Annotated in this window: 39 protein-coding genes and 1 pseudogene (1 of these 40 running past the window's edge); 27 read left to right on the forward strand and 13 right to left on the reverse strand. The window is 73.0% G+C overall.

Features of this window, described 5'->3' with window-relative positions:
• From ACFZAU_RS35745 to ACFZAU_RS35785, 9 genes are all read left to right on the forward strand, one after another.
• A partial coding sequence (locus ACFZAU_RS35745) for a HAMP domain-containing protein (protein ID WP_500555621.1) occupies positions 1–4,207 on the forward strand: 4,207 nt, incomplete at its 5' end.
• A 269-nt stretch (positions 4,208–4,476) separates the two neighbouring features.
• Positions 4,477–5,157 (forward strand): response regulator, encoded by a 681-nt coding sequence (locus ACFZAU_RS35750; RefSeq protein WP_500555622.1) that lies wholly within the window; start codon positions 4,477–4,479, stop codon positions 5,155–5,157.
• 114 nt (positions 5,158–5,271) lie between these two features.
• Entirely contained in the window at positions 5,272–7,911 is a 2,640-nt protein-coding gene (locus tag ACFZAU_RS35755) for a DNA translocase FtsK (protein WP_500555623.1), read from the forward strand.
• Between the two features lie 220 nt (positions 7,912–8,131).
• A complete protein-coding gene (locus tag ACFZAU_RS35760; RefSeq protein WP_500555624.1) occupies positions 8,132–8,932 on the forward strand; it encodes a helix-turn-helix domain-containing protein in 801 nt (266 codons plus the stop codon).
• A 113-nt stretch (positions 8,933–9,045) separates the two neighbouring features.
• On the forward strand, positions 9,046–10,530 hold the full coding sequence (rimO, locus tag ACFZAU_RS35765) for a 30S ribosomal protein S12 methylthiotransferase RimO (protein ID WP_500555625.1): 1,485 nt from the start codon (positions 9,046–9,048) through the stop codon (positions 10,528–10,530).
• A complete protein-coding gene (gene pgsA / locus ACFZAU_RS35770; protein ID WP_500555626.1) occupies positions 10,527–11,264 on the forward strand; it encodes a CDP-diacylglycerol--glycerol-3-phosphate 3-phosphatidyltransferase in 738 nt (245 codons plus the stop codon). The genes rimO and pgsA overlap by 4 nt, the downstream gene beginning before the upstream one ends.
• A complete protein-coding gene (locus ACFZAU_RS35775) occupies positions 11,261–11,803 on the forward strand; it encodes a CinA family protein (protein WP_500555627.1) in 543 nt (180 codons plus the stop codon). Before pgsA ends, ACFZAU_RS35775 begins: the two co-directional genes overlap by 4 nt.
• 94 nt (positions 11,804–11,897) lie before the next feature.
• Positions 11,898–12,281, forward strand: coding sequence for a helix-turn-helix domain-containing protein (locus tag ACFZAU_RS35780; RefSeq protein WP_089228334.1), 384 nt, complete (start codon positions 11,898–11,900; stop codon positions 12,279–12,281).
• Between the two features lie 230 nt (positions 12,282–12,511).
• Entirely contained in the window at positions 12,512–12,982 is a 471-nt protein-coding gene (locus tag ACFZAU_RS35785; protein ID WP_500555628.1) for a Dps family protein, read from the forward strand.
• 541 nt (positions 12,983–13,523) lie between these two features.
• Here the strand turns inward: ACFZAU_RS35785 and ACFZAU_RS35790 are convergent.
• Genes ACFZAU_RS35790 through ACFZAU_RS35800 form a run of 3 tightly spaced genes read right to left on the reverse strand, consistent with a single transcriptional unit; the run spans position 13,524 to position 19,926 of the window.
• A complete protein-coding gene (locus tag ACFZAU_RS35790; RefSeq protein WP_500555629.1) occupies positions 13,524–14,321 on the reverse strand; it encodes an SDR family NAD(P)-dependent oxidoreductase in 798 nt (265 codons plus the stop codon).
• Positions 14,322–14,357: 36 nt separating this feature from the next.
• A complete protein-coding gene (locus ACFZAU_RS35795) occupies positions 14,358–15,185 on the reverse strand; it encodes a DNA-formamidopyrimidine glycosylase family protein (RefSeq protein ID WP_500555630.1) in 828 nt (275 codons plus the stop codon).
• Between the two features lie 31 nt (positions 15,186–15,216).
• A complete protein-coding gene (locus ACFZAU_RS35800; protein ID WP_500555631.1) occupies positions 15,217–19,926 on the reverse strand; it encodes an ATP-dependent helicase in 4,710 nt (1,569 codons plus the stop codon).
• A gap of 110 nt (positions 19,927–20,036) precedes the next feature.
• Here ACFZAU_RS35800 and ACFZAU_RS35805 point away from each other — a divergent pair, with 110 nt between their 5' ends.
• From ACFZAU_RS35805 to ACFZAU_RS35820, 4 genes are read left to right on the forward strand one after another with little or no spacing between them, the layout of a single operon-like run.
• On the forward strand, positions 20,037–20,885 hold the full coding sequence (locus ACFZAU_RS35805) for an AraC family transcriptional regulator (RefSeq protein WP_500555632.1): 849 nt from the start codon (positions 20,037–20,039) through the stop codon (positions 20,883–20,885).
• 25 nt (positions 20,886–20,910) lie between these two features.
• A complete protein-coding gene (locus ACFZAU_RS35810) occupies positions 20,911–21,627 on the forward strand; it encodes an AzlC family ABC transporter permease (protein ID WP_500555671.1) in 717 nt (238 codons plus the stop codon).
• A complete protein-coding gene (locus tag ACFZAU_RS35815) occupies positions 21,624–21,932 on the forward strand; it encodes an AzlD domain-containing protein (RefSeq protein WP_500555633.1) in 309 nt (102 codons plus the stop codon). Before ACFZAU_RS35810 ends, ACFZAU_RS35815 begins: the two co-directional genes overlap by 4 nt.
• Positions 21,933–21,982: 50 nt before the next feature.
• Positions 21,983–23,203 carry a PucR family transcriptional regulator gene (locus ACFZAU_RS35820; RefSeq protein WP_500555634.1) on the forward strand — a complete coding sequence of 407 codons (1,221 nt, stop codon included), beginning with the start codon at positions 21,983–21,985 and terminating at the stop codon, positions 23,201–23,203.
• Positions 23,204–23,209: 6 nt separating this feature from the next.
• Here the strand turns inward: ACFZAU_RS35820 and ACFZAU_RS35825 are convergent, their stop codons facing one another.
• Positions 23,210–24,112, reverse strand: a complete 903-nt coding sequence (locus ACFZAU_RS35825; RefSeq protein ID WP_500555635.1) for a hypothetical protein — start codon at positions 24,110–24,112, stop codon at positions 23,210–23,212.
• Positions 24,113–24,365: 253 nt separating this feature from the next.
• Between ACFZAU_RS35825 and ACFZAU_RS35830 the strand changes: the two genes are divergently transcribed.
• From ACFZAU_RS35830 to ACFZAU_RS35845, 4 genes are all read left to right on the forward strand, one after another.
• Positions 24,366–26,807 (forward strand): ATP-binding SpoIIE family protein phosphatase, encoded by a 2,442-nt coding sequence (locus ACFZAU_RS35830; RefSeq protein WP_500555636.1) that lies wholly within the window; start codon positions 24,366–24,368, stop codon positions 26,805–26,807.
• Positions 26,808–26,934: 127 nt separating this feature from the next.
• Positions 26,935–29,025, forward strand: a complete 2,091-nt coding sequence (locus ACFZAU_RS35835) for a SpoIIE family protein phosphatase (RefSeq protein ID WP_500555637.1) — start codon at positions 26,935–26,937, stop codon at positions 29,023–29,025.
• Between the two features lie 112 nt (positions 29,026–29,137).
• Complete coding sequence (locus tag ACFZAU_RS35840; protein WP_500555638.1) at positions 29,138–30,097, forward strand: polyphosphate kinase 2 family protein; 960 nt, start codon at positions 29,138–29,140, stop codon at positions 30,095–30,097.
• Between the two features lie 57 nt (positions 30,098–30,154).
• Positions 30,155–32,935 carry a cation-translocating P-type ATPase gene (locus tag ACFZAU_RS35845; protein ID WP_500555672.1) on the forward strand — a complete coding sequence of 927 codons (2,781 nt, stop codon included), beginning with the start codon at positions 30,155–30,157 and terminating at the stop codon, positions 32,933–32,935.
• Here ACFZAU_RS35845 and ACFZAU_RS35850 read toward each other — a convergent pair.
• Both ACFZAU_RS35850 and ACFZAU_RS35855 read right to left on the reverse strand, forming a co-directional pair.
• Positions 32,896–33,996, reverse strand: a complete 1,101-nt coding sequence (locus tag ACFZAU_RS35850) for a sensor histidine kinase (RefSeq protein ID WP_500555639.1) — start codon at positions 33,994–33,996, stop codon at positions 32,896–32,898. The two genes, ACFZAU_RS35845 and ACFZAU_RS35850, sit on opposite strands and share 40 nt — an antisense overlap.
• A complete protein-coding gene (locus ACFZAU_RS35855) occupies positions 33,993–34,658 on the reverse strand; it encodes a response regulator (RefSeq protein ID WP_500464338.1) in 666 nt (221 codons plus the stop codon). The genes ACFZAU_RS35850 and ACFZAU_RS35855 overlap by 4 nt, the downstream gene beginning before the upstream one ends.
• Positions 34,659–34,832: 174 nt before the next feature.
• Between ACFZAU_RS35855 and ACFZAU_RS35860 the strand changes: the two genes are divergently transcribed.
• Complete coding sequence (locus ACFZAU_RS35860; RefSeq protein WP_500555640.1) at positions 34,833–36,059, forward strand: DUF418 domain-containing protein; 1,227 nt, start codon at positions 34,833–34,835, stop codon at positions 36,057–36,059.
• 40 nt (positions 36,060–36,099) lie between these two features.
• On the opposite strand, the gene ACFZAU_RS35865 is transcribed toward ACFZAU_RS35860, so the two are convergent.
• Complete coding sequence (locus ACFZAU_RS35865) at positions 36,100–37,950, reverse strand: Na+/H+ antiporter NhaA (protein ID WP_500555641.1); 1,851 nt, start codon at positions 37,948–37,950, stop codon at positions 36,100–36,102.
• 308 nt (positions 37,951–38,258) lie between these two features.
• Between ACFZAU_RS35865 and ACFZAU_RS35870 the strand changes: the two genes are divergently transcribed.
• The 4 genes from ACFZAU_RS35870 to ACFZAU_RS35885 all read left to right on the forward strand — a co-directional run bounded on the left by ACFZAU_RS35870 (position 38,259) and on the right by ACFZAU_RS35885 (position 44,678).
• Positions 38,259–40,850 carry a Pls/PosA family non-ribosomal peptide synthetase gene (locus ACFZAU_RS35870; RefSeq protein WP_500555642.1) on the forward strand — a complete coding sequence of 864 codons (2,592 nt, stop codon included), beginning with the start codon at positions 38,259–38,261 and terminating at the stop codon, positions 40,848–40,850.
• Positions 40,851–41,021: 171 nt separating this feature from the next.
• A complete protein-coding gene (locus ACFZAU_RS35875) occupies positions 41,022–43,499 on the forward strand; it encodes an ATP-dependent Clp protease ATP-binding subunit (protein ID WP_500555643.1) in 2,478 nt (825 codons plus the stop codon).
• A gap of 93 nt (positions 43,500–43,592) precedes the next feature.
• Positions 43,593–44,012, forward strand: a complete 420-nt coding sequence (locus tag ACFZAU_RS35880; RefSeq protein WP_500555644.1) for an SHOCT domain-containing protein — start codon at positions 43,593–43,595, stop codon at positions 44,010–44,012.
• Between the two features lie 54 nt (positions 44,013–44,066).
• Entirely contained in the window at positions 44,067–44,678 is a 612-nt protein-coding gene (locus ACFZAU_RS35885) for an HdeD family acid-resistance protein (RefSeq protein ID WP_500555645.1), read from the forward strand.
• 16 nt (positions 44,679–44,694) lie between these two features.
• Here ACFZAU_RS35885 and ACFZAU_RS35890 read toward each other — a convergent pair whose 3' ends face one another.
• The 3 genes from ACFZAU_RS35890 to ACFZAU_RS35900 all read right to left on the reverse strand — a co-directional run bounded on the left by ACFZAU_RS35890 (position 44,695) and on the right by ACFZAU_RS35900 (position 49,198).
• Positions 44,695–46,998 carry a SpoIIE family protein phosphatase gene (locus ACFZAU_RS35890; RefSeq protein ID WP_500555646.1) on the reverse strand — a complete coding sequence of 768 codons (2,304 nt, stop codon included), beginning with the start codon at positions 46,996–46,998 and terminating at the stop codon, positions 44,695–44,697.
• A 91-nt stretch (positions 46,999–47,089) separates the two neighbouring features.
• Positions 47,090–48,310 carry a PP2C family protein-serine/threonine phosphatase gene (locus tag ACFZAU_RS35895; RefSeq protein WP_499601948.1) on the reverse strand — a complete coding sequence of 407 codons (1,221 nt, stop codon included), beginning with the start codon at positions 48,308–48,310 and terminating at the stop codon, positions 47,090–47,092.
• Positions 48,311–48,616: 306 nt separating this feature from the next.
• Positions 48,617–49,198, reverse strand: a complete 582-nt coding sequence (locus ACFZAU_RS35900; RefSeq protein ID WP_500555647.1) for a TMEM165/GDT1 family protein — start codon at positions 49,196–49,198, stop codon at positions 48,617–48,619.
• Between the two features lie 332 nt (positions 49,199–49,530).
• On the opposite strand from ACFZAU_RS35900, the gene ACFZAU_RS35905 reads away from it, so the two are divergent.
• From ACFZAU_RS35905 to rny, 5 genes and pseudogenes are all read left to right on the forward strand, one after another.
• Entirely contained in the window at positions 49,531–49,725 is a 195-nt protein-coding gene (locus ACFZAU_RS35905) for a DUF3046 domain-containing protein (RefSeq protein WP_499601946.1), read from the forward strand.
• Positions 49,726–49,859: 134 nt separating this feature from the next.
• Positions 49,860–51,014, forward strand: a complete 1,155-nt coding sequence (locus ACFZAU_RS35910; RefSeq protein WP_500555648.1) for an AI-2E family transporter — start codon at positions 49,860–49,862, stop codon at positions 51,012–51,014.
• A gap of 190 nt (positions 51,015–51,204) precedes the next feature.
• A complete protein-coding gene (gene recA, locus ACFZAU_RS35915; RefSeq protein ID WP_500555649.1) occupies positions 51,205–52,338 on the forward strand; it encodes a recombinase RecA in 1,134 nt (377 codons plus the stop codon).
• A pseudogene (gene recX / locus ACFZAU_RS35920) lies at positions 52,248–52,907 on the forward strand (recombination regulator RecX); the annotation flags it as partial. The gene recA and the pseudogene recX, both read left to right, overlap by 91 nt.
• Before the next feature lie 93 nt (positions 52,908–53,000).
• The gene (gene rny, locus ACFZAU_RS35925; RefSeq protein ID WP_500555650.1) at positions 53,001–54,488 is read left to right on the forward strand and encodes a ribonuclease Y; all 1,488 of its coding nucleotides are present in this window, start codon (positions 53,001–53,003) and stop codon (positions 54,486–54,488) included.
• An 81-nt stretch (positions 54,489–54,569) separates the two neighbouring features.
• Here the strand turns inward: rny and ACFZAU_RS35930 are convergent, their stop codons facing one another.
• The 3 genes from ACFZAU_RS35930 to ACFZAU_RS35940 form a co-directional block, all read right to left on the reverse strand.
• Complete coding sequence (locus tag ACFZAU_RS35930; RefSeq protein WP_500555651.1) at positions 54,570–56,225, reverse strand: FAD-dependent monooxygenase; 1,656 nt, start codon at positions 56,223–56,225, stop codon at positions 54,570–54,572.
• 105 nt (positions 56,226–56,330) lie between these two features.
• On the reverse strand, positions 56,331–57,179 hold the full coding sequence (locus ACFZAU_RS35935) for an amino acid ABC transporter permease (protein ID WP_499601939.1): 849 nt from the start codon (positions 57,177–57,179) through the stop codon (positions 56,331–56,333).
• Positions 57,176–57,671: the 3' portion of an amino acid ABC transporter permease gene (locus ACFZAU_RS35940; protein ID WP_499601938.1), read on the reverse strand. It continues 152 nt past the right edge of the window; only the last 496 of its 648 coding nucleotides appear in the window; its start codon lies beyond the right edge, outside the window; its stop codon occupies positions 57,176–57,178. The genes ACFZAU_RS35935 and ACFZAU_RS35940 overlap by 4 nt, the downstream gene beginning before the upstream one ends.

Genomic DNA, 57,671 nt, shown 5'->3' on the forward strand with positions numbered 1-57,671 from the left:
GGACATCGCGCAGGTGACGACGGCGGTCGCCAACGGCGACCTGTCGCAGAAGGTCACGGTGGACGTCTCCGGCGAGATGCTGGAGCTGAAGAACACCGTCAACACGATGGTGGACCAGCTGTCGGCCTTCGGTGCCGAGGTGACCCGGGTGGCGCGTGAGGTGGGCGTCGAGGGCGAGCTGGGCGGCCAGGCGCAGGTGCCGGGTGCGGCGGGTCTGTGGAAGGACCTCACCGATTCGGTGAACACCGCGTTCCGCAACCTGACCGGCCAGGTCCGCAACATCGCGCAGGTGACGACGGCGGTCGCCAACGGCGACCTGTCGCAGAAGGTCACGGTGGACGTCTCCGGCGAGATGCTGGAGCTGAAGAACACCGTGAACCGCATGGTGGACCAGCTGTCCTCGTTCGCCGGACAGGTCACGCGCATGGCCCGGGACGTGGGCACGGAGGGCCGCCTCGGCGGTCAGGCCCGGGTCGACGGCGTCAGCGGCGTGTGGAAGGAGCTGACGGACTCCGTCAACTTCATGGCGGGCAACCTCACCTCGCAGGTCCGCCAGATCGCCCAGGTGACGACGGCGGTGGCCCGCGGTGACCTCTCCCAGAAGGTCGACGTCGACGCGCGCGGCGAGATCCTGGAGCTGAAGAACACCATCAACACGATGGTGGACCAGCTGTCCTCGTTCGCCGAGCAGGTGACCCGGGTGGCACGCGAGGTGGGCACCGAGGGCCGGCTCGGCGGCCAGGCGCAGGTGCCGGGCGTCGCCGGCGTGTGGCGGGACCTCACCGACTCCGTGAACGGCATGGCGGGCAACCTGACCGCCCAGGTCCGCAACATCGCCCAGGTGGCGACCGCGGTGGCCCGCGGTGACCTCTCCCAGAAGATCGACGTCGACGCGCGCGGCGAGATCCTGGAGCTCAAGAACGTCCTCAACACGATGGTCGACCAGCTGTCGTCCTTCGCCGAGCAAGTGACCCGGGTGGCCCGCGAGGTGGGTACCGAGGGCATCCTGGGCGGCCAGGCCGAGGTGAAGGGCGTGTCGGGCACCTGGAAGGACCTGACGCAGTCCGTCAACTTCATGGCGAACAACCTCACCATGCAGGTCCGCAACATCGCCGAGGTCACCACCGCGGTCGCCCAGGGCGACCTGTCCAAGAAGATCACCGTCGACGCCAAGGGCGAGATCCTCGCCCTGGTCACCACCGTCAACACGATGGTCGACCAGCTCTCCGCCTTCGGTGACGAGGTGACCCGGGTGGCCCGCGAGGTGGGCACCGAAGGCCAGCTGGGCGGCCAGGCGCGGGTGCGCGACGTCTCCGGCATCTGGAAGGACCTCACCGACAACGTCAACCTGATGGCCAACAACCTGACCAGCCAGGTGCGTTCGATCTCCTCCGTCGCCACCGCCGTCGCCAACGGCGACCTCACCAAGAAGATCACCGTCGAGGCGCGCGGCGAGGTCGCCCAGCTCGCCGAGACCATCAACACGATGGTCGACACGCTCTCCGCCTTCGGTGACGAGGTGACCCGGGTGGCCCGCGAGGTGGGCACCGACGGCATCCTCGGCGGCCAGGCCCGCGTGCCGGGCGTGTCCGGCTCGTGGAAGGACCTCACCGAGTCGGTGAACAACATGGCCTCCAACCTGACCGGCCAGGTCCGCAACATCGCCATGGTCACCACCGCGGTCGCCCGCGGCGACCTGTCCAAGAAGATCGACGTCGACGCGCACGGCGAGATCCTGGAGCTGAAGACGACCATCAACACGATGGTCGACCAGCTGTCGGCCTTCGGTGACCAGGTGACCCGGGTGGCCCGCGAGGTGGGCACCGAGGGCCGCCTGGGCGGCCAGGCGCGCGTGCCGGGCGTCTCGGGCATCTGGAAGGACCTCACCGAATCGGTGAACCTGATGGCGAACAACCTGACCCGTCAGGTGCGCAACATCGCCCAGGTGGCCACCGCGGTGACCCGTGGCGACCTCAACATCCGTACGGACGTGGACGCGGCGGGCGAGATCCTGGAGCTCCAGGACTACATCAACACCATGATCGTCAGGCTCCGCGAGACCACGCTCGCCAACAAGGAGCAGGACTGGCTCAAGGGCAACCTCGCCCGCATCTCCGGTCTGATGCAGGGCCGCCGCGACCTCAACGACGTGGCGGCGCTCATCATGAGCGAGCTGACCCCGGTGGTCTCCGCCCAGCACGGCGCCTTCTTCATCGCGGAGGAGCCCTCCGGCGGGGAGGAGATCGACGAGGGCTACGAGCTGCGGCTGAGCGGCTCTTACGGCTTCTCCAAGCGGACGATGCCGACCGTCTTCCTGCCCGGCGAGGGCCTGATCGGCACGGCCGCGGTCGAGAAGCGCTCCATCCTGGTGGAGGACGTGCCGCCGGGTTACCTGAGGATCTCCTCCGGCCTCGGCGAGGCGCCGCCGGCCCACGTCATCGTGCTGCCGGTGGTGTTCGAGGACCGGGTGCTGGGCGTGATGGAGCTGGCCTCCTTCCAGCCGCTCACGCAGATCCAGAAGGACTTCCTCGGCCAGATCACCGACATGATCGCGGTCAGCGTGAACACCATCAGCGTGAACACCAAGACCGAGTACCTGCTGGAGCAGTCGCAGGAGCTGACCGAGCAGCTGCGGGAGCGGTCGGCGGAGCTGGAGAGCCGGCAGAAGCAGCTGGAGATCTCCAACACGGAGCTGGAGGAGAAGGCGGAGCTGCTGGCCCGCCAGAACCGTGACATCGAGGTGAAGAACACCGAGATCGAGGAGGCCCGGCAGGTCCTGGAGGAGCGCGCCGAGCAGCTGGCGGTCTCGATGCGCTACAAGTCCGAGTTCCTGGCCAACATGTCGCACGAGCTGCGCACCCCGCTCAACTCGCTGCTCATCCTGGCCAAGCTGCTCGCGGACAACGCCGAGGGCAACCTCTCGCCGAAGCAGGTCGAGTTCGCCGAGACGATCCACGGCGCCGGCTCGGACCTGCTGCAGCTCATCAACGACATCCTGGACCTGTCCAAGGTCGAGGCGGGCAAGATGGACGTCAGCCCGACCCGCATCGCCCTGGTGCAGCTGGTCGACTACGTGGAGGCCACCTTCCGCCCGCTCACCGCGGAGAAGGGCCTGGACTTCTCGGTGCGGGTCTCCCCGGAGCTGCCCGCCACGCTCCACACCGACGAGCAGCGGCTGCTGCAGGTGCTGCGCAACCTGCTGTCGAACGCGGTGAAGTTCACCGACAGCGGTTCCGTCGAGCTGGTCATCCGGCCGGCCGGTCCCGACGTGCCGCAGGCGATCCGGGAGCAGTTGCTGGAGTCCGGCTCGCTGCGGGGCGCGGACGAGCCGCTGATCGCCTTCTCGGTGACCGACACGGGCATCGGCATCGCCGCGAGCAAGATGCGGGTCATCTTCGAGGCGTTCAAGCAGGCGGACGGCACCACCAGCCGCAAGTACGGCGGTACGGGCCTGGGCCTGTCCATCAGCCGGGAGATCGCCCGGCTGCTCGGCGGCGAGATCCACGCCGACAGCCAGCCCGGCCGCGGCTCGACCTTCACCCTCTACCTGCCGCTGAACACCACGGAACTGCCGCCCCAGGGCTACCCGCAGCTCCCCGGTGGCGAGGCCGCGGAACTCGAGGGGGCGCCGCCCGAGCCGCTGCACGCCCCCGCCCACGGCCACGTCGCCGTACGCGGGCGGGGCGCGGGCAGCAGCCTGGCGCGGCTGCGCCGGCGTTCGGCGGCGCAGCGGCCCGCGGCGGCCCCGGGGCCGGTCGAGCGCACCGCGCTGCCCGAGTCGTGGGTGGAGGGCGCGCACAGCGACGCCTACACCGGCTTCGCGGGCGGGTTCAGCGGTGAGAAGGTGCTCATCGTCGACGACGACATCCGCAACGTCTTCGCCCTGACCAGCGTGCTGGAACAGCACGGGCTGACCGTGCTGTACGCCGAGAACGGCCGGGAGGGGATCGAGGTCCTGGAGCAGCACGACGACGTCGCGGTGGTACTGATGGACATCATGATGCCCGAGATGGACGGTTACGCGACCACGGCGGCGATCCGCAGGATGCCCCAGTTCGCCGGGCTGCCGATCATCGCGCTGACGGCGAAGGCGATGAAGGGCGACCGGGAGAAGAGCATCGAGTCCGGGGCGTCCGACTACGTGGCCAAGCCGGTGGACACCGACCACCTCCTCGCGGTGATGGAGCAGTGGATGCAGTCCAGGTGACGCCGCGTCGGCGCCACGTCGGGTGACCGATCGGGCAACGGACGGTGAATGTCCATGACTCGGCGTGTGTGAAGAGGTGTGGGAGTGCGGCATTCTGGGAACCTTCTGGTCTCCGCTTGCGTTTCTGCTACGTGCACAGTGACATGGCGGTGACAGGGTGTGGCGGACAGCGGGGTGCGGCTACCATGACCGGCACAAGGACGGGCGGCACTCAGGAGTCGTCCATGGGGGCGGCGACCGGTGCAGTGCCGGGGCGAGGAGGGCGGGCCATGGTGCAGAAGGCCAAGATCCTCCTGGTCGATGACCGGCCGGAGAATCTGCTGGCGCTGGAGGCCATCCTCTCCGCGCTCGATCAGACCCTGGTGCGGGCATCGTCCGGGGAGGAAGCGCTCAAGGCGCTGCTCACCGACGACTTCGCGGTGATCCTGCTCGACGTCCAGATGCCGGGCATGGACGGCTTCGAGACCGCCGCGCACATCAAGCGGCGCGAGCGCACCCGCGACATCCCGATCATCTTCCTGACCGCCATCAACCACGGGCCGCACCACACCTTCCGCGGTTACGCGGCCGGCGCGGTGGACTACATCTCCAAGCCCTTCGACCCGTGGGTGCTGCGCGCCAAGGTGTCGGTCTTCGTCGAGCTCTACATGAAGAACTGCCAGTTGCGCGAGCAGGCCGCCCTGCTCCGGCTGCAGCTGGAGCAGGGCGCCCGCTCCGGCGGCAACGGCGCCAGGGAGCCCGTCGGCCTGCTCGCCGAGCTCTCCGCGCGGCTCGCCGCCGTGGAGGAGCAGGCGGAGGCGCTGTCCAAGCAGCTCGACGAGTCCGCGGACGCCGCAGCGGTGGCCACCGCCGCGCACCTGGAGCGCAAGCTGACCGGGCTGCGCCGCGCGCTGGACGCGCTGGAGCCGGGCACGGGCGGCGGCGACAAGAAGATTCCCCCGCAAGAGTGAAGCGTGTGCGCCAGTTGATGCAGGGTCATCCTTGGCGCACCAGGGGCACGACACGAATGGCGGTATGCGTGGCCACACGTGTCGTGTGCGGGGCGGAACGGTAACCTCACCACCATGGCCTCACGTACGTCCGGCACCGCCAAGAAGGCTGCCGCCAAACCTGCGGCCAAGCCCGCGGCGAAGAAGGCCCCCGCGAAGAAGGCGGCGGCCAAGAAGCCGCCTGCCAAGGCGGCGGCGGCCAAACCCGCGCCGAAGGCCGCGCCGTCCCCGACCGGGGGCGTCTACCGGCTCGCACGGGCGGTGTGGCTCGGCCTGGCGCACACCGTGGGCGCCCTCTTCCGCGGCGTCGGGCGCGGCGCGCGCGGGCTCGACCCGGCGCACCGCAAGGACGGGCTGGCGCTGCTGCTGCTCGGCCTCGCGCTGGTCGTGGCCACCGGTACCTGGTCGGACCTGCGCGGTCCGGTGGGCGACCTCGTCGAGATACTGATCACCGGGCTGTTCGGACGGCTGGACCTGCTCGTGCCGTTCCTCGTCGGGGCCGTCGTGTGGCGGCTGATGCGCCATCCGCAGAAGTCCGACGCCAACGGACGCATCGTCATCGGCCTGACCACCCTCAGCGTCGGCGTACTGGGGCTGGTGCACATCGGCTGCGGTGCCCCCGGCCGCAGCCAGGGCGCCGACGCGATCCGCGACGCGGGCGGTCTGATCGGCTGGGCGGCGTCCGCGCCGCTGGACTACACCGTCGGCGCACCGCTCGCGGTGGCGCTGCTGGCGCTGCTCACCTTCTTCGGGCTGCTGGTGACCACCGCGACCCCGGTCAACGCCATTCCCCGGCGGCTGCGCGAACTCGGCATCCGGCTGGGCCTGGTGGAGGAGGAGGGCACCACGCCGGCGGAGGACGACGCCGTGCCCTTCAGCGACCTGCTGGAGGAGGAGACCGGCTCCCGGGACGGCGGGGAGGGGTCGCGCCGCCGCTCCTCCAGGCGCCGCCAGGAGCGGACGGACCTGCCCGATCTCACGCCCGGCGACGGCCTGGACGCGGTCGGCCTCGCCTACGGCGTCGCCGCCGACCTCGACGGTGCCCTCACCTACGGTGTGCCCGGCTCCTCGGTCGTGGCGGACCTCGTCAGCCAGTCCCTGCCGCAACGCCGGGACGCCGCGGAGGAAGGCGCCGCCGAGGACACCGCGGGCCCCTCCGTGCCCGACCTCACCAAGGCCGCGGCGCCCGAGCAGGGCGCGCCGCTGCCGCCGCGCGCCGAACAACTCCAGCTGTCCGGCGACATCACCTACGGCCTGCCCTCCCTGGACCTGCTGGAGCGCGGCGGTCCCGGGCGCACCCGAAGCGCCGCCAACGACGCCGTGGTCGAGTCGCTGACGAGCGTCTTCTCCCAGTTCAAGGTGGACGCCCGGGTCACCGGGTTCACCCGCGGCCCGACGGTGACGCGTTACGAGGTGGAACTGGGCCAGGCCGTCAAGGTCGAGCGGATCACGGCGCTGGCCAAGAACATCGCCTACGCCGTGGCCAGTCCGGACGTGCGGATCATCAGCCCGATCCCCGGCAAGTCGGCGGTCGGCATCGAGATCCCCAACAGCGACCGGGAGATGGTCAACCTCGGCGACGTGCTGCGCTCGGCGGACGCCGCCGGCGAGGAGCACCCGATGACGGTGGGCCTCGGCAAGGACGTCGAGGGCGGCTACGTCATGGCCAACCTCGCGCGCATGCCGCACATCCTCGTCGCGGGGGCCACCGGGTCCGGCAAGTCGTCCTGCATCAACTGCCTGATCACCTCGATCCTGGCGCGTGCCACACCCGACGAGGTGCGGATGGTCCTGGTGGACCCCAAGCGCGTCGAGCTGACCGCGTACGAGGGCATCCCGCACCTCATCACCCCGATCATCACCAACCCCAAGCGGGCGGCCGAGGCGCTGCAGTGGGTCGTGCGCGAGATGGACCTGCGCTACGACGACCTGGCCGCCTACGGCTTCCGGCACATCGACGACTTCAACGCGGCCGTGCGCAGCGGCAAGGCGAAGCCGCCGGAGGGCAGTGAGCGCGAGCTCTCCCCGTACCCCTACCTGCTGGTGATCGTGGACGAGCTCGCCGACCTGATGATGGTCGCGCCGCGGGACGTGGAGGACGCGATCGTCCGCATCACCCAGCTCGCCCGGGCCGCCGGCATCCACCTGGTGCTGGCCACCCAGCGGCCCAGCGTGGACGTCGTCACGGGTCTCATCAAGGCCAACGTGCCCTCCCGGCTGGCCTTCGCGACCTCCTCCCTCGCCGACAGCCGGGTCATCCTCGACCAGGCCGGCGCCGAGAAGCTGATCGGAAAGGGTGACGGGCTGTTCCTGCCCATGGGCGCGAACAAGCCGGTGCGCATGCAGGGCGCCTTCGTCACCGAGGACGAGATCCACGCCCTCGTCGCCCACTGCAAGGCGCAGTTGACGCCCGCCTACCGCGACGACGTGGTCGTCGGCTCGGGACCGAAGAAGGAGGTCGACGAGGAGATCGGCGACGACCTGGACCTGTTGTGCCAGGCCGCGGAACTCGTCGTCTCCACGCAATTCGGCTCGACTTCGATGCTCCAGCGCAAACTGCGTGTCGGTTTCGCGAAAGCGGGCAGGCTCATGGACCTGATGGAATCGCGCGGGATCGTCGGCCCCAGCGAGGGGTCGAAGGCCCGCGACGTACTGGTCAAGCCGGACGAGATGGACGGAGTGCTCGCCGTGCTCCGCGGCGAGGCCGGTTCGTAGCCATTTCGTGGCTCACTCGTAAGTGGGCTGGACGCAACCGTTGCTCCCGCCCGTACGTCAAGTTAGTGCAGGGGGAAGGCGTATGGCCGACTGTCATCGGCGCCGGGAGAGACGGCAATCCTGATGGCGGACAAACAACGCCCGCCCGCTTGCCCGTCCTTTTGCACACCCCCCTAGACTGAGTCTCCAGCAGGTGGCTACACGCTCGAAAGGCGCCCCCGTGTCCATCGGCAACCCGCCCCCCGACGACCGGATCCCGGTCGGTCGTGCCCTCGCCCAGGCCCGCGTCGCCGCGGGCCTGACCGTCGACGAGGTCAGCAACACCACGCGTGTGCGCGCGCCCATCGTGCACGCGATCGAGCAGGACGATTTCTCCCGCTGCGGCGGCGACGTGTACGCCCGCGGCCACATCCGGGCGATCGCACGCGCCGTGGGCCTCGATCCCGAGGCCCTGATCGAGCAGTTCTCGGCGGAGCACGGCGGTGCGCCCGCCCCGACCCCCGTGGCGCCGCTGTACGAGGCGGAGCGGATGCGTTCCGAGCCGCGCCGCCCCAACTGGACCGCCGCCATGGTGGCGGCGATCGTCGCCGTCGTCGGCTTCGTCGGATTCACCCTCTTCAGCGGGGGCGAGGAAGGCGGCAAGGAGCCGGTGGCGGGCAAGCCGAGCGCGGTGAGCCCGGCGGCCACCCCGTCCGGTGACCGCACGAGCACCGCGCCGAGGCCCGAGGAGTCCGACAGCGCGATCGCGGCCGCCCCGGCGGACAAGGTCACCGTCAAGCTCACCGCCCCCGACGCCAAGAGCTGGATCCAGGCGGTGGACAGCAACGGAAGGCAGCTCTTCCAGGGCAGCCTGGAGCCGGGCGACTCCAAGACCTTCACCGACAAGAGCAAGATCAACCTGATCATCGGCAACGCGGGCGCGGTCAACCTCTTCGTCAACGGCAAGGACCTCGGCCCGGCGGGTGACCCCGGTCAGGTCCAGCGCCTCACCTTCACCCCCGGCGACCCGGAAGCAGGGTGACGCCCGGTTCCACGGGCGCGCACGGCACGGCGGCGCCCGGCGCGGGACACCAGTCCCCGCGCCGGGCGCCGCTGCGCGTCGGAGCCCCGTCAGGGACAAAGTAGGCTGAGCCTATGTCCGAACCCCGTACCGTCGCTCTTGTCACGCTCGGCTGCGCCCGTAACGAGGTGGATTCCGAGGAGCTCGCCGGCCGTCTGGCGGCGGACGGGTGGCAGCTCGTCGAGGACGCCGCCGTCGCAGACGTGGCCGTCGTGAACACCTGTGGCTTCGTCGAGGCCGCCAAGAAGGACTCCGTCGACGCCCTGCTGGAGGCCAACGACCTCAAGGGCCGGGGGCGCACCCAGGCCGTTGTCGCGGTCGGCTGCATGGCCGAGCGCTACGGCAAGGAGCTGGCCGAGGCCCTGCCCGAGGCCGACGGCGTGCTCGGCTTCGACGACTACGCGAACATCTCCGACCGCCTGCAGACGATCCTCTCCGGCGGCGTCCACGCCTCGCACACCCCGCGTGACCGCCGCAAGCTGCTGCCGATCAGCCCGGCCGCCCGGCAGGCCGCCGGCGAGGTCGCGCTGCCCGGCCACGCGCAGACCGCCGAGGAGCCCGCTCCCGCCCCCGAGGACCTGCCCGAGGGCGTCGCCCCCGCCTCGGGGCCGCGTGCCCCGCTCCGCCGCCGTCTGGACAGCAGTCCGGTCGCCTCGGTGAAGCTCGCCTCCGGCTGCGACCGCCGCTGCTCCTTCTGCGCCATCCCGTCCTTCCGGGGGTCGTTCATCTCCCGCCGCCCCTCGGACGTCCTCGGCGAGACCCGCTGGCTGGCCGAGCAGGGCGTCAAGGAGGTCATGCTGGTCAGCGAGAACAACACCTCGTACGGCAAGGACCTCGGCGACATCCGGCTGCTGGAGACGCTGCTGCCGGAGCTGGCCGCCGTCGACGGCATCGAGCGGATCCGGGTCAGCTACCTGCAGCCCGCAGAGATGCGCCCGGGCCTGATCGACGCGCTGACCTCGACGCCGAAGGTCGCCCCGTACTTCGACCTGTCCTTCCAGCACTCCGCCCCCGGGGTGCTGCGCGCGATGCGCCGCTTCGGCGACACCGGGCGGTTCCTGGAGCTGCTCGACACCATCCGCTCCAAGGCGCCGGAGGCCGGGGTCCGCTCCAACTTCATCGTCGGCTTCCCGGGCGAGTCAGAGGCGGACCTGGAGGAGCTGGAGCGCTTCCTCGGCGCCGCAAGACTGGACGCCATCGGCGTCTTCGGCTACTCCGACGAGGAGGGCACGGAGGCGGCCGGCTACGAGGACAAGCTCGACGAGGACGTGGTCGCCGAGCGGCTGGCCCGGGTGTCCCGGCTGGCCGAGGAGCTGACCGCGCAGCGTGCCGAGGAGCGGCTGGGCTCGACGGTGCACGTGCTCGTCGAGTCCGTCGACGAGGAGGAGGGGGCGGTCGGCCGGGGCGCCCACCAGGCGCCGGAGACCGACGGCCAGGTCGTCCTGACCTCCCACGCGGGCCTGGCGCCCGGTACGTTCGTCGTGGCGAAGGTGGTGGACACCGAAGGCGTCGACCTCGTCGCGGAGCCGCTCGGCACGACGGAGGAGGCGCGCAGATGACGGGAGTCCCGGCGTCCGCCGCCGGCGACCACCGGTCCGCACCCGCCGTCCCGGCGACCGCGGTCCGGCGGCCGTCGCTGTGGAACATCGCCAACGTCCTTACGATGGTGCGGCTGCTGCTGGTGCCGGGCTTCGTCGCCCTGCTGGTGCACGAGGACGGCCACGACCCGGCCTGGCGCTCCTTCGCGTGGGCCGCGTTCGCCATCGCGATGATCACCGACCTCTTCGACGGCGAGCTGGCCCGCCGCTACGGGCTGGTCACCGACTTCGGCAAGATCGCCGACCCGATCGCCGACAAGGCGATCATGGGCGCGGCGCTGATCGGGCTGTCCGCCCTCGGGGACCTGCCGTGGTGGGTCACCGCGGTGATCCTCTTCCGTGAGCTGGGCATCACCCTGATGCGGTTCTGGGTGATCCGCTGGGGCGTCATCCCGGCCAGCCGCGGCGGCAAGCTGAAGACGCTCACCCAGGGCGTCGCCGTCGGCATGTACATCCTGGTCCTCACCGGGCCGCTGGCGACGCTGCGGGCGGTGCTGATGGGCGCCGCGGTGGTGCTCACGGTCGTGACGGGCCTGGACTACGTGCGCCAGGCGGTCGTCATGCGCCGGGCCGGGCTCGCGGCGCAGCGCACGGCCGCCGCGCGCCGGGCGGACGGGACTGCGGACGGGACCGAGGGGGAGCCCGCGGACGACGTCCCGCCGGCGCTCCCGGAGGAGCAGGGACAGGGCGCGTGAACGCCGCCGCCGAGGTCCTCGGACTGCTGGAGACGCGGCAGGAGTGGCTCGCCGTCGCCGAGTCGCTGACCGGCGGCCTGGTGGCGGCGGAGCTGACCTCGGTCCCGGGCGCCTCCCGGTCCTTCCGCGGCTCGATCACCGCCTACGCCACCGAGCTCAAGCGGGACGTGCTGGGCGTGGACGGCACGCTGCTGGCCGAACGCGGAGCCGTCGACCCGGACGTCGCGCGGGGGATGGCGGAGGGCGTGCGGCGCGTGCTGCGCGCCGACTGGGGGCTCGCCACCACCGGTGTCGCCGGCCCCGACCCGCAGGACGGGCAGCCGGTGGGGACGGTCTTCGTGGCGGTCGCCGGGCCGACCGGCTCGCGGTGCGAGAGACTGCAGTTGAACGGCGACCGTGCCGCCATCCGTACCACCACCGTGAACGCCGTTCTGACCCTCTTGCAGCAGACGCTTCTGACGGGCCGGGGAACACCCGGCGAATCCCCGGCGGCGAAGGGTAGGGAAGACAGCGGGGGGCAGGGATGTTTGCAGCCCTGAGTGAACACGTCATCGCTCCCCGCACGGCCGGTGTCGGAGGCGGTACGGTGGGGCAAGAAGGTTGCGAATTCGCGGTCCGAGGAGGGAGCCACCGATGATTCTGCTCCGTCGCCTGCTCGGTGACGTGCTGCGTCGGCAGCGCCAGCGTCAGGGCCGCACCCTGCGTGAGGTCTCCTCATCCGCCCGGGTCTCCCTGGGCTATCTGTCGGAGGTCGAACGAGGGCAGAAGGAGGCTTCCTCCGAACTGCTCTCCGCGATCTGTGACGCCTTGGACGTCCCGATGTCCGAGGTGATGCGGGAGGTCAGCGACGATCTGGCGCTTGCCGAACTCGCCGAGTCGGCTGCTGTCGAGTCGGCAGCCGCGCCTATGCGGCCGCTGCTGGGCGCGGTTCCGTCCGTACCGTCCGGTCCGGACGAGCGGGTCACCATCAAGGCGCCGAAGGCGCCCACCGAGGCCGTGGACGTCGTCGCGGCCTGAGCGACACCAAGCAGTTCCCAACCGTGGCCCCGGCCGGTGCGCGAACCGGCCGGGGCCACGGCGTGTCCGCGTGAGGGCTGCTGTCGGTCCGCGGCCGGTCCGCGGTCGGTGTGCGTACCCGTCTGCGTTCCGGTCCGCGTTTGGCCCGCTGATCCGGGGAAGGCGACCTTGTGGCGGGGCCGCCGTGGAGGTGGTCCCGTGACACCAGGCAATTCCCGAGGAGGAGCAGCATGACCGTCGTGAAGAGCACGCTGCCCGAGGCCGACCGCAAGATCGTGGGCGAGGCCCTGCAGCACACCCTCAGCGACCTCATCGACCTGTCGCTCGTCGCCAAGCAGGTGCACTGGAACGTGGTCGGGGCACGGTTCCGGTCGGTCCACCTCCAGCTCGACGACGTGGTCACCACCGCGCGGACCTACGCCGACGCCGTCGCGGAACGGGCGGCCGCGATCGGGGTGACGCCGGACGGGCGCGCCGGGACGGTGTCCAAGAGCAGCAGGATCGACGAGGTGCCGGACGGCTGGATCAAGGACGAGAAGGTGGTCGCGGTCATGATCGCCGGGCTCGACGCCGTCATCCGGCGGGTGCGCGAGGGGATCGTGGCGACGGAGAAGCCCGATCCCGTGAGTCAGGACATCCTGATCGGCCTCGCCGCCGAGCTCGAGAAGCACCACTGGATGTTCCAGGCCGAGAACGTCTAGGCGGTCGGGTCCGTCGGGTCCGTCCGTGCCCCGGTGTCCGTTGCCGTGGGTTGCCTTCGGCCCGCGGAATGTCGCAGGTAGTAGCCGTACGTGTACTCCTTCCGGGTGAACGTCGTGCGGGGTGGGGCGGCGCAGGTCTAGAGATCTTGTGGGCAGGGGATCGCACCTGTGTACGGGGAAAGCCCGGGATTGGGTCCCTGGTGATTCCCGCCGCAACCTCGGGGCTCCGAAGGAGGCGGCCATGCTTGTTCTCCGCCTGTTTCACGAGCTGTGGGCCCGGCGGCCGGTCCGCTGGGCGATCGCTTTGGTCGCGGGTGTGGTGTGGTGGTGGGCCCTGGTGAGGCTCGTCGTCCAACCCGCGCAGGCAGGCTCCTTCGAGGGCCTGGTCGTCGCCGGGGGCTGGGGACTCAGCATCGTCCCCCTGCACACGGCGAGGTGGTCACGAGGATCGTCATCCGCCCGCCGGGCGGCCGTCCGTGAGGTTGAGGGCCCGGCGCCGGGAGGGTTGCCGGGAAGACTCCCAGGACCCCGAAGTCAGTCACTACCAGGGCATGACGACGCCCCCGTTGGGGCGCAGGATCTGGCCGGTCGTGAAGGCTGAGGCGTCGGAGGCCAGGAAGAGCACGGTGTGCGCCACGTCCAGCGGGTCGCCCACACGGCCCAGGGGCGCGGCGCGCACCAGCGCCTCCTTGGCGCGGGCCTGGGCACGCTCGTCGAAGCGGCCGTCCGGGCCGGTGCCGTAGTGGCTCGTCATCGGCGTGCGGACGAAGCCGGGCGCCACGGCGTTGGCCCGGACCCCGCGGGGCCCCAGCTCCGTGGCCAGGGTCCGGGTGAGCTGGACGACGGCGGCCTTGGAGACGCTGTAGCAGAGCAGCCCGCGGGCGCCGGTGTCGATGGCGCCGGAGGCCATGGTGACGATGCTGCCGGCACCGCGCTCGGCCATCGGGCGGGCGGCCTCGCGGGCGCAGTGCAGCACGCCCTTGAAGTTCACCGACAGCACCCGGTCCAGGTCGGCGTCGTCGGTCTCCAGGACGGTGCTGGAGTGCATGACGCCGGCGATGGCCGCCAGTACGTCCAGCCGGCCGTGGGCGGCCACGGTGGCCTCGACGGCCTCCGCCACCTGCGCGCGGTCGGTGACGTCCACGGTGCGGGCCTCCGCCGTGCCGCCGGCCTTCACGGCCAGCTCGGCGGTGTGCCGGACGCCGGGCCCGTCCACGTCCGCGCAGACGACGGTGGCCCCGGCCTGGGCCAGCAGCAGCGCCGAGGCCCTTCCGATCCCGCCGGCGGCGCCGGTGACCAGGACGGTGCGCCCGGTGAGGTCGTACGCCGGTACGGTCATGCGGCGACGGTACGACCGGATCTGACGGGCCGTCAATCAGTGTGACCGCGGCCCCGGGGCGGCCGCGGGCGCCGGTGCGGGACCGCGCTGGCAGCGCGGGCACCAGTACGTCACCCGGGTCTGGCCGGTCGGCCCCAGTTCGGCGACGCGGATCGCCGTCCCGCAGCGCAGGCACTCGTGCCGGCCGCGGCCGTACACCCAGTGCGTCCGGCCGCGCCGGGTGTCGCCGGTGGTGATGTGGCCGTGCCGGGTCTTGTTGGCCTGCAGCAGTTTCCTGGCGAGCTCGACCATCCGCTCGGGCTCGGCGACCTCGCCGACCGGCATCCAGGGCGTGACGCCGCGCAGGAAGCACAACTCGCACTTGTAGACGTTGCCTATGCCGGCGAGATTGCGCTGGTCCAGCAGCGCGTCCCCGACCGGCCGCGCCGGGTCGGCGGTCAGCCGGCGCAGCGCCTCCTGCGGATCCCAGTCCGGGCCGAGCAGATCCGGGCCGAGGTGGCCGACCGCCCGGTCCTCCTCGGTGGTGCGCAGCAGCTCCAGGACGGGCAGCCGGTAACCGACCGCGACCCGCTCGGCGTTGGCGAGGACCGCCCTGACCTGGTGGTCGGGGCCGCCCCGCCAGCGCTCACCGGGCGCGTACAACTGCCAGGAACCGTCCATGCGCAGGTGCGAGTGGAGGCTCAGCCCGCCCTCGACCCGGATCAGCAGGTGCTTGCCGCGGGCCACGACCTCCTCCACACGGCGTCCCGACAGGTCGGCCGTCGCCAGGCGCGGCACGCGCAGATCGGCCCGGAGCAGCACGTGCCCCGCCAGCGCCCAGTGCAGTCGGTGCGCGGCCAGCCAGATCGTGTCGCCCTCGGGCACGGATCCCCCTGTTCCTGTCTGTGGTTCCCGGTCAGGCCCGCAGCCGCAGGCCGCGGGGTGTCGCGTGGAAGCCGGCCGCCTCCAGGGCGCGGCCGAGCACCGAGGTGAGAGCGGACTCGCCGTTGGTGCGCTCCACCGTGAGCCGGCCGAGCGCGCCGTCCCGTACGGCCAGGGCGAGCGCGTCGGCGGCCGCCTGCAGCCGCTCCGCGTCCGCGCCGCCGCCTCCCCCTCCGTCGCCCTCCGCCCCGGACGGGCCGGGCCAGGCCAGCAGTGTCTTGCCGCCGCGCTCCACGTACAGCGTGAGCTCCCCGTCGACCAGGACGACCAAGGCCCCCGCCTTGCGTCCAGGCCGGTGGGTCACCCCCGCGGGCTGCTCGGGCCAGGGCAGGGCGGCACCGTAGGCGTTGGCCGGATCGGCGGCGGCCAGCACCACGGTGCGGGCCTTGTCGTGCCGCGCGTCGTCGCGATCCCGCGCGTTGCTGATGGCCCGCAGGCGGTCCACAGCCCCGTCCATCGCGAACTGGGCCGCGCCCAGGCCCTCCACGACGTAGCCGCGGCGCGCCTGGCCGGTCTCCTCGAAGGCCGACAGCACGCGGTACGCGGCCGAGAAGCCGCCCTCCACGCCCTCGGCGGCCACCGCGCCCCGGGTGACCACGCCGTGCCGGTCGAGCAGGGTGTGGGTGAGCGCGTGCGCCCGGTGCGTCGCGTCGGACTCCACGGCCGGCACCAGGGACCAGCGACCGGCGGTCGTCGGCGGGCCGCCCCGCGAGGCCGTCACCCGGGGCGCGGGGCGGCCGGTACGGGCCGTGAAGGCGCCGTAGCGGCCGCGGGGCACCGCGCGCGGCGCCCGGTGCGCGGTGGAGCCCGCCGTACGGCCGGAGCCGAGCAGGGCTCGCAGCGGCGCGAGGGTGTCGTTGGTCAGCCGGCCCGACCAGGCCAGCTCCCAGACCACCTCGGCGAGTTCCGGATCGGACAGCTCGTGCCCGGCGGCGCGGACCTGTTCGGAGAGCTGCCGGAAGAACAGTCCGTAGCCGCCGGAGAGCCCGTCCAGGACGGCGTGGTGCACCGGGGAGAGCTCCAGGGGCTGCGGCTGGGGCAGCAGCAGGGGGGCGGTGTCGGCGAGGTACAGCGCCAGCCAGCCGTCCTTGCCCTGCAGGGCGCCGGCCCCGGCCCACACGATCTCGCCCGCCGAGGTGAGCTCGTCCAGCATCGCCGGGGTGTAGTCCGCCACGCGGGCCGGCAGGACGAGCTTCTCCAGGGCCGAGGCGGGCACCGCGGCGCCCTGGAGCTGCTCCACGGCCCGCACCAGGCCGTCGACGCCGCGCAGGCCGTGCGTGCCCACATGCTGCCACTGCGGCAGGAAGGTGGCCAGGGTGGTCGGCGGCACGGGTTCCAGTTCGTGCCGCAGCGCCGCCAGCGAGCGCCGCCGCAGCCGCCGCAGCACGCCGGCGTCGCACCACTCGTGGCCCGCGCCGCCCGGCCGGAACTCACCCTGGACGACCCGGCCGGACGCGGCGAGCCGGTGCAGGGTGCCGTCGGCGACGGCGGTGCCCAGACCGAAGCGGTGGGCGGCCTCGGCCGAGGTGAACGGGCCGTGGGTACGGGCGTAGCGGGCCAGCAGATCCGCCAGGGGGTCCTTGACGGGCTCGGTGAAGGCCTCCGGCACCCCGACGGGCAGCGCGGTGCCGAGCGCGTCCCGCAGCCGCCCGGCGTCCTCCACGGCGGCCCAGCGGTCGGCGCCCGCGACACGGACCCTGATCGCCCGGCGCGCCCCCTCCAGCCCGGCCGCCCAGCCCGGCTCCGCTCCGCGCACCGCCAGCTCGGCGTCGTCCAGCGGGCCCAGCACCCGCAGCAGGTCGGCGACGCCCTCGGGGCCCTTGATCCGCCGGTCCTCGGTGAGCCACTGCAGCTCGCTCTCCAGCTCCACCATGACGTCGGCGTCGAGCAGTTCACGCAGCTCGGCCTGGCCCAGCAGCTCCGCGAGCAGCCGGGAGTCCAGCGAGAGCGCCGCGGCGCGCCGCTCGGCCAGCGGCGAGTCGCCCTCGTACAGGAACTGCGCGACGTAACCGAAGAGCAGCGACTTGGCGAACGGCGACGGCTCGGGCGTCGTCACCTCGACCAGCCGCACCTTGCGGGACTCGATGTCGCCCATCAGCTCGACCAGCCCGGGGACGTCGAAGACGTCCTGCAGGCACTCGCGGACGGCCTCCAGCACGATCGGGAACGAACCGAACTCCGAGGCCACCTGGAGCAACTGCGCGGCCCGCTGGCGCTGCTGCCACAGCGGGGTGCGCCGGCCCGGGTCGCGGCGGGGCAGCAGCAGCGCCCGGGCCGCGCACTCCCGGAAGCGGGACGCGAACAACGCGGAACCGCCGACCTGGTCGGTGACCAGTTGTTCCACCTCGCCCTTGTCGAAGGCGACGTCCGCGGCACCGACCGGTGACTGCTCCGTGTCGTACTCGGCGCCCTGCCGGGCCGGGTCCACGTCCAGCAGGTCAAGGCCCATCAGGTCCGCGTCCGGCAGGCGCAGCACGATGCCGTCGTCGGCGTGCATCACCTGCGCGTCGAAGCCGTACCGCTCACCGAGCCGGGCGCCCAGCGCGAGCGCCCACGGGGCGTGGACCTGGGCGCCGAAGGGGGAGTGGACGACCACCCGCCAGTCGCCCAGCTCGTCGCGGAAGCGCTCCACCACGATGGTGCGGTCGTCGGGTACGTGGCCGCAGGCCTTGCGCTGTTCCTCCAGGTAGGCCAGCACATTGTCGACCGCCCACGGGTCGAGGCCCGCCGCGGCCAGCCGTGCCCGGCCCTTCTCCGGCGCCAGGGCGGCGACCTCGCGCAGGAAGGCGCCGAGCGCGCGGCCCAGCTCCAGCGGACGGCCGAGCTGGTCGCCCTTCCAGAACGGCAGCCGCCCCGGCACGCCCGGGGCGGGCGAGACCAGCACCCGGTCGCGGGTGATGTCCTCGATCCGCCACGAGGTCGTGCCCAGGGTGAAGACGTCGCCCACCCGGGACTCGTAGACCATCTCCTCGTCCAGCTCGCCGACCCGGCCGCCGCCCTTCTTCGGGTCGGCGCCGGCCAGGAAAACCCCGAACAGCCCGCGGTCGGGGATCGTGCCGCCCGAGGTGACCGCCAGACGCTGCGCGCCCGGCCGGCCCGTCACGGTGTTCGCCACCCGGTCCCACACCAAGCGCGGGCGCAGCTCGGCGAAGGCGTCGGACGGGTAGCGCCCGGCCAGCATGTCCAGCACCGCGGCGAACGCCGAGTGCGGAAGCGCCGCGAAGGGCGCGGCCCGGCGCACCACCGCCAGCAGTTCGTCGACGTCCCACGTGTCCAGCGCCGTCATCGCGACCAGTTGCTGCGCCAGGACGTCCAGGGGATTGGCCGGCACGCGCAGCGCCTCGATCGCGCCCTCCCGCATCCGCTCCGTGACGACCGCCGACTGCACCAGGTCGCCGCGGTACTTGGGGAAGACCACGCCCGTCGAGACCGCCCCCACCTGATGCCCGGCCCGGCCCACCCGCTGCAGCCCGGACGCCACCGACGGCGGCGACTCCACCTGCACGACCAGGTCGACCGCACCCATGTCGATGCCCAGCTCCAGGCTGGACGTGGCGACGACGGCCGGCAGCCGCCCGGCCTTGAGGTCCTCCTCGACCAGGGCGCGCTGCTCCTTGGAGACCGAGCCGTGGTGCGCCCTGGCCAGCACCGGCGGCGCCCCCTGCGCCGCACCCGACTGCGCCATGATCTCCGCGGGCGGCGCCCCCTCGGGCAGGGGCTCGCCGGTGGCCCGCTCGTACGCGATCTCGTTGAGCCGGTTGCACAACCGCTCGGCCAGACGGCGCGAGTTGGCGAAGACGATGGTGGAGCGGTGGTCCTGCACCAGGTCGGCGATGCGCTCCTCGACGTGCGGCCAGATCGACGGCCGCGGGTCGTCGCCCTCGGTGGCAGGGGAGCCGCCGAGCTCGCCCAGGTCCTCGACGGGGACGACCACCGACAGGTCGAACTCCTTCTGCGACGGCGGCTGGACGACCGTCACCTTGCGCTGCGGCGACAGGAAGCGCGCCACTTCGTCCACCGGGCGGACCGTCGCCGACAGGCCGATCCGCCGCGCGGGGCGCTCCAGCAGCTCGTCCAGCCGCTCCAGCGACAGCGCCAGATGCGCGCCCCGCTTCGTTCCGGCGACGGCGTGCACCTCGTCCAGGATCACGGTCTCGACGCCGCGCAACGACTCCCTCGTCGAGGAGGTCAGCATCAGGAACAGCGACTCGGGGGTCGTGATCAGGATGTCCGGCGGCCGGGTCGCGAGCGCGCGCCGCTCGGCGGCCGGGGTGTCGCCCGAGCGGATCCCCACCCGCACCTCCGGCTCCGGCAGCCCCAGCCGTACGGACTCGTGCCGCAGACCGGTCAGCGGGCTGCGCAGGTTCCGCTCCACGTCGACGGCGAGGGCCTTCAGCGGCGACACGTACAGCACGCGGCAGCGGCGCTTGGCCTCGGCGGGCGGTGGCGTCGACGCCAGCCGGTCCAGGGCGGCGAGGAACGCCGCGAGCGTCTTCCCGGAGCCGGTGGGGGCCACCACGAGCACGTCCGACCCGCCGGCGATCGCCCGCCACGCCCCCGCCTGGGCGGCGGTGGGCGCGTTGAAGGCCCCCGTGAACCACGCACGCGTGGCGGGGGCGAACACGTCGAGGGCCCCCGCGGGATCCTGCTCCTGCGGGGTGCCTCCGGTGCTCCGTCGCGACATGCCATCCATCCTGCCTCGCCGCACTGACAAACCGCCCCCACTCCGTGCCGGCACCGGCTTTCCGAACGGGGACCGGCGGGGACGGGCGGGGGACGGCGCAGAATGGTGCGATGGGGTCGGACGAGCGGGCGCGGTTCTGGAGGCATCCGGGGTTGCCGGACGTCGACCTCCTGCGGGCGCGCTACGTGCGCAAGACCTTCGTCCGGCACACCCACGAGTCCTTCGTGATCGCCGGCATCACCAGGGGCGTCGAGGCCTTCCACCACCACGGCAGGATCGAGCGGGCGGGACCGGGGGCGGTGGCGCTGATCAACCCCGACACCGCGCACACCGGGCACGCCGGGGTGCCCGAGGGGTGGACGTACAGCGTGCTCTACCCGGGGGCGGACGTCGTGGCCTCCGTCGCGGCGGAGACGACGGCGATCCGCGGGACGGCGGGCTTCGCCGTGGCCGTCGCCGAGGACCCGTACGCCGTGCACCTGGTCACCCAGGTGCTGCGGGCCACCGACCAGGGCAACGCGCTCGCCGCCGACACCATGATGCGGCTCGCCATCGCCCGGCTGCTGCGCGGCCACGGGGGAGCGCTGCCCGAGCGCGTCCCGCTCACCGCGGGCGCCCGCAACGCCGAGCGTGCCCGGCAGATCCTGGAGGCGCGCCTCACCGACCCACCGCCGCTGGCCGAGCTCGCGGCCGGGCTCGGCACCAGCCCCTTCGCGCTGCTGCGCGGCTTCCGCGACCTGTACGGCATGCCGCCGCACGCCTGGCTCACCGACGCCCGGGTGCGCCGCGCCCGACGCCTGCTGGACGACGGGACGTCTCCGGCCGAGGCCGCGGTGGCCGTGGGCTTCACCGACCAGCCCCATCTGAACCGCCACTTCACGCGGATCGTGGGGGTGCCGCCGGGCGCGTACCAACGGGAGCGCAAGAACGTACAAGACGGCGCCGAGGGCGCGGCCTAGCGTCGGACGGGTGACCGCAGCACCCCTGGAAGCCGGAGAGCACCGGCAGCAGCATCCACCGTCCTCCGCCAGACCGCGTTCCGCGGTGGTCCGCGACGCCCTGGGCGTGGGCGTGGCCGTCGGCCTGTCCGGCTTCGCCTTCGGGGTGACCTCGGCCGGGGCCGGGCTGAGCCTTCTGCAGACCTGCGCGCTCAGCCTGCTGGTGTTCACCGGCGCCTCCCAGTTCGCGCTCGTGGGCGCCCTGGGCGCGGGCGGCAGCCCCCTGGCGGCCGCGGCCGGGGCGCTCTTCCTGGGGGTGCGCAACGCCTTCTACGGACTGCGGCTGTCCGGGCTGCTGCGCCTGCCGCGGGCCGTGCGGCCCCTGGCGGCGCAATGGGTGATCGACGAGACCTCCGCCGTCGCCCTGGCGCAGCCCGACCGGGCGAGCGCCCGCCTGGGCTTCACGGTCACCGGCGCCAGCCTCTACGTGCTGTGGAACCTGACCACGTTCCTGGGCGCGCTGGGCGCCGCCGCGCTGGGCGACCCGGCGGACTGGGGGCTGGACGCGGCCGGACCCGCGGTCTTCCTCGCGCTGCTCGCGCCCATGCTGCGCGGCCGCCGCGAGCGGGCCACGGCGGCGCTCGCCGTGCCGCTCGCCCTGCTGTGCCTGCCCCTGCTGCCCGCGGGGGTGCCCGTCCTGGTCGCGGCCCTGGCCGCGCCCCTCGTCCTGGCTGTGACCCGCCGCAAGGAGGCCGACCGTTGAGCACGTGGATCGCCGTGGGCGTCACGGCCCTGGGCTGCTACGCCGTCAAGCTGCTGGGTCTGTCCGTCCCCGCCGGCTTCCTGGAGCGTCCCGTCGTACGCAGGCTGGCGGCGCTGCTGCCCATCGCCCTGCTGGCGGCCCTCACCGCACTGCAGACCTTCGGGGACGGCCGCGCCCTGGCGCTCGACGCGCGCGCCGCGGGCCTGGCCGCGGCGGGCGTCGCCCTGCTGCTGCGCGCCCCGTTCCTGGTGGTCGTCGCCGTGGCCGTCGTGGTGACCGGAGCGCTGCGGACCGTCACCGGGTGACGGGTTAATGTGACCCGTCACAACACATGCGGCAAGTGGGGGGTGGGACGATGGCGGCCGACGCCCTGCCGGTCCTCTCCGACGCGGCCCGGGCCCTGGCGGCGCGCTGCGAGCACAAGGTGAACGAGATCGCCCGCTCCATGACGACGCGTGCCTTCGCCGACCTCCCCGGCTACGCCGAGCTGCCGGCCGACGTCAAGGACGGGGAACTCGCCGCCACCGCACGCCACGGCCTGCGGCTCTTCCTGCGCCGGGTCGTCCACGGCACCCCCGCGGAACGGCCAGAGCGGGGCGACTTCGACCGCTTCAGGGAACGCGCCGCGCAGCGCGCCGAGGAAGGGCTGCCCCTGCACCTGGTGCTGCGCAGCCACCTGCGCGGCACCGCGGTGCTGTGGCGGGCGCTGCGCGAGGTGGCCCGGCCGGGCGAGGAGGCCGCGCTCGCCGAACTCGCCGACCTCCTCATCGGCCTCCAGGAGGGCATCGTCGGCGCCGTCTCCGAGACGTACCTGGACGAGCAGAGCACGCTCGCCGCTGAACGCCGCGAGGAACGCCGCGCCCTTGTGCGGGCGCTGCTCGACGGCACCCTGCCGCCGGAACGGTTCCCCGCCGGGCGGCTGGGCCTGGCGGACGGCGCCCTGGTGCTGGCCCTCCACTTCCCGCCCGAGGACAGCGCCGGCCGTCCCCAGGGCGCCGCGCACCGCAGGCCCCGCCGCGCCCAGGCCGCGCTCGACCGCGCCTTCGGCACCGAGGTCCCGGCCCTGCTCGACGACACCGGCGGCCACGCCGTCGTGCCCGGCCACCGAGCGCCGCCGGGCGGCGACGAAGCGCTGCTCGCCCCGTTGCGCCGCGCCTGCTCCCCGGACGTACGGCTGGCCGCCGTGACGGCCGACCGGCCGGCGGACATCCCCGGCGCGGCCCGCACGGCCTCGGAGGTGCTGCGGGTGGCCCGCGCGGGCGGGCTGCCGCCGGCGCTGCACCGGCTCGACGACGTGCTGCTGGAGTACCACCTGTCCCGGCGCGACGAGAGCAGCGGGCGCATAGCCGCCCTGCTCGACCCGATCGCGGACCGCCAGGACCTGGTCGAGACGCTGCGGACCTATCTCGGCAGCCGACAGGAACGCCGCAGCACCGCCCGGCAGTTGGGGCTGCACCCCAACACCGTCGACAACCGGCTCGCCCGGATCTGCGAACTCACCGGGCTCGACCTCGCCGCGCCGCACGGTACGGCCCTGGCGCTGGCCGCGCTGCTGCTGCGCGACGCCGCCGGGTGAGCGGCGTCAGGCCAGGCGCCCGTACGCCCGCAGGGTGAGCAGCGCGTCGAGGGTGACGAGGGGCCGCCACTCCAGCAGCGTCCCGGGGGCCCACGCCGGCCGGCGGGCGGGCCAGCCGCCGTCGTCCCGCTGTGTGTCCGACAGGAAGTCCAGCGCGCGGTCCATCTCGGCGTCCGTGAACCACTCCCGCGCCGGGGAGTCCGGGGTGCGCGCGTAGTCGTACGCGAAGCGGTGCTCGCCGTCGGGGGACTCGGACGGCGGCGTCCGCTCCCCGTACCGCCCGGGGTCCAGCACGACGTGCCGCTGCTCGCGCACGATCCGCCCCAGCCGTGCCGCGGCCTCCCGGGCCCGCGCGCGGTCGGGTGCGTGGTCCAGGAACGCCATCGCGGCCACGGCCTCGCCGGGATGCGTCTTGTCGAGCGTCTCGATCGCCGCCCAGCAGAAGTCCGTGGCCCGGAACAGCCAGGCGTGCCACACCTCGTTGCGGTGCAGGGCGCCCACGACGGGCCCGGTGGCCAGCAGGTCGCCGGGCGGGCTGTCCACCACCGGCAGCCAGGGGGCGACCGGGAAGCCGCGCAGCGAGCTGTGGAGCGCGGGCAGGGCGCCCTCCGGGGTCGAGACGGCCGTCACGTAGCGGCAGATCCGCTCGGCGCGCTGACCGGCGCACCTGCCGATCTCGTCGAGCACGCGCAGCGCGTGGGCCACGTGCAGTGGCTGGCTGACCGTGCCGCGCAGATCGGGGTCGAGGGCGTGGCCGTAGCCGTCGTCGGCGTTGCGGTACGCGGACAGCGCGGTCTCCACCGCGTCCGCCGGGCCGTTCCGGAAGTGGTACGCGAACCTGCGCTGCTCGAGCACGCGTGCGGTCAACCACACGAAATGCTCGGCGCGTTCTAGCGGGGATGCTGGCATGTGCGCACAGTAGGCCTCCGTAAGCGCTCTGCACACAGAAGTGCGCAGGGAGCACCCTGGCGTGCGACCACGCGCCCCCCGGTACGGGTCACGAGCCGCCGGGAGTTGACGGCCCCGGCGCATCCGGCACCAATGCGCCGGAAAACGCGGGGGCGGGGAGATCCGGACCCCGGCGCACCCCCGTCGCGACGATGCGCGCGCGGGCCCACCGGGGGGTTGAATGGGAGGGGGCCCCACGACATCGGACGACCGGGTGACTGCACACACCGACCTGGACCACCGCGGCTCGCCGCACGACGGCAGCTGCGCCCTGTTCGTCGTCGACGGGCACGGTGACGTCCTCATGTGCACCGGGTCGGTGCGCGGGCTGACCGGACGGTCCCCCGACACGGTGTGCGGACGCCCGGTGGCCGCACTCCTGGTGACGCCCGAGGCGTGGGCCCGGCACCTCCCCGCCGCGGGCGTCGCCGAGACGGAGTGCGACGCCGAGCTGCGGCACGGCGACGGCACGGCGGTCCCCGTGCGGTTGCGGGTGCAGGCGACGGCCGCGGGCGGCGGCCCGGCCGGGGGCCTGGTGGTGACCGCCACGCGCCGTACGGTGGCCGAACGCCGCAAGGAGGACGAGGCCTTGATCAGGGCCCTCTTCCTGCAGCGGCACGTGGGCCTCGCGATCCACGACCTGGCGCTGGAGACCACCCGCTTCAACCTCGTCCCCGGCATCGACCTGCCCTCTCGAGCCGGCCCACCCAATGATCCGGTGGAATGGCGCATCGAGGACGTGCTGATCCCCAAGGACGCGGCCGCACTCCGGGAACAGTTCCGGCGCGTCGCCGAGACCGGGGAGCCGCTCGTGGACTGGGTGCACAGCGCCCGGCGCCAGGAGGCGCCTGACGTGAAGCGGGTGGCGTCCTTCTCCGCCTTCCGGCTGCACGGTGCGAACGACCGGCCCGTCGGGGTCGCCGTCATCTTCACCGACGTCACCCAGGAGCAGGCCGCCCGCCAGCGCATGGAGTTGATGCACGCCGCCGCGGAACGCATCGGCCGCAGCCTGGACGTCGCCAGGGTCGCGCAGGAACTCGTGGACGTGCTGGTCTCCCACCGCTTCGCCGACCTGGCCGCGGTGGACCTGACCCACACCGTGCTGATCGGTCAGGAGCCCGGCGAGTTCCGGCTCGGCGCCCCCTTCCGCAGGGTCGCGGTGGCCTCCACCGACGGCTCGTGGCCCGCCGAAATCCACCCCCGGGGCGCCGGTTTCCGGCTGCGCAGCCTGGAGAGCGACCACCTGCGCCGGGGCGCCGCCGTCTTCAGGTCGGACCTGACCTCCTGGCGCGAGGGCCTGGCCGGGGACCTGGAACGCAGCCGGCTGTTGCTGCCCGACGCGGCGGCGTCCTTCCTCAGCGTGCCGCTGATCGCCCGCGGCCTGGTGCTCGGCGTCCTGATGATGTGGCGGACCGCCGATCTCCCGCCGTACGGCACGGGTGACGCCGGACTCGCCGAGGAGCTGGCCTCGCGGGCCTCCCTGGGCCTGGACAACGCCCGCCGCTACACGCGGGAGCACCGCACCGTGGAGGCGCTGCAGCGCAGCCTGCTCCCGCCGTCGATCACCGAGACCAGCGGGGTGCTGACCGCGGGCAGCTACGTGCCGGCGGGCACGACCGAGGCGGTCGGCGGCGCCTGGTTCGACGTGATCCCGCTGTCCTCCAGCCGGCTGGCGCTGGTCAGCGGTGACGTCACCGGCCACGGCCTGAACGCCGCGGCCACCATGGGGAGGCTGCGCACGGCGGTGCAGACCCTGGCCGACCTCGATCTGCCGCCCGGCGAGCTCCTGGCCCACATGGACGACCTCGTCGTCAGGCTCGGCGACGTCGCCCCGCCGCACGGCGAGGAGGAGGGCGGCACCGCGCGCGGCGGCGCGGTCGGCGCCACCTGCCTGTACTGCGTCTACGACCCCGTCGAGGGCCGCTGCGAGATGGCGAGCGCCGGGCACCCCCCGCCGGTGTACGCCGCGCCCGGCGCCCCCGCCCAGGTGATCGGGCTCAAGCCCGGGCCCGCGCTGGGCGTGGACAGCCTGCCCTTCGAGCCGGTCGGCTTCGCGGTGCCCCCGGGGAGCGTGCTCGCGTTCTTCAACGAACCGCTCATCTCGCACCCCGACGGCTCCGCGCGGGAACGGCTGGGGCGGCTGTGCTCGGTGCTGGCGGCGGACCCCACCGGGACGCGCACCCCGACCCGCACCGGCCGAGCGATCCTGGAGGAACTCCTCGCCGAGCCGCCCGGCGACGACGTCACGCTGCTGGTGGCCCGTATGCGCCCGCTGCCGCCGGGGTCCGTCGCCACCTGGGAGTTCCCCGCCGATCCCGCCGTCGTGGCGCGGGCCAGGACCGCGGTGGAGAGCCAGCTGCAGATCTGGGACCTCAAGCACCTGTCGTTCACGACCGAACTCATCACCAGCGAGCTGGTCACCAACGCGATCCGCTACGGCGGCGCCCCGGTCGGCCTGCGCCTGATCCGCGACGACACCCTGGTCTGCGAGGTCTCCGACCCGAGCCAGACCCAGCCCCGGCTGCGCCGCGCCCGGCTGTCCGACGAGGGCGGCCGCGGGCTGTTCCTCGTCGCCCAGCTCTCCAGCCGCTGGGGCAGCCGCTACACCGCGGGCGGGAAGACCATCTGGGCCGAGCAGCCGCTGTCCGAGCCCTGAGGCCCGTGTCAGGCGTCCGGGCCGCCCGGGTCGCCGGTTCGGGTGGTTCCCACCGAAGCTGGGAGGACGACCGTAGGCGGCGTCCGTCCGGTGCCCCTCCGGGCGCACGCCGACGGAGGTGGTTGCAGTGGCGCACGGCGGCCCACCCGCCCCCATGGGCGACGCGGAGGCGGCGATCCTGCGCGCCCTGTTCACCCAGTCGCCGGTGGGGCTGCACGTCCTCGACCCGGACCTGCGTGTCGTCCGCGTCAACATGGGCACTCCGGCCATGCGCGGGGTGCGGCCGGAGGACCTCCTCGGGCGCTACTTCCGCGACGCCTATCCCGTCGTCTCGCCCGACGACGTGGAGATACGCGTGCGCCGCGTGCTGGAGACGGGGGTGCCCCTGATCGAGGACGTCGTCAGGACACGCGCGGTCACCGGGAACGGCGCGGAGCACTCCTATTCGGTGTCCGTCTTCCGTCTGGAGGACCCGGACGGGACGGTCCTCGGCGTCGCGCTGGCCGTGGTCGACGTGACCGAACGCGAGAAGGGCCGGGCCCGGCTGCGCGTGCTGAACAGGGTGCGCGACCGGGTGGGCCGCACCCTGGACGTGGTGGTGACCTGCGAGGAGCTCGTCGGCGCCCTGGTGCCGGCCTTCGCCGACATCGTGGTGGTGGAGGTCGTCGACGACGTGGTGCGCGGTGACGACCCGCCGCTGTCACCGCTGCCCCGGGGGACCCCGCTGCGGCGGGCCGCGTTCGGCAGCAGCGCGGGGGCGGGGCAGCCCCAGGCATACCCGGTGGGAGACGTGCGGAGCCTGCCCGACCCGACCCCGTACACCCAGGCGCTGTCCGACCTGCGGCCCCGGGTGCTGCGGCTGCACACCGGACTGCCGTGGCTGGCCACCGACCCCGCCCGCGCCGAGGCGATCCGCGCCTCGGGGGCGCGGACGCTGCTCACGGTGCCGCTGACGCTGCGCGGCACCGTGCTCGGGCTGATCAGCCTCTACCGCACCGAGCGGCTGGAGCCCTTCACGGAGGACGACGTCGAGATCGCCCTGCAACTGGCCGACCACACCGCCCTGTGCGTCGACAACGCCCGCCGCTACACCCGGGAGCACACCGTCGCCGCGACGGTGCAGCGCCAACTGCTGCCCCGCCGCCCGGTGTCGCACACCGCGCTGGAGACCGCCTACCTGTCGACGGCGCGGGAGAGCGCCGCCGGGTCCTGGTACGACACCATCCCGCTGTCCAGCGCCCGCACCGCGCTGGTCGTCGGGGACGTCGCCGGGCAGGGCATCCACGCCACCGCCGGCATGGGCCAGTTGCGCACCGTGATCCGCTCGCTGAGCGCGTTCGACCTGGGGCCCGACGAACTGCTGGCCCGGCTCAACGACATCACGACCCACCTCGCCGCCGAGCGCGCCACCCTGCCGGCGGCCGACCCGCTGCACCGGGAGGCGCTCACCGCGGCCTGCGTGTACGCCGTGTACGACCCGCTGACCCGCCGGTGCACCATGGCCCGCGCCGGGCACCTGGCGCCGGTGATCGTACGGCCGGACGGCAGCGCGCGGATCGCGGAGATCCCGGACGGGCCGCGGCTGGGCACCGTCGGCGGCGCGCCGTTCGCCGCCGCGGAACTGGACATCCCCGAGGGCAGTGTCCTGGCCTTCACCAGCTCCCCGGTGCTGTCCCTGCACCTGGCCGGCGGTTCCACCCCGCTCAAGGGCGTCCCGCCGGGGCGCGGACGCCCGCTCCAGGAACTCTGCGACGAGATCATGTACACCCTCCCCGTCGGCATCGACCGGGGCGTGCCCATGCTCCTGCTGGCCCGCACCCACCCCTTCCCGCCGGACCGCGTCGCCGCCTGGCCGCTCGGCGACGGCCTCACGGCGGTCGCCACAGCGCGCAGGCTCGTCCGCGACCGGCTCGCCGTGTGGGGGGCGGACGAGGACACCGCCTTCAACACCGAGCTGATCGTCAGCGAACTGGTCACCAACGCCCTCCGCTACGGCAGTCCGCCGATGCGGCTGCGCGTCATCAACGACCGCATGCTGACCTGCGAGGTGCGGGACGCCAGCCCCGCCGCCCCGCACCTGCTGCACGCGCGCACCGTCGACGAGGGCGGCCGCGGGCTGTTCATCATCGCCCAGCTCGCCGACCTGTGGGGCACGCGGTACGCGGAGGACGGCAAGACCATCTGGACCGAGCAGGCCCTCCCCCCGCCACGGGTCTGAGGACCACGCCGGCGCACCCGTTCAGGCGAACGGCCCCGGTCCGTTTGACGCACCGTCCGGGGCGGCGGAACGTGGCGGGTACCCCCCCCGCTCCCAGAAAGGCCGGACGGCGATGGCGGACACCCGGACCAGGCGCATAGCGAAGTTCATCGAGCCGCTGCATGTCGAGCCGGGCTCCACCGTGGACCTGGCCAGGGACTTCGACCCCCGGTACAAGGGCAGCCTCAGGAAGCGGGACGGCGCCGGCCTGCTGAGCACCGGCGTGTCGCTGCTGGCCGAGTACCAGGCACGGCTGGCCGCCCAGGACACCTACGGGGTGCTGCTCTGCCTCCAGGCACTCGACGCGGGCGGCAAGGACGGCACCATCCGCCACGTCATGAGCGGGGTGAACCCGCAGGGGGTGCGGGTCAGCAGCTTCAAGGTGCCGTCCTCGGAGGAGCTCGACCACGACTACCTGTGGCGCTACGCGCAGCGGTTGCCCGAGCGGGGCGAGATCGCCATCTTCAACCGCTCCCACTACGAGGAGGTCCTCGTGGTCCGGGTGCACCCCGAGGTGCTCCGGCGGCAGAAGCTGCCGGAGCGGCCCAAGGGGGCCGGCATCTGGGAGCGCCGCTACCGGGAGATCAACGAATGGGAGCGCTACCTGACCGACAACGGCTTCAAGGTCGTGAAGGTCTTCCTCAACCTCTCCAAGGAGGAGCAGCGCACCCGCTTCCTGAAGCGGATCGACCTCCCCGAGAAGAACTGGAAGTTCTCCGCCGCCGACGTGCGGGAGCGCCGCCACTGGGACGAGTACCAGGAGGCGTTCTCCGAGATGCTGTCGGCCACCAGCACCAAGCACGCCCCCTGGTACGTCGTCCCGGCGGACCGGAAGTGGTTCGCGCGGATCTGCGCGGCGGCGGTGCTCGTCCACACGCTGATGGAGATCGACCCCCAGTACCCCACGCTCGGTGACGAGGCGCGGCGCGACCTGCTCACCGCCCGACGGGAGTTGGAGGCCGAGGCCCCCGAAGGGGCGGCGGCCGACCCGTACGCGGCCCGGCGGCGGACGAAGGACGCGCGGCGCCCCTGACCCGGGGCCCGCCGGACGGCGACGGCCGGACGCCGTGACCGGATCGGAGGCATGACGATGACGGTGCAGCCCACCCCGGAGGGGGAACGGCCCGCGTCCAGCGAAGGCTGGTACGCGCGGTCCCCGCAGGACGTCGCCATGGCGTTCGGGGTCGACCCGGACGCCGGCCTGCCGGCGGCACGGGTGACCGAACTGCTCGCCGTCCACGGCCCGAACGCGCTGCCCGAGGAGAAGCCGCCGCCCGCCTGGCGGCGCTTCCTCGACCAGTACCGCAGCTACATGCAGATCATCCTGGTCGCCGCGGCCGTCGTCTCCTTCCTGATCGCACAGTGGAGCACCGGCATCCTCCTCGTCCTGCTCACCCTGCTCAACGCCGTCGTCGGGCTGCGCCAGGAGGGCAAGGCCGAGAGCGCCATGAACGCCCTCAAGTCGATGATGAAGGCGACCGCCCGGGTACGGCGCGACGGCACCGAGTCGCAGGTCCCGGCCGAGGGCGTCGTCGTGGGCGACGTCGTGCTCCTCGCCGCGGGCGACCAGGTCCCGGCCGACGGGCGGATCGTCCGGGCCAACGCCCTGCAGATCGACGAGTCCGCGCTGACCGGCGAGAGCGTCCCCGCCGCCAAGGACGCCGGCACCCTGCCCGCCGGCGCCGCACCCGTCGGGCCCGGCGACCAGACCAACATGGCCTTCATGAACACCCCCGTCACGCACGGGAGCGGCGTCATGGTCGTCACCGGCACGGGCGCCGGCACGGAGCTGGGCAAGATCTCCGGGATGCTGTCGGCCACCGCCAAGGAGCAGTCGCCGCTGACCAAGGAGCTGGACGACCTCACCCTGTGGATCGCCGCGGCCGCGGGCCTGACGATGGTCGTGATGTTCGCCCTCGGCCGCGCGCGCGGCCAGGAGTGGGACGCGCTCTTCGTCAGCGCCGTGTCCCTGGCCATCGCCGCCATCCCCGAGGCACTGCCCACGGTGACCCAGGTGATCCTCTCGGTCGGCAGTCTCAACCTGGCCCGGCGCAACGCGATCGTGAAGGAACTGCCCTCGGTCGAGACCCTGGGCTTCACCTCGGCCATCAACTCCGACAAGACCGGCACCCTGACGATGAACCAGATGACGGCCGTCGAGGTGATCAGCCCCACCGACCGCTACACCGTCTCCGGCACCGGCTACGGCCTGGCGGGCCGGATCCACCACGCCGCGGGCTCCTCCGCGGGCATCGAGGACGCGATCCTGCCGTACGTGGTGGCCAGTGACGCGAAGCTGGTGGACGGAACGGTGGTCGGCGATCCCACCGAGGGCGCGCTGCTCGTCCTCGGCCACAAGGCCGGTCTGGACGTCGAGGCGACCCGGGAACGGCTGCCGCGGCTGGCCACCCTGCCCTTCGACCCCGACTACAAGCTGATGGCCACCTTCCACTCCGCCACCGACGCCTCGGGCCGCCCCATGGTGCGGTGCTTCGTCAAGGGTGCGGCGCCCGCGGTGATGGCGCGGGCCGCGACCGCCCTGTCCGCCGGAACGACCGTCCCCTGGGACGACGAGCTCAGCCGGCGCGCCCATGGTGCCGTCGAACGGATGGGCGGCGAGGGACGCCGCGTCATGGCCGCCGCCACGCGCGACCTGGATCCCGCGGCGTTCGACCCTTCGGGCGATCTCCTCGCCCTCGTCACCGACCTGCGGATGACCAGCCTCGTCGGCATGATCGACCCGCCCCGTGACGAGTCCCGCGACGCCGTGGCCGACGCCCAGGCCGCCCACATCAGGGTCCGCATGGTCACCGGCGACGACGTCACCACCGGCGCGGCCATCGCCCGGCAGCTCGGCATCCCCGGCGAGGCGGTGCTCGGCGCCGACTTCGCCGCGCTGCCGGAGGAGGAACGGCTCGCCCGGATCGGCATCGGCGTGGTCGGACGGGTCGCGCCCGAGCACAAGGTGCTGCTCGCCGACACCCTGAAGAAGAAGGGCGAGGTGGTGGCGATGACCGGCGACGGCGTCAACGACGCCCCCGCCATCAAGGCCGCGGACATCGGCATCGCGATGGGCAGCGGCACCGACGTCGCCAAGAACGCCGGCCGCATGATCCTCTCCGACGACAACTTCGCCACGATCATCCACGCGGTGGAGGAGGGCGGGAAGCTCTACGACAACCTCACCAAGTACATCCGCTTCGTCCTCCTGCTGCTGGTCGCCTTCGTGCTGACCTTCCTCGGCGCCACCCTGTTCAACATCGCCGCCGGCGAGCCCTTCACCCCGGCCCAGGTGCTGTGGGTGCACTTCGTCGTCAACGCCCCCTTCGGCTTCGCCCTCGGGTTCGACCGGGAGAGCCCCGGCCTGATGCGCCGCACGCCCCGGCCCCGCGGGCAGTCCGTGCTGACCGGGCCCGTGCTGGTCACGGTGGGGCTGAGCGGGCTGGCGATCACCGTCATCCTGCTCGCGCTGATCAAGGTGGGGGAGAGCCACTTCCACAGCGCCGCCGTGGGCAACTCGATGGCCTTCACCGCCTTCGCGCTCTGCCTGGTCGTGGCCGCGTTCGAGTGCCGCAGCGAGACGGCGTCCGTCCTCACCACGTCCACCTTCGACAGCAAGCAGATGAACTGGGCGGCGCTGTCGGAGTTCGTCCTCGCCGTGCTGGTGACCCAGGTGGACGGCTTCCGGCGGATCCTGGGCACCACCGAGATCGACCTGCGGCAGTTCGGCTGGGCCCTGCTGTCCGCCGTCGTCCTGCTGCTCCTGTGGGAGCTCGGGAAGCTGATCGCACGCCGGGCGCGGGCCGCGTCCCGCGCCCGCACGGCGCCGCTTCAGCTGCCAGCGGCGGGCAGTTCCAGCCTCAGCTCGTAGCCGCCGTCCGCCGTGGGACCCGAGGTGACGGTGCCGCCGAGCAGCGCGGCGCGCTGCCGCAGGCCGACGAGCCCGTAGTGGGCGCTGGGCAGCGGGAGCGCGGGCCGGGTGGGTGCGGTGTTGGTGACCGTCACCCGGACCTTGCCGCCCTGGTGGTGGATCCGGACCCGCGCCGAGGCCCCGGGCGCGTGCTTGCGCACGTTGGTCAGCGCCTCCTGGACGGTGCGGTAGACCGCGCGCTGCACCGTCGGCGGCAGCCCGTCCGGCAGGTCCGGCTGCAGCTCCGCCTCGATGCCGCTGCCGCTCACCAGCCGTTCCAGGTCGGCGAGGGAGGGCTGCGGGGTGAGCTCGGTGGGCCGGCCGCCGGCGGCGCGCAGCACGCTGACCATGTGCCGCAGTTCGTCCAGGGTCTGCACGCTCAGCCGCCTGATGGTCGCCGCGGCCTCCTTGACCTCGGCGTCCTGCGTGCCGACCTGCAGCGCCCCGGCCCGTACGGCGATCAGGCTGACCTGGTGGGACACCACGTCGTGCATCTCCCGCGCGAGCTGGGCGCGCTCCTTGGCCAGCACGGTCTGCGCGGTGAGCAGCCGCTCGTGGTCGCGGGCCTCCGAGATCTCGGCGAGCCGCAGCGACAGGTCCCGCCGGGCCTGGACCAGCTGGCCCAGGAAGACCGGGGCGGCGGCCGTCGCCGCCGTGTAGCTCAGCGTGATCAGCGTCGAGGGCTCGGACAGGTCGAACTTCGGCGCCGGCCACGGGGCCATGTCCGCGATCGTGAAGGCCAGCGCGCACCCCGCCAGCAGCCACCGGCGCCGGGTGAACGAGGCGAGCGTGTAGAGCGCGGCCAGGGTGGCGAAGGCCGCGTCCGAGACCAGCACGGCGGGCAGCGCCAGCACGAAGGTGGTCAGCGGCAGGCGCCGGCGCAGCATCAGCGCGACCGCGCCGCCGAGGGCGCAGCCCAGGCGCTCCGGCTCCGCGGGGTCGACGTTCACCCAGATGTCGAACAGCGCGACCGCCACGACGACGAGGTCCACCACCGGAGGCGACGGACGCCGGAACCTCATCCGCCCTCACCGTCCTGCGGCCGCTTGAGCAGCCCCGCGCGCTCCGCGAGCAGCGCGGCCTGCACCCGGCTGCCCACCTGCAGCTTGGTCAGGATGGCGCTCACATGGTCCTTCACGGTGCCCGTCCCCAGATGCATCCGCCCCGCGATGTCCGCGTTCGACAGGCCCTCGGCGACCAGCAGCAGGACGGCGCGCTCGCGGTCGGTCAGCCGGGCCACGCCGCGGGTCGCCGACTCGTGCGGGCCCGCGCCCAGGTACCCGTCGACGACCGTCCGGGTGACCTTGGACGACAGCACCGCGCCGCCGTCGGCCAGGGTCCGCACCAGGAACGGCAGTTCCTCGGGGTCGGTGTCCTTCAGCAGGAAGCCGGCCGCGCCCGAGCGGAGCGCGGTGGCCACGTACTCGTCCATGTCGAAGGTCGTCAGCATCGCCACCACCGGAGGCTGCGGCAGCCGGCGGAGCCCGGCCAGGACGGTCAGCCCGTCCACGTCGGGCATCCGGATGTCCAGCAGGACGACGTCGGGCTGGGACTCCTGCGCGGTGCGGATCGCCTGCCCGCCGGGCACGGCGGCGACGACCTCGATGTCGTCCGCCGCGTCGAGGATGCGCTGGAAGCCCGTACGGATCAGGGCCTCGTCGTCGACCACCAATACCCGGATCACGCGTGCTCCACTCACCACCGGACCCCTGTCCGATTCCTACCACGCCGCGGGCCGTCCGGCGGGGACCCGGGCCGCGTCCGGCCAGGTGACGGGGGAGCGGGGGTCAGGAGGCGGAGGCGGTTCCGGACGACTGCCGGATGGGGCGCCGCGGGCGGTCTGCACAACCCTGGAGCAATGACCAACGTAACACCGGGCGCCCCGCGGGAAGCGGCGCGCGCGGTGGGACAGGGCCCGACCACGGGGCGCCTGGTGGGACTCGACCTCGCCCGCGGACTGGCGGTGCTCGGCATGTACGCGTCGCACGTGGGTCCCGATCCTCCCGGCGGCGGGCCCGTGGGCTGGGCGGCGGAGATGTCCCGCGGCCGCTCCTCGGCGCTGTTCGCGCTGCTCGCCGGATTCACGCTGGTCATCCTCACCGGCCGGCCCGAGCCGCGGACCGGGCGGGCCGGACGGCAGGCCGCCGGCCGGGTGCTCATCCGCTCCGCCGTCCTGGTGGTCCTGGGCGGGGTGCTCACGGCCCTCGACACCTCGGTGAACGTGATCCTCGCCTACTACGGCCTGGCCCTCGCCCTCGCGCTCCCGCTGAGACGGCTGCGGAGCGCACGCGACCTGGTGCTCGTCGTCGCGCTCGTGGCCGCGCTCGTGCTGCCGCAGGTGCTGTACCCGCTGCGCGTGGCGGCCTACGGCGGGGGATGGGCCGACGTCCTCGCCGACCACGACCCGGTGGCCGTGGTCAGCGGCGGGGACGGCCTCCTCGACCTGCTCGTCACCGGCGACTACCCGGTGCTCACCTGGCTGCCGTTCATCGTCGCCGGCATGGCGGTCGCCCGGCTCGACCTCGGCCGCCCCGGCGTACGCGCCAGGCTCGCCGGGTGCGGCGGCGTCCTCACCGCTGCCGGCTACGGCGGGTCGTGGCTCGCCCTGCACCTGGTGCCGGGTGCGCTCGGCGCGGTGGGCGCCGCCACGGACGGGGGTCCGGCCGGGGCCGCCTGGTGGTCCGACGCCGTCGGCTCACCCGGGTACGCCACCCCGGCCTGGCTGCTCGTGGCCGCACCGCACAGCCAGACGACCTTCTCGATCCTGGGCAACACCGGCGTCGCCCTCCTGGTGCTCGCCGGCTGCCTCGCCCTCGTCGACCGCTCGGCGGGCCTGCGGCGTCTGGCCGCGCCCGTCATCGCCGTCGGTTCGGTCTCGCTGACCGCGTACGCCGGGCACATCGTGGCCCTCAGCGCGTTCGACCTCGACGACCAGGGCCGGTCCTACACCGGCGCCGTCGCGCTCTGGCTCTGCTTCACGGCGACGGCCGTGCTCGCCGCCCTCCTGTGGACCCGCGTCTTCCGGCGCGGCCCCCTGGAGTACGTGCTCCACTCCGTCACCCTGCCCGCCCGTCTCATTAACTGACGCCGTCCGGACCCGCGGGGCAGGCATCCGCCCGGGGGCGTCAGTGGTGGAGGGCCGCCTTGGCGTGTTCCAGGGCGACGCGGACCGCCGCGGAGAGGGTCTCGATGTCGTACGCACGGTAGTGGCGGCGGCCGTTGATGAAGAAGGTCGGTGTGCCCGACACGTGGCTCAGGTCCGCGGACTCGGCGTCCTCGGCGACGCGGACCGCGACGGAGCGGGTCTCCATGTCGTGCCGGAAGCGGTCCATGTCGAGCCCCACCGCCACGGCCAGCCGCTCCAGTCCGCGGACGTCCAGCGCCTGGGGGTGGGCGAAGATCTGGTCGTGCATCTCCCAGAAACGGTCCTGCTCGGCCGCCGCCTCCGCGGCGCGGGCGGTCTGGACGGCGTGCGGGTGCACGTCGGCGAGCGGCAGGTGGCGCCACACGTACCGGACGTCGCCGAAGTCGGCGAGCAGGTCGCGGATGACGGGCTCCGCCTCGCCGCAGTAGGGGCACTCGAAGTCCCCGTACTCGACGAGGGTCACCAGGGCGTCGTGCGGGCCGCGGATGTGGTCGCGCTCCGGGTCCACGGGGACGGCCAGGTCCTCCAGTTGCTGCGCCTTGCCGAGCAGCGCCCGCCGCCGCACCGCCCGGGGCAGCCGGGACAGCACGAGCGTCACGCACCAGGTGAGCAGGAAGGAGAGGAGCACCGCGGTGAGGATGCCGACCTTCGCCTCGGCGAGCCGTCCGCCCTGGAACGCGCGGGCCGCGATGAGCAGCGCGATGGTGAAGCCGATGCCGGAGATGGTGCCGCCGGCCGTCACCGCGCCCCAGCCGACCGGCGGGCGCAGCCGGCCGCGGCTGAGCCGTGTGGTCAGCGCCGAGGCGCCCACGACGCCGAGGGGTTTGCCCACCACATAGGCGACGACGATGCCCAGGGTGACGGGAGAGGCGAACGCGGCCGTCAACTGCCGCGCGTCGAGGGTGATGCCCGCGTTGGCCAGGGCGAATGCGGGGACGATCAGATAGCTGGTCCAGGGGCGGAACAGCTCCTGCAGCCTCGAGTTGAGCGACACCGACAGTGCCAGGCCGCGCCGGGCCGTGCGCTCCAGCGCGGGTGTCGGCTGCTCCCTGAAGCGCAGGTAGAGCGTGCTCGCCCGGCGCAGGTCGGCGCCGCGCGCCGGATGGTCGCAGGCCATGAGACCGAGCGCCAGCCCGGTGACGACCGGGTCCACCCCGGAGCCCAGCAGCGCGAACCACACGGCCACGCCGGTCAGCGCGTAGGCGGCGCCGCGGAACTCGCCGCAGGCCCGGACGATGCACGTGGACGCGCCGAGCCCGACGACGAAGATGCCGATGGCGACGAGCAGTTCGGGCCAGGAGATGCCGCTGGTGTAGGCGAACGCGATGACGGCGAGCGCGATGAAGTCGTCGACGACCGACGCGGTCAGGATGAACGCCCGCGTGGCCGCCGGGAGTCTGCGGCCCAGCAGGGCGTACAGCCCGAGGGCGAAGGCGGTGTCCGTGGAGATCACCGTGCCCCAGCCGCGCGCGTCGGGCGTGCCGTGGGTGAAGGCGAGGTAGAGGCCGAGCGGTACGAGCATCCCGGCCAGTCCGGCCGTGGTCGGCAGGGTGATCCGGGTCCGTTCGCGGAACTCCCCGAGGTCGAACTCCCGGCGGGCCTCCAGGCCGACGATGAAGAAGAACAGCGTCATCAGCCCGCTGTTGATCCACTCCCGCAGGTCGAGCGACACCCCCTGCGAGCCCAGGGTGAACGACAGACGGGTGTGCCACACCGACTCGTAGTTCTCCGGCGCCAGGTTGGCCCAGGCCAGGGCGATGACCGTGGCCGCCAGCAGGAAGCCGGCGCCCGCCGTCTCGGTGCGCAGGAAACTCAGGCGCGGAGTGGTCACGCCGGGGCGGCGCGGAGTCTGCCCCGTTGCTTGCAGTGACGAGAACGCACCCACCCGCACATCGTGGCACGACCCCGCGGCGGCGGCCTGTCGCGCGGCCTCCCGGGCGGACCGCCGGTCGGCCCGGAGTGCCGCCACCCTACGCACGGTGACCGCTCCGGCCGTCGCGGGCCCGGCGGTTGGCGCCCCGGCGCGGGACGTCCGAGACTGCAAGGAGACGACTTCTTCCCGTACGGCCGGACACGTGCCCACGACCTCGTGGCAGCGGGCCGCTGGGTGCGGACGGTCGTGGACCCTCAGGGGATCACATGGTGGACAAACCCGCCGACGTCCGTCGGCGCGATCAGGACGAGGCCCCGACCACCGGGGGTGATCGTGCCGGTCCCCGGACCGGCACGGAGAGGATCCTCGCGGAGACCCTGGCCGGTGTCATCCACGCCGGACAGGTCCGCGTCGACAGCCACTTTGTCGACAGCCACTTCTTCGACGACCTGGGCGCCGACTCGCTGGTGATGGCGCACTTCTGCGCGCGGTTGAGGAAGCAGCCGGACGCCCCCTCGGTGTCGATGAAGGAGATCTACCGCCATCCCACCGTCCGCAGCCTGGCCGCCGCCCTGGACGAGGCCCCTCCGGCTCCCTCCGCGGCTCCCGCTCCGGCCCCCTCCGCACCCGCGCCGCGGCCGGCGGCGGGACCACCGCCGGGCACCCCGCACTACGTGCTCTGCGGGGTGCTGCAGCTCGCCTTCTTCGTGGCGTACTCCTTCGGCGCCGCCCTGGTGCTCACCAAAGGCGTGGACTGGATCGCCGGCGCCTCGGGCCTGGTCGACACCTACCTGCGGGCGATCGCCTTCGGCGCCGTCACCTTCGCCGCGGTGTGCCTGCTCCCCATCGTCGCCAAGTGGGTGCTCGTCGGTCGGTGGCGGCCCCGGAGGATCCGCATCTGGAGCATGGACTACCTGCGCTTCTGGTGCGTCAAGACGCTCATCAGGTCGGACCCGCTGGTCTTCTTCCACGGATCGCCGCTGTACACGCTCTACCTGCGCGCGCTCGGCGCCAGGATCGGGCGGCGGGTCACCGTCCTGTCACGGCGCGTGCCGGTCTGCACCGACCTGCTCACCATCGGCGACGACACGGTCATCCGCAAGGACGTGTTCTTCTCCTGCTACCGCGCCGAGTCGGGGGTGATCCGGACCGGACCCGTCACGCTCGGCAGGGACGTCCTCGTCGGCGAGGTGACGGTGATCGACATCGACACGGTCATGGGCGACGGGACCCAGCTCGGGCACGCGTCCTCGCTCCACGCCGGTCAGCGCGTGCCCGACGGCGAGCACTGGCACGGGTCCCCGGCCCAGCCGGCCGACGTCGACTACCGGGCCGTCGGCCCCGCCCGCTGCGGCACGGCGCGCAGGGCGGGCTACACGCTCTCGCAGCTGCTCGGAGCGGTCCTGGTCTACGTGCCGCTGGCCGTCGCCGGCACGGTGCTGCTGTTCGCCGCCGTGCCGCAGTTCGCCTCGCTCCTGGAGCCGGGCCCTAGGGCGCTGACGACCTGGGCGTTCTACTCCGACGCCCTGGTCACCTCGGTCGCCCTGTTCTTCGGCGCGGTGGTGCTCGGTCTGCTGTTCACGGTGACGGTCCCGCGCGTGCTGAACCGGGCCGTCAGACCGGACACGGTCTACCCCCTGTTCGGCTTCCGGTACGGGATGCACCGGACCATCGGCTTCGTCACCAACCGGCGCTTCTTCAAGACCCTGTTCGGCGACAGCTCGGCCATCGTCCACTACCTCGGCGGCCTGGGCTACCGGCTCTCCCGCGCGGAGCAGACCGGGTCGAACTTCGGCACGATCATGAAGCAGGACAACCCGTTCCTCAGCACCGTCGGCCGGGGGACGATGGTGGCCGACGGACTGTCGATCATCAACGCCGACTTCTCCAGCTCGTCCTTCTGCGTCTCGCGGGTCACCATCGGGCCGCACAACTTCGTCGGGAACTACGTCGCCTACCCCTCGCAGGGCAGGACGGGGGACAACTGCCTCCTGGCGACCAAGGTCATGGTCCCGGTGGACGGGAAGGTGCGGCAGGACGTCGGTCTGCTGGGCTCGCCCAGCTTCGAGATCCCGCGGTCCGTCCTGCGCGACAGCAAGTTCGACCACCTCAAGGACGGCGAGACCTTCCGGAGCCGACTGGCGGCGAAGAACAAGCACAACGTCGCCACCATGGCGCTGCATCTGCTCGTGCGATGGGTGTTCTTCTTCTGGGTGGCACTCGTGGTGTCGGTGGCCGCGGACCTGTACGCCGCGCTCGGGGTGTCGGTGATCGCGCTCGCCAACATCCTCACGCTCGCCTTCACGGTCGCCGACATGGTGCTGTCCGAACGCATCGCCACCGGTTTCCGGGGGCTGCGGCCGCTGTACTGCTCGATCTACGAGCGTCCCTTCTGGCGCCACGAGCGGTACTGGAAGGTCACCAGCGTGAGCGAGGCGATCATGGTCTTCAACGGCACGCCCTTCAAGGGCGTCGTCTGGCGCTGGCTCGGCGTCCGGGTGGGACGGCGCGTCTTCGACGACGGGTGCTACTTCCCGGAGCGCTCCCTGGTCAGCATCGGGGACGAGTGCGTCCTCAACGAGGGCAGCCGGATCCAGTGCCACTCGCAGGAGGACGGCACCTTCAAGTCCGACCACAGCGCCCTCGGGGCCGGCTGCACCATCGGTGTCGGCGCCCTCGTCCACTACGGCGTGACGATGGGCGACGGGACGGTCCTCGCGCCCGACTCCTTCCTGATGAAGGGCGAGGAGATGCCGGACGGCGCCCACTGGGCCGGCAACCCCGCCCGGGAGATGCCGGACGAGCTGCCGGTGCCCCCGGCGCACCGCGACACCACGCCCACCGCCCGGACGGGCTGAGCGCCCCGCCCCCGCCCGCGCCGACCCCGCTGCCGCCGGGGCGCGTTCCGTGACCGTGCGGCCACTGCGGTGGCAGGTGCGTCCGATCGGGCCAACACTGGTGGGGTACGGGCAATTCGACTACGGCGGGCGCCACTCAGCCGTTGTGTGCCCGCCGGACGGGTGGGCAAGGTGACGACTTCCCCCTTCGGGTCCGGCGACCCGTTCTCCGACCTCTTCAACCGCTTCTTCGGGATGAGCCCGGCGGCATCGCCGCCCGCCGTCCAGCGCGTCCCCATCGGGCGCCTGCTCAGCGACTCCTCGAACGAACTGCTGGCGGCCGCCGCGAGCCGGGCGGCCGCGGACGGCGCCGACCTCGACACCGAGCACCTGCTGTGGGCGGCCACCCGTGTGGCCGCGGGCCGGCAGTTGCTGGAACAGGCGGGTGTGGACCCCGACCGGCTGGCCGAGGACGTGGCCGCGGTCCTGCCCTCGGGCACCGGGAGCGGGGAGCCCGCGCTCACCCCGGCGGCCAAACGCGCCCTGCTCGCCGCCCACGCGCGCTCCCAGGCCTCCGGCGCCTCCTACATCGGCCCGGAGCACATCCTCGCCGCGCTCGCCGACGACCCGCACTCCGGCCTGGAGATGCGCTCCGAGGGCGGCGATCCCACGGCCCTCGCGGGCAAGGCCGGCGGCAGCCGGTCGGCGCCGACCGACACCCCGACGCTCGACGAGTACGGCCGCGACCTCACCGAGGAGGCGCGCGGCGGACGGCTGGACCCGGTGGTCGGCCGCGGCGAGGAGATCGAGCAGACCGTCGAGGTGCTCTCCCGGCGGACGAAGAACAACCCCGTGCTCATCGGGGACCCGGGCGTCGGCAAGACCGCCATCGTCGAGGGACTCGCACAGCGGATCGTGGCCGGGGAGGTGCCCAGGTCCCTGCGGGACCGCCGGGTGGTCGGGCTGGACCTGGCCGGACTCGTGGCCGGCTCCAAGTACCGCGGCGAGTTCGAGGACCGCCTGAAGAAGGTGATCGACGAGGTCACCGCCGCGAAGAGCAGCGTCATCCTGTTCATCGACGAACTCCACACCGTCGTCGGCGCCGGGGCGGGCGGCGAGGGCGCCATGGACGCGGGGAACATCCTCAAACCCGCCCTGGCCCGCGGTGACCTGAGCGTCGTCGGCGCCACCACCATCGACGAGTACCGCAAGTACATCGAGAAGGACGCCGCCCTCGAGCGGCGCTTCCAGCCGGTGATGGTGCCCGAGCCCTCCGTCGACGAGACGGTCGAGATCCTGCGCGGGCTCCGCGACGCCTACGAGGCGCACCACCAGGTGCGTTACACCGACGAGGCGCTGGACGCCGCGGCCGCCCTGTCCGACCGCTACATCAGCGACCGTTTCCTGCCCGACAAGGCGATCGACCTCATGGACCAGGCCGGGGCCCGCGTGGGCCTGCGCTCCCTCGGCGGCCCGGGCCCGTCCGACGAGCTGGAGGAGCGCCTGACCAAGCTCCGCCGCGAGAAGGACGAGGCCGTCAGCACCGAGGACTTCGAGCGCGCCGGCGGCCTCAAGGAGCGCATCCGGGACCTGGAGCACGAACGCGCCGCCATGGCCGCGCAGCGGGAGCAGACGCCCGGCGTCACCGCCGAGGACATCGCCGAGGTGCTGTCCGCGCGCACCGGCATCCCGGTCTCCCAGCTGACCGAGACCGAGCGCGAGCGGCTGATGAAGCTGGAGGAGGCCCTCCACAAGCGGGTGATCGGCCAGGACGAGGCGGTCGACGCCGTCGCCCAGGCCGTGCGCCGCGGACGCGCGGGCATGGGCGACCCCGACCGGCCCACCGGCAGCTTCCTCTTCCTCGGCCCGACCGGCGTCGGCAAGACGGAACTCGCCAAGGCCCTCGCCGAGCTGCTCTTCGGCGACCCCGAGCGCATGATCCGCTTCGACATGAGCGAGTTCCAGGAGAAGCACACCGTCTCCCGGCTCGTCGGCTCCCCGCCCGGCTACGTGGGGTACGAGGAGGCCGGGCAGCTCACCGAGGCGGTCCGCCGCAAGCCGTACAGCGTCGTGCTGTTCGACGAGGTCGAGAAGGCCCACGCGGACGTCTTCAACCTGCTGCTGCAGGTCCTGGACGACGGGCGCCTGACGGACGCCCAGGGCCGCACCGTGGACTTCCGGAACACCGTGGTCATCATGACCAGCAACATCGCCTCCAAGCACATCCTCGACCACGAAGGGGCGATCGACGACATCAGGGACGACCTGATGGCCGAGCTCCACGCCCACTTCCGGCCCGAGTTCCTCAACCGCATCGACGAGATCATCGTCTTCCACGCGCTGACCCGGCCGGACCTCGTGCAGATCGTCGACCTCCTGCTGGAGCGCAGCCGCCGCAGGCTCCACGCCCAGCAGGTCGGCCTCGAGGTGACGCAGGCGGCCAAGGAGTGGCTGGCCGACCGGGGCTACCAACCGGAGTTCGGCGCACGGCCGCTCCGCCGCGCCATCCAGACCGAACTCGACAACAGGCTCTCCAACATGCTGCTCGACGGCACCCTCAACCCCGGGGACACGGTCGTCGCCGACGTCAAGGACGGGCAGTTGTCCCTCTCCCTCAAGGAGGGCGAGGCGCGGGAGCCGGCCGATGGGGCGGCACCGTCGGAGAGCTGACCCCGGCTCACCGAGCAGCACACGGGCGGGCATCCGCCCCCGGTCCGCGCCCACCCCGCAACCGTACGGGGCGGGCGCCAGGAGGAGACGGAAATGACCGGTCACATGTACCTCGCCTACGACTACCCGGTCCTGGGCGCGTTCTGGACGATGATGTGGATCTTCCTGTGGGTCCTGTGGATCTTCCTCATCGTCCGCGTCGTGATGGACGTCTTCCGCGACGACAACATGAACGGATGGGCCAAGGCGGCCTGGCTGCTCTTCGTGCTCGTCCTCCCCTTCGTCGGCATCCTGGCGTACCTCCTCTTCCGCGGTTCGGGCATGGGCAAGCGCGAGGCGGAGCAGATGCACGCCCGCCAGAAGGCGTTCGACGACTACGTCCGCGAGACCGCGGGCGGCACCGGCACGGCGGCGGGCGGGGTCGACGCGCTCGCCAAGCTCTCGGAGCTGAAGGCGAAGGGCGACCTGACGGAGGAGGAGTTCCAGCGGTTCAAGGAGAAGGTCCTGCACTGAGCCGTCCTCGTCGCGCGGCGGCGCACGCCGCCGCGCGCTGCGCCGGGAGAGACCATGAACGCACCGTACGGACACGCCCCGACGCAGGGGCCGGCCGACCCCGAGGAGGTGCTCGGCAAACTGGGCGGCTCCTGGGGGTGGTCGCTGGCCTTCGCCCTCGCGACGCTCGCCGCCGGGGTGATCGTGCTGGTCTGGCCGGACGAGACGCTGCACGTGCTGGCGGTCGTCATCGGCCTCTACCTGCTGGCCACGGGGGTGTTCCGCTTCGTCACGGCGTTCTCGCGCCCGGACGGCGGCAGCAGGGTGACGGCGGTCGTCGTCGCGGTCGTCGCCGTGCTCGCCGGGGTGCTCTGCCTGCGGCACCCGCTGCAGACCGCGGCCGTGCTCTCCCTCGTCCTCGGCGCGTACTGGCTGGTGTCCGGGCTGCTCGTCGGGTTCGTCGCCGTCACGGGGCGGGACATGCCGCACCGCGGTATGGCGTTCGCCGTGGCCGCGCTCGGGGTCGTCGCCGGTGTCGTCCTGCTCGCCTTCCCGGTGCAGTCGGCGGTGGCGCTGGCCCGCCTGATCGGGCTGTGGCTCGTCCTGCTCGGCCTCGCCGAGGTGGCGGCGGCCCTCGCACTGCGCTCGCTCGCCGCACAACCGGCGCCGCCGCGCCCGCCCGGCTGATCAGGGCCCGGTGCCGTCAGGGCCCGGTGCCGCCGTCGGTCTGCGCCGGCGCCGGGGTCCGCAGCGTCTGCTCGGCCCAGATGGTCTTGCCCTCGGCGTGGTAGCGGGTGCCCCACTGGTCCGCGCAGCGGGAGATGATGAACAGGCCGCGGCCGCTCTCGTCCAGGGTGCGGGCGTGCTTGAGATGGGGCGCGCTCGCGCCCCCGTCGCTGACCTCGCAGGTCAGCGTGGCGTCCAGGACGAGCCGCAGTTGCAGGGGCGGCGCCCCGTACCGCACCGCGTTGCCGACCAGTTCGCTGACGATCAGCTCCGTGGTGAAGGCCGTCTCCTCGTCGACCCCCCACTGCGCCAGCCGGCGCCGCGCCATCGACCGTGCGATGGGCGCCGCCTCCGCGTCGCTCGGCAGCGGGCAGGTCAGCACCCGGTCGCCGGGGAACCCCCGGGTGCGGGCGAGCAGCATGAGCAGGTCCCCGGGCCGGCTGCCGTCGTTGACGGCGTACGCGAAGGCGTCGCTGAGCTCCTGCAACGGACCCCGGCCGTACCGCTCCAGCAGGCCGTGCAGCGTCCCGGAGCGCGGGTGCAGCAGGTCCGTCAGCGAGGAGGTGCCGAACAGCAGGGTGGTGCGGTCGGGCAGGGTGACCGTGGTCGCGGTGAAGGGGGCGTTGCCCGACTCGGCCAGCAGCGGTCCGGGGGAGACGGGCAGCGCCTCGATCGCGCCGTCGGGGAAGACGGCCACCGGCTGCGGGTGCCCCGCGAGGGCGATCGTGCAGGTGAGGTCGAGCGGGTCGTAGACGGCGATGACGCACTCCGCGGTCAGCGGCTCGCGGTGCAGCGGGTCCCCGGCAGGGAGCGCCGCCCGTTCCTCCGCGAGCCGGGTCGCCGTGTCGCTCAGCCGCGCCAGCAGTTCCTCGGGCTGCAGGTCGAGCGCGGCGAGGGAGTGGATGACCGTCCGCAACTGCCCCATGGTGGTGGCGGCCTCGACGCCCCGCCCCTTGACGTCACCGGCGACCAGGGCCGTCCGGGCGCCGGGCAGGGGGATCACGTCGAACCACGCCCCGCCGCCCTCCACGCCCGGCAGGTGGAGGTGGGACGTCTCCAGCGCGATCCGCGGCGACGGCCGCTGCGGCAGCAGCCGTCGCTGCACGGTCGCGGCGATGGTGCGCTCGCGGGTGAAGCGCCGGGCGTTCTCGATGCACAGCGCCGCGTGGGTGCACACGTCCAGCGCCAGCCTCACGTCGTCCTCGTCGAAGAGGTCCTCGTCGTCGTGCCGGTAGAAGCTGACCAGGCCCAGCGCCTCACCGCGCACCGCCAGCGGCGCCACGATCATGGAGTGCACGTTCTGCCGGCGGATCGCGTCGGCGCGGGCCGGGTCCGCCGCCAGCCACATGGTGTCCTCGTCCACCGGGACGAGCCGCGGCTTCAGATCGGCCAGCACGCGGGCGAACGGGGTGCCGTACGGCGGGTGCCGGACGTCGCCCACCGGGTACGCCGACACCTTGCCGCGGTAGGCGGCCCTGCGCAGCGGCACGTCCCGGTCGACGGGGACCAGTGGCGGCACCTCGCCCCGCACGACGTCCTCCACGACCTCCACCACCACGATGCCGGCGAACGCCGGGACCACCGCCTCCGCCAGTTCCTCGCAGACCGCCACCACGTCCAGCCGCTGGCCCACCCGTTCCCGCACCGAGTCCAGCACGGCCATCCGCCGGCGGCTCGTCTGCCGCTCGGTGACGTCGGAGGCCGCGGCCACCAGTCCCAGCACCTCGCCGTGCGGGCCCTCCAGACGGAAGACGGAGGAGAGGTACATGCGCCGGCGCGGCCGCCCCTCGCCCAGCGCGCCGCGCACCAAGCGGTTGAGCACCGGTTCCCCCGTCTCCAGCACCCGCCGGGCGACCTCCTCCTCCGTCACCGGGTCGTCCAGCCGGAACACCTCGCCGAAGGGCCGTCCCGGGCTCAGCGGCGTGTCGTGCAGCGCCCGCGTCGCGCTGTTCATCCGCACCAGGCGCAGCTGGTCGTCGAGGACGTGCAGACCCACCGGGGCCTGCGTGAACATCACCTTCAGCAGCGCGGCGTCCCGCTCGCCCAGGGTGTTGCCGCCGCCCGCGCGCACCTCCCACACCACGGAGGCGCCGCGTAGGAGCGGCCGGACGAGCAGCTCGCTGCGGGCCAGGGCGGAACCGGGCTCGCGCACGAGGTCGGCGACGGGCCGTCCCACGGCGCCCTCGGCGGGCAGGCCGGACAACTCCTCGGCCCCCGGCCGCCACTCCACCACCCGCCCGTCCTCGTCGACGAGCAGGAGCACGTCACCGCCACCCGCCATCCGCACACACCTCCCACCTCACCCTCCCCCACCCCACCAGCCCCCGCACCCCGGCGTTTTCCCCGGGGGACGGCCCGCGGCCGGGACCGCGTCAGGAGGTGAGGAGCCGCTCGTCGGACGGTGCGGGGGAGGGCGAGGGGAACCCGTCGCCGTACCGCACCGCGATCATGGCGATGTCGTCGTCGAGCTTGACGGCGCCGCCGCCCACGTGCAGGGAGAGCCCGTCGAGCACGTGCTGGAGCAGCTCCTCCGGGCGGGAGCCCGGCCAGGCGGCCACGTGCGCCCCCAGGTCGTAGAACTGACCGGCGTCGTTGCGGGCCTCGATGGCCCCGTCGGTGTAGAGCAGCAGCGTCGCCTCGTGGCCGAAGGGGAAGGTGTCGACGACGTAGTCGTCGGCGTTCAGGCTGCCCAGGCCGAGCGGGGGAGCGGGCACGGCCGGCGACAGCAGCAGGGTGTCGGAACGCTGCGCCATGTAGGGCGGGGGGTGTCCGCAGTTGACCATGTGGATTTCGGCGCAGTCGTCGGGGACCTCCAGGACCAGCGCGGTGATGAACCGTTCCACGGCGTCGCTGTCGGTCCGCCCGGTCTCCTCGAAGTGGCCGCGCACCGCGTGCTCCAGGTCGGCCACCAGCTCCGGGAGCGAGCCGAACTTGCGGGCGGCCCCCCGGAACGCGCCGAGCAGGGCCTCCGCGTCCTCGACCGCCGGCAGCCCCTTGCCCTTGACGTCCCCGATCAGGAAGCGCACCCCCGCGGCGCTCCTGGCCACCGCGTACAGGTCCCCGCCGATCTGCGCGTACGGATGGGAGGCGTGGTACGTCGCCCGTACGAGCAACGGCCCGATGCGCGGGGGCAACGGGCGCAGCAGGACGCGCTGGATGGTGTCGGACACGATCCGCACCTCCATCAGCTCCCGGACGCTGCGGTCACGGATGCTGCGGGAGGCGATGACGAAGGCCGAGACGAGGAGAATCTCCAGCTGGTGCACGGCAGGTATGGAGGTGCCGAGCAGGTCGTCGTGCACGTCCAGCACGAAGGCGGCGACACAGGACAGCGCGGCGCTCAGGGTCGTCGTCCCCGGCCCCGCCAGCACGGCCGTGGTGGCGGGGACCACCACCATCAGCGAGGCGAGGTGCTCTGTGGGCGGCAGGATGAAGCCGGTGACGACGATGGAGCCGATCATGAACAGCGCCAGCGCCAGCGGCCCGTGGCCCTGGGTCACCTGCGTCACCCAGGAGGGGCCGGTACCGGAGCCGGGCGGAGCCGCCCGCCGCCCGGGCAGCCGCCGCAGGCGGTGCGTGAGACTGTCCTTCATCGCGGCTCCGGGTCCCCGCCGGGGCCTGGAGCCGGAGCACGAAGGTCGTCCTCCAGCGCTGCCGATCGCATACACCGAATGTACGCCCGCCAAACATCTCGGGTCATCACGGTGCTTAATGGTGCCATTCGGAAAAAGCGGACGAAACGCGGAAGTGTGACGGGTGGTGGGCCCGCGGAGGGGACGGGGACCGGGCGACGCCCGCCCGGGAACGGCGCCCGGTGGCCCGGACGCCGGCCCGTGAGCGGCAACGGACGCCGGCCCGTGAGCGGCCCGGACGCCGGCCCGTGAGCGCCCGCTGAACCGTCAGCCGGTGAAGGCCTCGACCAGGGTCCAGGCGGCCAGCCCCGCCATGCAGACGCCGCCGACCCGCTGGATGGTCTTCAGCGGGACCTTCTTGGCGATGAACCGGCCCACCACCAGCGCGAGGGCGGAGACCGACATCAAGGCGGCGGCCGAGCCGATCGCGGTCGGCAGCCAGCCGTTGGTGGCGGCCAGGTTGGCGGTGGTGATCTGCGTGAGGTCGCCCCACTCGCTGATGAACACGGCCGTGAAGGCGGTGGAGTACACCGGCCAGAAGCCGGTCACGGTCCTGCCGGCCTCGTCGTGGTCGTCGTCGCCCCCGTCCCGCAGCAGCACCACGGCGCCGAAGGCGAACAGGGCGGCCGAGACGAGCTTCACCGCCGTGTTCGGCAGCATGCCGATCAGGCTGCCGGCGCCGACCGCGATGGCCACGTGCACGATGAAGGCGGTCGAGGTGCCGAACCAGACGTACAGCGGCCGCATGCGCGTGCCCATCGCCAAGGAGGCGAACATCGTCTTGTCCGGGAGTTCGGCGAGGAAGATCAGCCCGAAGGCGGTGACGAGCGCCAGGGGGTCGAAGGTCATTCCCGTGCTTTCTGCTGGGGCCGGACCGCGGACTCGACGGCACCCAGGGGGCGACGGGGAAGCGCCAACGGCCCGGCACGACGGAGCGGCCCGCACGGAGGCGCGGACCACGTCTTGCTTGGCCGAAGGTCTCGTCCACCCCCGCACCAGGTGCGGCGGCCCGGTGGCCGGGACGTCCACGGACGTCCAGTGTGTCGACCAGCCGGTATTGCGGGACTACTCCCCTTCGCTTCACCCAGTGTACCCAACGCTCCGGCCGGCCCTGGGCGGCGGGCGGGTGCGCCGGTGTGCGACGCCCGCACGTTCGGCCCGCGGCGCGGGATACTGGGCGCATGAAGCTGACGGTGTTCTGGGAACGGATGCGCGCGCACTTCGGCGAGGCGTACGCCGACTCCTTCGCGCGCGACCACGTGATGTCCGAGCTCGGCGGCCGGACCGTGCACCAGGCACTGGACGCGGGCTGGGCGACCAAGGACGTGTGGCGGGCGGTGTGCGCGGCCGTCGACGTTCCGGCCTCGCGCCGCTGAGCACGGGTGAGACTGGGGCCGTGGCGGGAAGCGACGAGACGATAGCCGGGGCGACCGAGGGTCATCGGTCGCCGGGGGATCCCGGGGAACCGGGAAGCGGAACGGGTACGGGGGAGGGGGCGGGGGGTTCGGCGATGCCGCGCTGGCTGCCGAAGGCGATGGTGCTGGCGATCGCGCTGCTGGCCGCCTTCCAGCTGGCGAACTGGGCGTTCCACCAGGTCATCGGATTGCTGGTGAACATCCTGCTGGCCTTCTTCGGCGCGCTGGCGATCGAGCCGGCGGTGGACTGGATGGCCGCGCGCGGCATGCGCAGGGGGTGGGCGACCGGGCTGGTGTTCCTGGCCGTGCTCGCCGCGGGCGGCATCTTCGTGGTGCTGCTCGGCTCCCTGCTGGTGGACCAGATCACCTCGATCGGCCGCAACCTGCCGGAGTACGTCGACGACGTGGTGGTGTGGGTCAACCAGACCTTCGGGACCGACCTGTCCGTCGGCAAGCTGCAGGAGAACGTGCTGCACTCCGACTGGCTGCGCAACTACGTGCAGCGGCAGGCGGGCAACGTGTGGGGGCTGTCGGCGACCGTCCTCGGCGGGGTCTTCCAGGTGCTGACGATCGGCCTGTTCACCTTCTACTTCGCCGCCGACGGGCCCCGGATGCGCCGCGCGGTGTGCTCGGTGCTGCCGCCGGCCCGGCAGACCGAGGTGCTGCGGGCCTGGGAGATCGCGGTGGCCAAGACCGGCGGCTACCTGTACTCGCGGGCGCTGATGGCGCTGATCTCGGCGGTCGCCCACTACGTGCTGTTCGTGGTCATCGGGGTGCCGTACGCGCCGGCGCTGGCGGTCTGGGTCGGCGTGGTCTCGCAGTTCGTGCCGACGGTCGGCACGTACCTGGCGGGGGCCCTGCCGATGCTGATCGCGTTCACGCAGGACCCGTGGGACGCGGTGTGGGTGCTGGGCTTCGTCGTGGTCTACCAGCAGTTCGAGAACTACGTGCTGCAGCCGCGGATCACCGCGCGCACCGTCGACATCCACCCCGCGGTGGCCTTCGGGTCGGTGATCGCCGGCACCGCGCTGCTGGGGGCGGTGGGCGCGCTCGTGGCGATCCCGGCGACGGCGACGCTGCAGGGCTTCCTCGGGGCGTACGTGAAGCGGTACGCGGTCACGGACCCGCGGGCGCACGGGCCGCAGCGGCGGCAGCTGCTCCGGTGGCGGTGGCGCCGGGACGGCGGGGGCAGTGGGGAAGACGGGGGCGGCGGGGACGGCCGGGGTGGTGCGGGCGACGGGGGAGCCTGAGGTTCGCGGGTCGCTTGACACGAAAATCGAACATCCATTCTCATGGATGTCGCGGGCCCGGTTCCCCGGGGTTTCCACGGACTCCCGTGGGGTTGTCCACAGGCCCGGGCGGCGTCGGGACGCATTGTCAGTGGCAGGCAGTAGCGTCATGGACGTGAAGCGAACGACTCAGACACCCAGGGTGGAACCCATGGCAGGAACCGACCGCGAGAAGGCGCTCGACGCCGCGCTCGCACAGATTGAACGGCAGTTCGGCAAGGGTGCCGTCATGCGCCTCGGCGACCGGCCGAACGAGCCCATCGAGGTCATCTCGACGGGATCCACCGCCCTGGACGTCGCGCTCGGCGTCGGCGGTCTCCCGCGCGGCCGCGTGGTGGAGGTGTACGGCCCGGAGTCCTCCGGCAAGACGACCCTGACCCTGCACGCGGTGGCCAACGCCCAGCGGGCCGGCGGCAAGGTCGCCTTCGTGGACGCCGAGCACGCCCTCGACCCCGACTACGCCAAGCGCCTCGGCGTGGACGTGGACTCCCTGCTGCTGTCCCAGCCGGACAACGGTGAGCAGGCCCTCGAGATCACCGACATGCTGATCCGCTCCGGCGCGCTGGACCTCATCGTGATCGACTCCGTGGCGGCCCTCGTGCCGCGGGCCGAGATCGAGGGCGAGATGGGCGACTCCCACGTGGGTCTGCAGGCCCGTCTGATGAGCCAGGCGCTGCGCAAGATCACCGGTGCGCTCAGCCAGTCCAAGACCACCGCGATCTTCATCAACCAGCTCCGCGAGAAGGTCGGCGTGATGTTCGGCTCCCCGGAGACCACCACCGGTGGCCGGGCGCTGAAGTTCTACGCCTCCGTGCGTCTGGACATCCGCCGCATCGAGACCCTCAAGGACGGCACGGACGCGGTCGGCAACCGCACCCGCGTCAAGGTCGTCAAGAACAAGGTCGCGCCGCCGTTCAAGCAGGCCGAGTTCGACATCCTCTACGGCCAGGGCATCAGCCGCGAGGGCGGCCTGATCGACATGGGCGTGGACCACGGCTTCATCCGCAAGTCCGGTGCCTGGTACACCTACGAGGGCGACCAGCTCGGCCAGGGCAAGGAGAACGCGCGCAACTTCCTGCGCGACAACCCCGACCTCGCCGACGAGATCGAGAAGAAGATCAAGGAGAAGCTCGGCATCGGCGTCCGGCCCGAGCCCGCGGGCGAGCAGCCCGCCGGTGACGCGGCCGCTCCCGCGGCGGTGACCGACCCGGCCAAGGCCGAGGCCGCGACCGTTCCGGCGCCCAAGGCCGCCAAGGCGACCAAGGCCGCGGCCGCCAAGGCCTGACGGTGGCGTCCGGGCACAAGGATCGTGGCGGCTCTTTCTTGTCGAGGGCCGAGCAAGAGCCGCCACCTGACCCCGTGGAGCAGGCGCGGGCGCTCTGCCTGCGCCTGCTCACCGGGACCCCTCGCACCCGCAAGCAGCTCGCCGACGCCATGCGCCGCCGGGAGATCCCGGAGGAAGCGGCGGAGCACGTGCTGGAGCGGTTCGAGGACGTCGGGCTGATCGACGACCAGGCGTTCGCCAACGCCTGGGTGGAGTCCCGGCACCACGGCCGTGGTCTCGCCCGGCGTGCCCTCGCCCGGGAACTGCGCACCCGGGGGGTGGACGCCGAGGCGATCGGCCAGGCCGTGGGGCAGCTCGACGCGGAGCAGGAGGAGGAGACGGCCCGCGCCCTCGTCGACCGCAAACTCCGGGCCACCCGCGGCCTGGAGAGGGAGAAGCGGATCCGCCGGCTCGCCGGGATGCTCGCCCGCAAGGGGTACGCGGAGGGGCTCGCCCTCAGGGTGGTCCGCCGCGCCCTGGAGGAGGAGGGCGAGGACCCGGAGTCGCTCGAGTACTACCTGCCCGACTGAACCTCCGTTGAGGTTCCTTGACCGTGCCTCTGAGTCGACCTAGCCTCACAACGGGTGAGGGATCGCGTCCTCAGAGATACGGGAGTTGGTGCCATGGGCATCGCGCTGGGGACCGAATCCGTGTTCACGGCCGTGGCCGTGGCGGTCACCGTGGTCGTCGCCGTCACCGCGGGCGTGCTGCTCCAGCGGCTCCGCGCCGAACGCGAACAGCTCAGGGCCGCGGCCGAGCGTGAGGCCCGGGAGATCCGGTCCGCCGCCAAAGAGGAAGTCCGCGAGATCCGGGCCGACTTGGAGCGGCGTGAGCAGCGGCTCGCCGACCGGGAGTCCCGCATCGACGCCGAGTCGGAGCAACTCCACCGGCGCCGCCGCGAACTGGCGGAGGAACGCGAGGAACTGGAGCGCCGCCGCGCCGAGCTCAACCGGCTGGAGGAGGAGCGGCGCGAGGTCCTGGAGCGCGTCGCCGCCTACACCGCCGCCGAGGCCCGCGCCGACCTCGTGCGGTCCGCCGAGCAACAAGCCAAGCGTGAGGCGGCGGTGATCGTCCGCGACATCGAGCGGGCGGCCCGCGACCGCGGCGAGGAACGCGCCCGGCGGATCGTCGCCGGGGCCATCCAGCGGGTGGCCACCGAGCAGACCGCCGAGTCCGTGGTCTCGGTGCTGCAACTGCCGGGCGACGAGATGAAGGGGCGGATCATCGGCCGCGAGGGCCGCAACATCCGTGCCTTCGAGGCCGTCACCGGGGTCAACCTCATCATCGACGACACACCCGAGGCGGTGCTGCTCTCCTGCTTCGACCCGGTGCGCCGCGAGGTCGCCCGGCTCGCCCTCGACGCGCTCGTCACCGACGGCCGCATCCACCCGCACCGCATCGAGGAGGTCTACGAGCGCAAGCAGGCCGAGGTCGAGCAACTGTGCGTGCACCACGGCGAGGACGCCCTCACCGAGATCGGCATCACCGACATGCACCCCGAACTGGTCACGCTGCTCGGACGGTTGCGCTACCGCACCTCCTACGGCCAGAACGTGCTCGGCCACCTCCTGGAGTCCGCCCACATCGCCGGCATGATGGCCGCCGAGCTCGGCATCGACCCGGCGGTGGCGAAGCGCGGCACGCTGCTGCACGACATCGGCAAGGCCCTCACCCACGAGGTCGAGGGCAGCCACGCCCTCATCGGCGCGGACCTGGCACGACGGCACGGCGAGTGCGAAGACGTCGTCCACTCCATCGAGGCCCATCACAACGAGGTCGACCCGCGGACCGTCGAGGCGGTCCTGACCCAGGCCGCCGACGGGATCTCCGGGGGCCGTCCCGGCGCACGGCGCGAGTCGCTGGAGAGCTACGTCCGCCGGCTCAAGCGGCTGGAGCAGATCGCCGCCGCGCACGCGGGCGTCGCCAAGGTCTTCGCCATGCAGGCCGGACGCGAGATCCGGGTGATGGTGCGCCCGGAGGACGTGGACGACATCCAGGCGCAGGTCATCGCCCACGACGTGGCCAAGCAGGTCGAGGAGGAACTCACCTACCCGGGCCAGATCCGCATCACGGTCGTCCGGGAGTCCCGTGCGACGGAGTTCGCCCGCTGAAGCGTCCCCGCCCGAAGGCCGGCACGGGACCGGCGGCCATAGCTGTGCGCCCGCTCCGGACCACCGCGCGGCCCCGGCCGGTCAGTGGGGGACGCGGTCCTGGACGGGGCTCGGGGGGCCGCCGCGGGCGAGGTCGGCGTAGGCGTACAGCTCGGTCGGACGGCAGCCGGTCATCACGGTCACCAGGTGGCCGTCCGGGCGGATCAGCAGCACGCTGTGCGCCGTCGACCCCGGATAGGCCTCCGTGACCAGCAGTTCCGCCCGGGTGGGCAGCGCCGCCACCGCCTTGGCCAGCCGCGGCATCAGGCCCGCGGTGAGCCAGTGGCGGCTCTCCCACACGCCGGTGCCCGGCGCGACCAGGACGACCAGCAGGTCACGCCCGAGGCGCTCGTACAGACGCGCCCGGGAACCGTCCAGCGCCGTGACCGGCACGTCGACCACCGCACCGCCCGGGGGAGTGGCGCAGGACCCGAGCAGCGGCGACGGCGCGGCCGCCGAGGAGGCCGAGGCCGCGGCGCCCGCCCCGCGGGGGGCGGGGAGCGCGAGCGGTGAGCGGGTGTAGACCGGGGGCGCGCCGAGCGGGCCCCGGCCAAGGTGGCCGTCGGTGAGCAGTTCGGCGTACCGCCGGGCGGAGCCCGACAGCACGGAACGCCGCACGGTGTGCCAGACACCGCTGGCCCGCAGCAGCGGCAGCACCTGGTCGGTGGCCCGCAGCCGCGCGCCCACCGCGCCGCGCCGCTCGGCCTGGTAGCTGTCGAGCAGTGTGTCCGAGGCCCCGTGGTGCCAGGCAAGGGAGAGCTTCCAGGCGAGGTTGTCGGCGTCGCGCAGGCCCTCCTCCAGGCCCTGCGCGCCCAGCGCGCCCATGAGGTGCGCCGCGTCGCCGGCGAGGAAGACGCGTCCGGCCCGCCAGCGCCGGGCCAGCCGCTGGTGCACCGGGTACTCGGCGGAGCCCAGCAGCTCGTACGGAGGAACGCTTCCGCACCAGGCCGTGAGGGTGCCGCGGATGCGCGAGACGAGCTCGTCGGAGGTGAGCGGCTCACCACGCGCGGGAAGCAGCCAGTCCAGCCGCCACACCCCGTCCGGCAGCGGACGGGCCGTCACCTCCGGGCCGGCGCCCGGCCCTGGGGGCTCGCGGTGCAGCAGTGCCACGCCCTCGTCGGGCAGCGCGACCCGCAGGGCGGCCACGGCGTGCCGGTCGACCGCCGTGCGGCCGGGGAAGCGCACGCCCAGCAGCTTGCGCACGGTGGACCGCGGGCCGTCGCAGCCGATCAGATGACTCCCGCGCCACCAGGTGGCGTTGGCGCCCTTGGTGCGGACGCTGACGCCGCGCCCGTCCTGCTCGACGGCGTCGACGCGCGCCCCGGGGACGATCCGCGCCAGCGCCTGCTCGGCCAGGGCCGCGCGCAGTCCGTGTTCCAGGCGCTCCTGCCCGATGTGCAGCGGGGAGGGCCCCTGGCCGCCGGAGGCGGGGTCGCCGAACTCCACCCGGACGGTCTCCTGGCGGCGGCGCAGCGTCCGCCACGCGTCCCAGGTGGCGCCGGCCTCGTAGAGACGCCGGTGCCCCAGCCGGACCAGGAGTCCGGCGGTCTCGGGACTGAGGACGGCCGTGCGTTCCGCGGGCAGCGAGGGCGCGTGGTCGTGCTCGTCCAGCACGATGCTCGGCACGTCGTGCCGGGCCAGGCAGAGCGCGAGGGCGAGCCCGACCGGACCCGCCCCCGCGATGATCACCGGGTCCACTGCGCGGTCCCGGGAAGTTGCTCAGTCACATTGCGTATGCAACCTACTGCGCGTGCGTGCGTCAAGTGACGACACCTGCCGCGCGGTGGTGCGCCTGGCGCACCGTCACTCCGCCGCGGCCTCCACCGCCTTGATGTCACCGGCCTTCGGCGGCGCGCCCTTGCGGCTGCGGCGGCCCTGGCGCTCGATCCAGTTGGCCAGGGCGCTGAGCGCCAGGCACATCAGGATGTAGATCGGCGCCACGATGATGATCATCGGGATGAAGGGGAAGCCCGCGCTGTTCTTCGCGATGAGGTTGCCGGTGTAGAGCAGCTCCTCGTACGTGATGATGTAGCCGAGCGAGGTGTCCTTCAGGGTGACCACCAGCTGGCTGATGATCGACGGCAGCATCGCCCGGACCGCCTGGGGGATGAGCACGAAGACCATGACCTGCGTCTTGCGCAGGCCGATGGCGTAGGCGGCCTCGCGCTGCCCCTTCGGCACGGCGTTGATGCCGGCCCGGAAGATCTCGGCCTGCACCGAGCCGTTGTAGAGGGTCAGCCCGATCACCAGCGCCCACAGCGGGGCCGAGGTGAAGACGCCCACGTACAAGGCGAAGATCATGATCAGCAGCGGCATCGCCCGGAAGAACTCCACGACGACGGTCGCCACCCAGCGCACCGGGGCGTGGTCCGACAGCCGGCCCGCCGCCAGTGCCGCGCCCAGCACCAGTGAGAAGACCGCGGAGAGCGCGAAGGCCTTCAGCGTGGCGAGCAGGCCGTCGACGATGCGCTGCTGGATGTCGGTGTACTGGAAGGGCTCCCAGAGGTACGCGGCGAACTGCCCGGAATCGTCGAGCCGCCGGTAGACGAACCACAGCAGGGCGAGGATCGCCAGGGCGGCGACCGCGCCGACGACCAGGTTGCGGACCTTGGCCCGGGGGCCGGGTGCGTCGAAGAGGACGTTCGCGCTCATCGGGCCACCGCCAGCCGGTTCTCGAGCAGTCGGAAGACCGCGCTGATGAGGAGGGTGATGATCAGGTAGGCGACCGCCACCCAGATGAAGATCGCGAAGATGTTGTAGCCCTTCTCACCGAGCGTCTTCTGCACGCTGAACAGCTCGAAGACGCTGAAGCCACCGGCGATCGCGGAGTTCTTGGTGAGCGCGATCAGCAGGCTGCCGATGGGCGGCAGCACGGTCCGGGTGGCCTGCGGCAGGATGATCAGCCGCAGGGTCTGGGTGAAGGTCATCCCGAGGCTGCGGGCGGCCTCGGCCTGCCCGAGCGGGACGGTGTTGATGCCCGAGCGCACGGCCTCGCAGATGAACGCCGAGGTGTAGCAGCTCAGGGCGAGCACGGCGAGCCGGAAGAAGCTCCAGGTGTTCAGCCCCAGGCGGGGCAGCACCAGCGCCGCGATGAAGAAGAGCAGGGTCAGCGGGGTGTTGCGCAGCAGTGTCACCCAGACCGTG

The organism is Streptomyces sp. NPDC008238, from assembly GCF_042956445.1.
GTDB lineage: Bacteria > Actinomycetota > Actinomycetes > Streptomycetales > Streptomycetaceae > Actinacidiphila.

Bases quoted from the DNA above. Each gene is read 5' to 3' on its own strand.
- ACFZAU_RS35895 (WP_499601948.1), bottom strand. From the start codon at position 48,310: ATGAAGGACAGTCTCACGCACCGCCTGCGGCGGCTGCCCGGGCGGCGG.
- ACFZAU_RS35840 (WP_500555638.1), top strand. From the start codon at position 29,138: ATGGCGGACACCCGGACCAGGCGCATAGCGAAGTTCATCGAGCCGCTG.
- ACFZAU_RS35845 (WP_500555672.1), top strand. From the start codon at position 30,155: ATGACGGTGCAGCCCACCCCGGAGGGGGAACGGCCCGCGTCCAGCGAA.
- ACFZAU_RS35805 (WP_500555632.1), top strand. From the start codon at position 20,037: ATGGGGTCGGACGAGCGGGCGCGGTTCTGGAGGCATCCGGGGTTGCCG.
- ACFZAU_RS35935 (WP_499601939.1), bottom strand. From the start codon at position 57,179: ATGAGCGCGAACGTCCTCTTCGACGCACCCGGCCCCCGGGCCAAGGTC.
- ACFZAU_RS35785 (WP_500555628.1), top strand. From the start codon at position 12,512: ATGACCGTCGTGAAGAGCACGCTGCCCGAGGCCGACCGCAAGATCGTG.
- ACFZAU_RS35860 (WP_500555640.1), top strand. From the start codon at position 34,833: ATGACCAACGTAACACCGGGCGCCCCGCGGGAAGCGGCGCGCGCGGTG.
- rimO (WP_500555625.1), top strand. From the start codon at position 9,046: ATGTCCGAACCCCGTACCGTCGCTCTTGTCACGCTCGGCTGCGCCCGT.
- ACFZAU_RS35750 (WP_500555622.1), top strand. From the start codon at position 4,477: ATGGTGCAGAAGGCCAAGATCCTCCTGGTCGATGACCGGCCGGAGAAT.
- ACFZAU_RS35880 (WP_500555644.1), top strand. From the start codon at position 43,593: ATGACCGGTCACATGTACCTCGCCTACGACTACCCGGTCCTGGGCGCG.
- pgsA (WP_500555626.1), top strand. From the start codon at position 10,527: ATGACGGGAGTCCCGGCGTCCGCCGCCGGCGACCACCGGTCCGCACCC.
- ACFZAU_RS35870 (WP_500555642.1), top strand. From the start codon at position 38,259: ATGGTGGACAAACCCGCCGACGTCCGTCGGCGCGATCAGGACGAGGCC.
- ACFZAU_RS35890 (WP_500555646.1), bottom strand. From the start codon at position 46,998: ATGGCGGGTGGCGGTGACGTGCTCCTGCTCGTCGACGAGGACGGGCGG.
- ACFZAU_RS35850 (WP_500555639.1), bottom strand. From the start codon at position 33,996: ATGAGGTTCCGGCGTCCGTCGCCTCCGGTGGTGGACCTCGTCGTCGTG.
- ACFZAU_RS35885 (WP_500555645.1), top strand. From the start codon at position 44,067: ATGAACGCACCGTACGGACACGCCCCGACGCAGGGGCCGGCCGACCCC.
- ACFZAU_RS35800 (WP_500555631.1), bottom strand. From the start codon at position 19,926: ATGTCGCGACGGAGCACCGGAGGCACCCCGCAGGAGCAGGATCCCGCG.
- ACFZAU_RS35905 (WP_499601946.1), top strand. From the start codon at position 49,531: ATGAAGCTGACGGTGTTCTGGGAACGGATGCGCGCGCACTTCGGCGAG.
- ACFZAU_RS35900 (WP_500555647.1), bottom strand. From the start codon at position 49,198: ATGACCTTCGACCCCCTGGCGCTCGTCACCGCCTTCGGGCTGATCTTC.
- ACFZAU_RS35910 (WP_500555648.1), top strand. From the start codon at position 49,860: ATGCCGCGCTGGCTGCCGAAGGCGATGGTGCTGGCGATCGCGCTGCTG.
- ACFZAU_RS35755 (WP_500555623.1), top strand. From the start codon at position 5,272: ATGGCCTCACGTACGTCCGGCACCGCCAAGAAGGCTGCCGCCAAACCT.
- ACFZAU_RS35820 (WP_500555634.1), top strand. From the start codon at position 21,983: ATGGCGGCCGACGCCCTGCCGGTCCTCTCCGACGCGGCCCGGGCCCTG.
- rny (WP_500555650.1), top strand. From the start codon at position 53,001: ATGGGCATCGCGCTGGGGACCGAATCCGTGTTCACGGCCGTGGCCGTG.
- ACFZAU_RS35825 (WP_500555635.1), bottom strand. From the start codon at position 24,112: ATGCCAGCATCCCCGCTAGAACGCGCCGAGCATTTCGTGTGGTTGACC.
- recA (WP_500555649.1), top strand. From the start codon at position 51,205: ATGGCAGGAACCGACCGCGAGAAGGCGCTCGACGCCGCGCTCGCACAG.
- ACFZAU_RS35790 (WP_500555629.1), bottom strand. From the start codon at position 14,321: ATGACCGTACCGGCGTACGACCTCACCGGGCGCACCGTCCTGGTCACC.
- ACFZAU_RS35780 (WP_089228334.1), top strand. From the start codon at position 11,898: ATGATTCTGCTCCGTCGCCTGCTCGGTGACGTGCTGCGTCGGCAGCGC.